The sequence below is a fragment of the bacterium genome (genome assembly GCA_030685015.1).
Taxonomy (GTDB): domain Bacteria; phylum CAIWAD01; class CAIWAD01; order CAIWAD01; family CAIWAD01; genus CAIWAD01.
Map to the genome: position 1 here is coordinate 57,672 of JAUXWS010000087.1, position 56,496 is coordinate 114,167.

Here is a 56,496-nt window from a genome sequence, read left to right on the forward strand (position 1 = left end):
TCAGCCTGGCTTTCCTTTGTCAATCAGGGTGCTGCGGTTTTTGCCGCTTCGGTGGCTTCGCGCGGACCATCCCGGGGCTTCGCCGGCGGATGCTCGCGGAAGGGACTCAACCATGTCAGGAGGATCCATGTCGACCCGCATCTGGCTCTTGCTTGTCTGTCCGGCCCTGGCCTTCGGCTATGCCAGCGGTCCGCCCAACGGCCTCACGGGCGCGCCCGGCGAAGGCACCTGCATCCAATGTCATGACAGTTTCGGTTTGAACAGCGGCAGCGGCCTGCTCACCATCAGCGGTCCGGACGAGTATGAGCCGGGCCAGACCTATCCCATCACGGTCACGCTGGCCCACGCCGGCCAGTCCCGCTGGGGCTTCCAGATGACCCCCCTGGACTTGGGAGCGCTCCTGGTCACGGACTTCGTCAACACCCAGGGCAGCAGCACGGGCGGCAACAGCTACGTGAAGCACACCACGACCGGAACCCAGGCCGGCACGGCGGACGGCCCGGTGAGCTGGACCTGCGACTGGATCGCCCCGGCCACCGACGTGGGACCGGTCACCTTCTACGCCGCCGGCAACGCGGCCAACGGCAACTTCAGCAACAGTGGCGACTACATCTACACGGCCTCCTTCACGACGGAGTTCCCCACGGGCATGGCGCCCGTCCTTGTCCGTGGCTTCGCCCTGCTGGACGCCTATCCCAACCCCTTCAATCCCGGCACCACCCTGCGCTATCGCCTCGATGTCCCCGGCGAAGCGCGGCTGGAGGTCTACGATCTGGCTGGCCGTCTGGTGGACCGGCTGGCCCAGGGCTGGCATGGCGTGGGCGAGTACACGGCGCGCTGGGCCGGATTGGCGCAGGGCGGCCGACCCGCCGCCGCCGGCGTCTATCTGGCCCGCCTGGAGTTGAACGGCGCGGCCGAGGTGAAGCGCCTCCTGCTGGTGAAGTGAGCCTCCGATTCAGTCCATGCAAAAGGGGAAGCACGGCCTCCCCTTTTCGTGGCTTGTCGTGCTTGGCGGATCAGCGATACTCGCGCAGGGCCTTCATGTAATTGGCCCGCTCGAAGGCGGCGGGATCCACCACCTTGCCCAGGCTCATGCTGCCCTTCATCTGGCGCAGGGACTCGTATTCGTGTTCCTCCATCCAGTGGCGGATGGTCTCCAGCAGGCCGCGGGCGTGCTCGGGACCGTGGATGAGCAGGCTGGCGCAGAGCTGGCAGGCGTCGGCCCCGGCCATGGTCGCCTTGATCACGTCGCGCCCGGTGTGGACGCCCGTGGAGAGGGCGAGGCTGGCCCGCGTCACCACGGAGCGCAGGATGGCGGTCCAGCGCAGGGGCAGGCGCAGGCTGCCCGAGTTGCTGAGCCGGACCTCGGGCACCACCTCCAGGTTCTCGATGTCCATGTCCGGTTGGTAGAAGCGGTTGAAGAGGACGAGGGCGTCGGCCCCGGCCTGCTCCAGCTTGCGCGCCATGTTGGGCAGGCTGCTGAAGAAGGGGGAGAGCTTGACGGCGACGGGCACGCCGACCACCTTGCGCACCTGGGCGAGGTCGTCCAGGTAGAGCTGCTCCACGGCGGCGCCATCCAGATCGGGATGGGTTGGGATGGTGTAGATGTTGAGTTCGATGCCGTCGGCGCCGGCCTGCTCCATCTTGTGGGCCATGTCCATCCAGCCGCCCGGCGTCACGCCGTTGAGGCTGGCGATGACCGGGATGGAGAGGGCCTGCTTGAGGCGGCGGATCTGCTCCAGATAGCCATCGGGGCCGGACTGGTAGTGACCCAGATCGGGGAAGTAGCCCATCGCCTCGGCGAAGCTCTCGCTGCCTTGCTCGAGATGGTGGAAAAGCTCCAGCTCGGCGTGGCGGATCTCCTCCTCGAAGAGGGAATACATGACGATGGCGGCGACGCCCGCCTCCTCCAGCCGCTTGACCGTGTCCAGTTCGCGGGAAAGGGGCGAGGCCGAGGCGATCAGCGGATTGGGCAACTGAAGCCCCATGTAACTGGTGGAAAGATCCATCGAGATCTCCTCAAAGGCTCGTTTCAAGGTTTCTGTCTGAACTGTTAAGGTACTGACAAGACGAAGGTGGTGCAAGGCGCGGCCGGACCTCGCTCACGCACACCGCCAGGTCCGCATCCCGGCCGGGCCGGCGGAAGCAACAGCCGGGCCAACGTGGAGCCAGCCATGGACCAGCCCCGACCCTTTGCCCTGCGCCTGCTTAGCCCCCTGCCCATGGCCGAGGTGGAGGCGCGCTGTCGCAGCCTGTTGGCGGACGAGGGTTTCGGCGTGCTCACCGAGATCGATATGGCCGCCACGCTCAAGGCCAAGCTGGGGGTCGATGAGGCGCCCTGCCTCATCCTGGGCGCCTGCAACCCGACCTTCGCCCACGAGGCCATGGGGCGCGAACCGGCTGTCGGGGTGCTGCTGCCCTGCAACGTGGTCATCCGCGATCTGGGCAGCCATCGTGAAGTGTGGGCCATGGACCCCGCCTTCATGGGAACCGTGGCGCCCACCCTGGCCGACCTTGGCCAGGCGGTCGGCGAGCGCATCCGCCGCGTGCTGGAGCGATTGGAAGCGGGGGCCTGACCAAGCCTGACCTGTTGCCAGCCTGTCGCGGCAAGAGGCGACGGTCTCAATCCGCCACCAGATCCGTGTAGATGCTCTCCGTCTCGTGGAGTCGCAGACGCACCACGCGGCAGCCCAGCTCCTCATCCACCAGCTGCAGCCGGATCCAGCGCAGCAGGTTCTCCGTGGAAGGCTGCCGGGTGGAGAACCAGTCGATGTCGGTGTCGATGCGGGCATGGTCCAGCACCCGGATGACCCGTTCCCGAACCACCGTCTTGATCCGCCCCAGATCCGCCACGAAACCCGTCCGCTCATCCAGCTCGCCGGTGAGAGACACGATCAGGCGGTAATTGTGGCCATGGAGGCGGACATCCTCCCCGAAGGCGGCGACGTTTTCCTCCTCGCTCAGGACAGGATTCCAGTAGCGGTGGGCGGCACAAAAATGGAAGACTTTATGCAAGATGATCATGGGGATCCGCCTGACAATGTTGGATCTTGCTGCCCGCAAAGTTATCATTCCAAACTTTCTTCGCGCGCCTGTGAGCCGGGAGGCCCCGCCTCGCGCCGGGCCGTGGATTCCCGACCAGCAGTCTGTCGGGCTTGGACCTTCAATGGGATTTGCGCCCAGATCGAGGCCGGTCCTTCGGAGATTTCGCAGCGCATACTGGTGGTATGTGCAAGAAATCTGTGAAAAATCCGGGCCGATTGGGGCGATGAAGACCGCGCAGCGGCCAAGTCCGACTGGCTGCCAAGGCAGCTGCAACAAGGAGGCGATTCGTGCTGACAAGTTACGACCCGCTCAAGGGGAAGATCCTGCAGATGCTGGATGAGTCCGGCCGGCTGGTCAAGGGCAAGCATCAGCCTCTGCTGGAGGGCGAGGCCCTGGTCGCCGCCTACCGCCACATGCTGCGGGCCCGGGTTGCCGACGAGAAAGCCCTCCAGTTCCAGCGCCAGAAGCGCATCCACACCCTGCCCGTCAACAAGGGGCAGGAGGCGGCGGCGGTGGGCAGCGCCCTCGCCCTCGCCGCGGACGACTGGATGGTGCAGTCCTACCGGGAGCTGGGCGCCCTGCTGGTGAAGGGGGCCACCATCCGCAACCACCTGCTCTATTTCAAGGGGAGCGAATGGGGCGCCGTCCACCCCGGCCATCCCCGCATCCTGCCGCTGTCCGTGCCCATCGGCTCGCAGATCACGCACGCCGCCGGCATCGGCCACGCCATCCGCTACCAGGGTGGGCGGGAGGTGGTGATCGTCTACTTCGGGGACGGCGGCACCTCCCAGGGGGATTTTCACGAAGGCCTCAACTGGGCCGCCCTCTTCGGCTGCCCCGTCATCTTTTTCTGCAACAACAACCAGTACGCCATTTCCCTCAATCGCCGGCGGCAGACCCTCACCCCCACCCTGGCCCAGAAGGCCGTGGCCTACGGCATGCCAGGCCTGCAGGTGGACGGCAACGACCTGCTCGCCGTCCATGCCGCCACCGCCGCTGCCGCCGACCACGCCCGCACGGGCAAGGGGCCCGTCCTGATCGAGGCCCTCACCTACCGGATGGGTCCCCACACCACGGCCGACGATCCCAGCCTCTACCGCAGCCGCGAGGAGGAGCTGCAATGGGAGGCCCGCGACCCGCTCGTCCGGGTGCGCCGCCTGCTCGAGAGCCGGGGCCAGTGGGATGATGCCCGCGAGGAGGCCTGCCGGCAGGAGGCCGTGGCCGAGACCGACGCCGCCATGCGGGAGGTGGACGAGTTGCACGAAACGCCCGTGGACGAGGTCTTCGCCTTTCAATACGCCGATCGACCGGCCGAGCTGGTGCGCCAGCAGGCGGCCTTTGAAGCCTACCTGAGCTGGAAGGAGGCCCGCTGATGCCCGCCATGAACCTGGTCCAGGCCATCCAATCGGCCCTGGATTTCAAGCTGCAGGACGACGGGCGGGTGCTGGTCTTCGGCGAGGACGCCGGGCACGAGGGCGGCGTCTTCCGCGTGACCCAAGGATTGCAAGCCAAGTACGGCGAGCGTCGCGTCTTCGACACGCCGCTGGCCGAGTCCGTCATCATGGGCGCCGGGCTGGGCATGGCCGTGGCCGGGCTGCGGCCGGTGATGGAGATCCAGTTCTGCGGGTTCATCTACCCCGCCATGAACCAGCTGGTGACCCATGTGGCCCGCATGCGCAACCGCAGCCGCGGCGTTTTCACAGCGCCCCTCACCATCCGCCTGCCCTACGGCGGAGGCATCCAGGCCCTCGAGCTGCACAGCGAGAGCATGGAGGCCATGATGGCCCACATCCCCGGGCTCAAGGTGGTCATCCCCTCCACCCCCTACGACGCCAAGGGCCTGCTCATCAGCGCCATCGAGTGCGAGGATCCCGTCCTCTTCATGGAGCCGAAAAAGGTCTACCGGGCCTTCCGGCAGGAGGTGCCGGAGGAGCCCTACCGCATTCCCCTGGGCAAGGCCAGCCTGGTGCAGGCCGGGGAGCGCGTCACGCTTGTCGCCTACGGGGCCATGATGCGCGTGGCGCGCCAGGCGGTGGAGCTGGCGGCGAAGGAGGGCCTTTCGGTGGAGTTGATCGACCTGCGCTCCATCTACCCGCTGGACACCGAAACCGTGCTCGAATCGGTGCGCAAGACCGGCCGCCTGGCCATCCTGCATGAGGGCCCCATGTCCTTCGGCGTGGCGGCGGAACTGGTCGCCCGCGTCAACGAGGAGGCCCTGCTCTGGCTGGAGGCGCCGCCCCGCCGCATCTGCGGGTTCGACACGATCATGCCGCTGCCCATGGGCGAGCACCATTACATGCCGACGCCGGAGCGGGTCCTATACGAGCTGATCCAGCTCCACAGCTTTCCGGAGTGACCATGGCCTACGTGTTCCATTTCCCCGACCTGGGCGAGGGCCTGACCGAGGGCAAGCTGCTGCAGTGGTACGTGCAGGAGGGCGCCCAGGTGAAGGAGGGCGACCTCATCGCCAAGGTGGAGACGGACAAGGTGGTGGCGGACATCCCGGTGCCACGCTCCGGCCGGGTGAGGAAATTGCACGGCCGGCCCGAGGAGATCCTGCTCGTGGGCAATCCGCTCATCGAGCTGGACACGGAAGGCCAGGCCTCGCCCCTGGCGGCGAAACCCTCCACCGCTGATTCCGCGGCCGGGGAAGCGGGACCGGGCGTGGTGGGCAACATCGAAGTGGCCACCGGTCCCGAGGTGATGCCCGCCACGGGTGAGGGATTGGCTCCCGCCCCCACGTCCGGAGCAGCCCCCGGGCGCCGCGCGCAGGCCACACCCGTGGCGCGCCGCATGGCCATGGACCTCCGGGTGGATCTCAACCAGGTGACGGGCAGCGGTCCCCAGGGCCGCGTGATGAAGGCCGACATCCAGCGCGCGTCCCAGGCTCCCGCCGTCCAGCCGGCGGACGCCCCGACCGCGCCGACGCCCCCCCTGGCGACGGAAACCCGCGGCGGCACGCGGGTGGAGCCGCTCAGCCAGTTGCGCAAGACGGTGGCGGCGCGCATGGTGCGGTCCAAGTTCAGCGCGCCCCACGCCACCACCTGCGAGGAGGTGGAGGTGGGCGCCCTGGTCGAGCTGCGCGACTCGCAGCGCCCCCGCTACCAGGCAATGGGCCTGCGCCTCTCCTACATGCCCTTCATCTGCCGGGCCGTGGCGCTGGCCCTGCGCCGCCACCCCAAGCTCAACAGCCGCCTGGACATGGAGGCGGGAACCGTCACCTGGCACGACTTCGTGCACCTGGGCCTGGCCGTGGACACGCCCGACGGCCTGATCGTGCCGGTCATCCGGGACGCCGACACGCTCTCCATCCGCGAGCTGGCCATGCGCATCGCCGACCTGGCGGAGCGGGCGCGCACCCGGCAGATCCGCCTGGACGAGCTGCGGGGCGGCACCTTCACCATCACCAACTACGGCGCCATCGCCGGCATCCACGGCGCCCCCATCATCAACACGCCGGAGTCGGCCATCCTGGGCGTCGGCCGACTGCGGGAGGTCCCGGTGGTGAAGGCGGGGGCCGTCCTGCCCGGCCATGTGCTGCCCTTGTCGCTGGCCGTGGACCACCGCATCATCGACGGCGGCGACGCGGCGCGCTTCCTGCGCGAGGTGATGGACCTGCTGGCCGATCCCATCGCCATGCTGATGGACTGAACCGGCGGGAGGCGGCTTTGTCGTCCGCCTGCGACCGCGACGAGGCCGGGCAACTGGAAATGGACCAAATGAGAGCGGGTGGGACATGGCAGCCTTCGATTGCGTGATTGTCGGCGGCGGGCCGGGCGGTTATGTCGCCGCCATCCGCGCCGCCCAGTTGGGTCTCAAGACCGCGCTGGTCGAGCGCGCCCGGATGGGCGGCCAGTGCCTGAACTGGGGCTGCATCCCATCCAAGGCGTTGATGGAGAGCGCCAAGCTCTTCGATCGGATCGGCCGGGCCGGGTCCTTTGGCATCGACGGGATCGATCCGGCGGCGCTGCGCTTCAACTGGAGGAAGGCCTCGGCGCGCAAGGACAAGATCGTCCTCAAACTGGTGCGCGGCGTCGAGTTCCTCATGAAGAAGAGCACGGTCGACGTGGTGCAGGGCGAGGCCGTCATCGAGGACGCGGGCCGCGTGCGGGTGGACGATCGTTTGCTGGAGACCCGGCACATCCTGCTGGCCACGGGCGCCGTGCCCGACGACAGGGCACTGGCCAGCCTGCCGGCGTCCCTGGTGGCCACCGTGCCCGCCTTCTTCGCGCGCCAGGACCTGCCGGACGAGATCCTGGTGTGGGGGGCCAACGGCGCCGCCTGCGAGATCGCCCTCATGCTGCGGCTTTCCGGCCATGCGGTGCGCCTGGCGGCGCCCGACCAGCACCTGCTCGGCTTTCTGGACCACGATCTGCGGGACTACGTCCACAAGCGCATGGTGAAGCTGGGCATTCCCCTCCACCTGGGTGTGGCGGCTCCCCATTCACCCGAGGCTGGCCAGCTTTCCATCGAGGGGGAGACCTTCCCGTGCGGCTTGGTGGTGAACAGCGCCGACCGCCTCCCCGTGGTGCCCCGGTTGGGATCGCTCCACCCCGCCCGGGATGGGCGGGGCTTCCTTGTCGTGGACGGGCACGGGCGCACCAACGTGCCCGGCCTTTACGCCGCCGGCGACGTGACCGGCCTGCTCTGGGCCCAGGCAGCCAGCGCCCAGGGAACGGCGGCGGTCAGCCACATGGCGGGCCGAGAACAGCCGGTGGACGTGGCCCGCATCCCGGTCAACCTCTACCTGGATCCCGAGATCGCCGCCGTGGGCATGACGGAGGAGCAGTTGAAGGAGCTGAATCTGCCCTACCGCAAAGGAGAATTCAGCCTCTCCGTCAACGGCAAGGCCCTGGCCGAGGGCAACACCGAGGGCTTTGTCAAGGTGCTCGCCACCGAGCCCTACGGCGAGGTGGTGGGCGTGCACGTGGTGGCGGCCAGCGCCACCGACCTGATCAGCGAGGCGGTGGCCCACATGAAGCTGGAGGCGACGCTGGAGGACGTGGCCGGCGCCATCCATGCCCACCCCACCCTGAGCGAGGCCTTCTGGGAGGCCAGCGTCGACGCCCTGGAGCGCCCCCTGCACAAGTGATGGTCGGGCCGGCCGGTCCGGCCAGCCCGTCGCGATGAATCCCGCCCGGCGCGGCGGCGCTCAACCGTCCGTCCCTGCCGTCCCGCTCTGCAGGCGAACGGAGCAGGCCGCGTTCCATGCCCCTGTCCCGCCCATGCTCTACATTGATTGTGTCACTCCCACCAGCCAATGGCGAGGTTCATGATGGAATTCAAGGAAATCAACCTCGAAGCAGATTGGGGCGAATGGATGGACCGCCTGCGCCAGCGGGCCGGCCACCTGCTGGGCATCGTCCTGCTGCTCGTGCTGGCGCTCAGTTCCTGGTTCACGGTGGGCCCCGAGGAAGTCGGCGTCGTGCTGCGCTTCGGCGCCTACACGAGAAAGGTGGATCCCGGCCTTCATCTCAAGTTCCCCTTCGGCATCGAGCAGGTGACGAAGGTGCCTGTCGAGCGGCAGTTGAAGGAGGAGTTCGGCTTCCGCACGGCCAAGGCCGGCGTCAACACACAGTATGCCAAGGGGGATTTCTCGGGTGAATCCCTCATGATGACGGGCGACCTCAACCTGGCCGATGTGGAGTGGATCATCCAGTACCGGGTGGCCGATCCCTTCAAGTACCTCTTCCGCGTGCGGGGACCGCGCGAGACCCTGCGCGACATGACCGAGGCCGTCATGCGGCGGGTGGTGGGCGACCGCAGCGTCAACGAGGTGCTGACGGTGGGACGCCAGGAGGTCTGCCTGGCCGTCGAGGAGGAGCTGCAGCTGCTCTGCGTGCAGTACGAGACGGGCATCAAGATCGAACAGGTCGTGCTGCAGGACGTCAACCCGCCCGATCGCGTCAAGCCCGCCTTCAACGAGGTGAATGAAGCCCAGCAGGAACGCGAGAAGCTGATCAACGAGGCCCGCAGCGAGTACAACCGCATCATACCGAGGGCCCGCGGCGAGGCGGAGCAGACCCTGCAGCAGGCCGAGGGCTATGCCATGGACCGCGTCAACCGCTCCCGCGGCGAGGCGACCCGCTTCAATTCCCTCTTCACCGAATACCAGCGCGCGCCCGAGGTGACACGGACCCGCATCTACCTGGAGACGATGCGCGACGTGCTGGCCAAAAGCGGGCGCAAAGTGGTGCTGGACGAGGCGGCCAAGGGCCTGCTACCACTCATGCTCTTTGATGGACAGGCCGCCCCTGCGGCCACAGGGGCCGGCACGGGAGGTGCACGATGAAACTGGGCGTCAAGATCGGCATCGCCGCGGCAGGGCTCTTCCTGATCCTGTCGGCGATCTATCAGGTCAACGAGACGGAGCAGGTCATCATCACGCAATTCGGCCGTCCAGTGGGCGGCGCCGTGACCAAGGCCGGCCTCCATCTCAAGGTGCCGCTCATCCAGGAGGTGCATCGCTTCGACAAGCGCTTCATGGCCTGGGACGGGGATCCCAACCAGGTGCCGACCCGGGACAAACGGTTCATCTGGATTGACACCTACGCCCGCTGGCGCATCGTCGACCCGCTGCTCTTCTACCAGCGGCTGCGGGATGAGCGCGGCGCCCACAGCCGCCTGGACGATATCCTGGACGGCGAGGCGCGCACGGCCGTGGCCCGTCACGACCTGGTGGAACTGGTGCGCACCACCAATCGCACCCTGATCAGCGCGGAGGACGTGGATTCCCTGGCCGGGGAAGGGGCCGGCCCCATCAACACCGGGCGGCAAGTGATCAGTGCCGAGATCCTGGCCAATGCCCAGGCGCGGGTCAAGGACCTGGGCATCGAGGTGCTGGACATCCGCTTCAAGCGCATCGGCTATGTGGAGGAAGTGCGCCAGAAGGTCTACGAGCGCATGATCAGCGAGCGGCGCCGCATCGCCGACCAGTACCGTTCCGAAGGCCAGGGCGAGGCCAGCCGCATCAACGGCGAGCGGGAGCGCGAGCTGAAGACGATCAGCTCCGAGGCTTACCGCAAGGCCGAGGAGGTGCGGGGCAAAGCCGACGCCGAGGCCACGCGCATTTATGCCGGAGCCTACAACCAGAACCAGCAGACCCGGGATTTCTACACCTTCATGCGCACGATGGAGAGCTACCAGGAAAGCTTCAACGGAGAGACGGCGCTCATTCTCTCCACTTCGAGCGAGTTCTACCGTTTCCTGTCGAGGGGGGGCCGCTGACCGGTGGCCTTGGGTGCGATCCAGGCCCATGTGGGCCGCTGTGCCTTCCACCGCCTGCTCGATTCCGGCAATGGATACCGGCTCGAGCAGTTCGGGGAGGTGTCGGTGGCGCGACCAGACCCCCATGCCCTTTGGTCGCCGCGCCTGCCGCGCGCGGATTGGGAAGCGGCGACGGCTTGGTTCCACCGCGAGCAGCGCTTCGGCACCAGCCACTGGGAGCGCCGCGCTCCCCTTCCCCAGCCCTGGCTGGTCCGCCATGGCGACCTCGCCTTCGAACTGGCCCTGACCCCTTTCAAACACACGGGCATCTTTCCCGAGCATGAGCCGAGCTGGTCTTGGCTGCAGGAAGGCCTGCGCGCCTGGCGGGAGCGCCATCCCGGCCGCGCCCCCCGCGTCCTCAACCTCTTCGCCTACACGGGCGCCGCCAGCCTGGCGGCGGCCGCCGCCGGGGCCGAGGTCTGCCACGTGGACGCCGCGCGGGAGGTGGTGGCCTGGGCACGGCGCAACCAGGCCCATTCCGGCCTGGGCGAGGCGGCCCTGCGCTGGATCACCGACGACGCGGGTGATTTCCTGCGCCGCGAGCTGAAGCGCGGCCGCCGCTATGACGGCATCCTGCTGGACCCGCCCGCCTACGGCCGGGACCCCAAAGGCCAGGTCTTCCGCTTCGAGACGCATGTGGGTCCGTTGTTGGCCGACTGCCGCCGCCTGCTGGGAGACGAGGCGGACTTCCTCCTGGTCCATGCCTACTCCCTGGGCTACTCGGCCACTGTCATCGGACAGTTGCTGGCCGCCCACCTGCCGGAGGACGGAATCGAGCTGGGCGAGCTGCGCCTGGATGAGGAGGCCCGTCCGGGGCTGCCCTCCCGCCAGCTGCCCTGCAGCGTCTTCGCCCGCTGGTCGGCGCGGAGCGGGCGGTGAGTGGACTCGTCCGCCCAGTTCCCGAGCTGGACGGCGACCAGCCGGTGGGCGTCTGGCCAGGCAGCCCGCCCCGGGTCCTGTGGAGCGACGCCCGGCTCCTGATCCTGGTCAAGCCTTTCAACATGCCGGTGATGGAGGATGAGAGCGGCGACCTGGATCTTCTCTCCTGGGGTCGGGCCTGGGTGGAAAGGATTTACCACAAGCCGGGCCGCGCCTGGCTGGGCCTGATCCACCGCCTGGACCGCCCCGCCGCCGGACTTGTCCTGTTGGCGCGCACCTCGCAGGCCGCCGCCCGGCTTAGCGCCCAGTTCCGCCGCCGCACCGTGGGCAAGGTCTACCGGGCCTGGCTGCATGGGACCCTCGACCGCGCCGAAGGCCGCCTTGAGCACCGGCTGGCCAAGGAGCGAGACCGCAATTTCGTGCGCCTGGCCGACGCCGGGGATGCCGCGGGGCGGGAGGCCCGCCTGGCTTATCGCCTGCTGGAGCGCCGCCTCCTGCCCGGCCACGGCCCGGCCACTGAAGTGGAGATCCGCCTTGAGACTGGCCGCCCCCACCAGATCCGTGTCCAGTTCGCCGCCCTGGGGCACCCCCTCGTCGGGGACCTCAAGTATGGCGCCGCGTCGCCGCTGCCGGAGGGGCAGCTGGCCCTCTTCGCGGCCGGGCTGGCGGCGGCCCATCCGGCCGGTGGACGGCGCATGAGCTGGACGGCGCCCCTGCCGGCAAAGTGGGGCTCTTGGTAGGCGGACGCGGCCCTGCCACCGGAGTGGCGGCTCTCCGCACCCGGCTGGAGACATGCCGGCGCCTGATCGTCCTCTGCGCCCCCGGCCTTTTCCCCGCCACCGGTCTCCCGAGCCCCGGCGCGACTATCGTCCTTGAGATGTCCCGCTTCTTCGAGGACGTCCTCCTGGTGGACGAGGAGAGCGGGGCGGCGGCCTGGCATGGTCGGCAAGGACTGCTACAAGGAGATGCGGGCAGCCTGGCCAAACGCTTCCTGACCCTGGGGGCGGATCTCTGCCTGGTGGCGGGCGCCCCCTGCCGGACCCCGGAAGTGGCGGCCGTGGTGGTGGCGGCCTGGCGGGCCGGCGTGCGGATCGTCGAGCTGGGTCCGGCACCCTCGGAGCTGGCCCCGCTGGCCGGGGAGCGGGTGGACGGGTCCACGGAGGAGCTGCTGGAGGACCTGTGGGATCGCTTTCTCGGGGATGGGGCGGATCATGCCTTGAACAAAGGGGTGGATCGACTGGGACGGCACACCCCATAGGGTCGGGCGTCCGCCCCTGCCCTGTCACCAGGACGACACATCCGGTCGGGGGTGGGTCCTGCAGGTTGCCCCAGCGTCCAGTCGATCAACGGTGGCGGACTGAATCCTGCGAAAAACACCCCACGGACCGGGAACCTGACCTGGAGCTTTTCCGTTTGGCGGCTCGCTCCCCATGACGCCCTTCGAAGGGCGGGTGGGGGGAGGTGGGAGGGCGCAAAAAAAAACTGTCTGGATGAGCGCCTCAGGGACTCGCCCCGGTCCCACCACGCGCCGCTTCGCTTCCACCACCCGGTGGCATAAGCCCGTAGCGCCGATCCGCCACGGCATCCAGCCCTGCGCGCTCCTGCCGCACCGCCGCCAGGTCCAGGTCCACCACCGCCCCCTCGCGATCATAGAGCGGTTCCAGGAACACATGCCCGTCCCCCATGCCATAGGCCGCGCTGCCGCCGTCGAAGGCGGTGTTGCCGCTGCGCCCCAGCCGGTTGGCTCCCGCCACCGTGATGCCATTCTCCATGGCCCGGGCGCGCAGCAAGTGATGGAAGGCCAGGTGCCGTGCCCGCGGCCACTGGGCGGGGAGCAGCACCAGTTCGGCGCCGCGGGCGGCCAGGTCGCGGAAGAGCTCGGGGAAGCGCAGGTCGTAGCAAATGGCGAGACCCACCCGCAACCGCTTCCCGTCCATGACCAAATCGGCGACGCAAGGGGTGTCGCCCGCCCGCACCCACGCCGGCTCGCCCATGGGACCGAAGAGGTGCAGCTTGTCGTAGCGGGCCAGGATGCGGCCATCCTGGATGAGCCAGGTGCGATTGGCCAGGGCCGGTGTTCGAGCGTCCCTCAATCGAAGGGGCAGTGACCCGGGGCACAGCAGCAGGCCCGGCCGCCGCGCGCTCCAGGCCAGGAGGGGGGACAAGGCCCCTTCGTCCTCCAGGGTCCCCCGGGCGAGGCGTCCGCCGTCGAAAGTCGCGTTCCAGAACTCGGGCAGCAGGATGACCCGGGCGCCCTGGTCCGCCAGGTCCTCCAGCCGGTCGGGCAGCCGGGCGAGCGGGGGGGCCTGCTCCGGATCCAGCTGGAGCACTCCCAGCCGCACGCTGGCAGCCGGTCCGTCCGGTCTTCCACTGGAATCAGCCACCCGAATCCTCCTCTTTGCCGTTTCCAGGATGCCCAACACCTCCACCCGACCTGGTCACACCACCCGCCGCATCCAGTCACCGCGCCGGTAGGCGCGCTGCAGGATCAAGGCGTAGGCCGTGAGATAGATCGCCAGCGCGGCGAAGCCTTCCAGGATGCCACCCTTGAAGCCGTAGATGATGACAGCCGAGACGGGCAGGAAGACCAGCCAGTTGAGACCCACGTCCACGCGCATGACAAAGGCGGTCATCCCCGCGCCCTCCAGGCAGCCCGCCGTTGTCATGCCCAGGGCGTCCAGGGCCTGGAAGAGCCCCAGCAGCCGCAGGGGCCAGCGGGCGGCTTCATGCACGGCCGGATCGCTGGTGAAGAGCGACATGAGCGGGTCGGGCGCCAGGATGAACACAAGGCCCAGTCCGCTCATGAGCAGCATGCCCAGCTTCTGGGCCTCCCAGCCCGCCCGCTTCGCCTCCTCGGGCCGGCCCGCCCCCATCAACTGCCCGATCAGGGTGCTGGCCGCGATGCCGATGCCGAAACCCGGCATGAAGGAAAAGGACAGGATGGTGAAGACCACATTGGTGGCCGCCACCTCCACCATCCCCACGTGTCGCATCATGGCAATGAAGAAGGTGAAGCCCGCCAGCACGAGGAAGGCCTGGGCGGCGGCCGGCGCGGCCAGGCGCAGCAGGTGGGCGGGACCCTCCGCGGCATGGGCGGCGCGCCGCAGGACCATGCGCCAGTGGAATCCCCAGCGGTCCCGCAAACCGGTGCGGTAGGCCTGCCACAGGAAGAGGCCGCAGCCGGCGGTGGTGGCCAGCAGGGAGGCCAATCCCGCTCCCGGCGCCCCAAGGGCGGGGGCGCCCAGCCGGCCGAAGATGAAGATCCAGTTCAACGGGATGTTGAGCAGGTTGATGGCGATGGCCACGCGCATGTGCTGCTTCGTGTCGCCCACGCCGTTGTAGAAACCCCGCAACGCGGAGATGACGACGAAGGGCACCAGGCCGCTGATCCGCCACAGCGAGTAGTGAAGGCAGGGCTGGTAGAGCGGATCTTCCGGCCCCTGCAGCACCAGACCGTAGTAGACAGGGTAGATGAGGAAGAGCAGGCCGGTCAGCGCCAGGGCCAGCGGCAGTCCCGCCTGGAGGGCCGAGGCGAGGGCCCGCCCCGCCGCCTGGTGGTCCTCCTGGCCCGTGCGGCGGGCCGTGAGGATCTGGGTTCCCGTGGCAAGATGCCCCACGGCTCCCATCACCATCCACACGGCGAGGCCGGCCAGCCCGGTGGCGCCGAGGGCCACCACGCCCAGGCGGCCCACCATCATCGTGTCGACCATGCCCACCACGGTCTGGCTGAGCTGGGAGATGACGACAGGGACGGCCAGGCGGATCACCTGGCGGGAGAGCGTGGGGTGCAGCAGGCTCATCGGGCCGAGAGGTCCATCTCCTGCCCGGGCAGCGCCTCCTCGACGACCAGGCCGGGATCCTGCTCCAGGGCGGCCCAGCCCAGGCGGCGGGCGGAATCCTTGCGCCCGGGCAGCATCACCAGGTGGGAAGGGGCCACGCGCCGCAGCATGTCCAGCAGTTCGGGCAGGCTGGAATGCGAGGAGAAGAGGTAGCTCTCGATGCGGCAATGGCGCGGCAGGGCCACGCCGGCGAAGTCCAGCTGCTCGCCGGGGGCGGACTGCAACACCTGCTTGGCGAAGCTGCCGCCCGCGGCATGTCCCACGAAGAAGATGGCGTGCAGCGGCAAGGGCAGCAGCTGGCGGGCCAGGCGCCAAGAGGCGCTGTGCGGCTGCATCATGCCGGAGGGCACCAGGAAGATGCGCGAGCCGGACAGGTCCACCTCATCCTCGTCCAGATCGAGGATGTCCACCATCGTCTCCACGAACTGGAAGTCCGGCAGCAAGCGGCGGTCGTGGGCGGCGAACTGGTCGTAGAGCTGGGCGATCTCCCAGGCCCGGCGGCCCAGGTAGACGGGCAAGGGGGGGATGCGGCCCTTGCGTTTCAGGCTGTGCAGGATGTAGAGCAGTTCCTGGGCCCGGCCCATGTTGAAGACGGGCATGAGCAGGGAACCGCCCACGCCGGCCACCTCGCGGATGCCGGCGGCCAGCCGTTCGATCTCGTCCCGCCGGGAGAGGGTGGCGTGCTGCTTGCTCCAGGCCACCGTGCTCTCGCTGACCACCACATCGGCGCCGGGCGGGTAGATCGCGCCCTGGATGACGCTTTGCGGCCGCCCGCAGATGTCCGCCGTATAGTAAAGGGATCGACCCTCCACTTCAATCAGCCAGCTGACGCTGCCCAGGATGTGCCCGGCATCCAGGGGCGTGAGGAAGAGGCCGGGATCGGCCGCCACGGGATTGATGCGCACGCCCTTTTCCACGAAGCGCAGGCGGTGGTCCAGGTCCTGCACGTCGGCTGGTCCGTAGAGCGGCTCCTCCGCGCTGTCGCCCGCCTCGCAGGCCTGGGCCCACAGGGTGGCGTGCCGGCACAGCTGGAGGCGGGTCAGGCGCCAGGTGGCCTCCGTGCACAGGATGACGGCCTCGGGCCAGCGGGCGGCCAGCACGGGCAGGGCGGCCATGTGGTCCACGTGGGCATGGCTGATCAGGATGGCGTGGACGGGGTAGTAGTCCTGGTGGCGGTCCAGCAGACTGAGGTCGGGCAGGGCGGCACGTCCCTCGATGATGGGATCCAGGCCGGCATCCAGCAACAGACCGGCCTGCCCCGCGCTCAAGTGGCGGCAATGGGCGGCATGGTCGCCGGCGGGTCCCAACAGCGTGAAATACATGATGGAATGTAGCAAAGCTGACCATGCAGTCCGGTGAAGGCGCCGGATCGACAGGCCCAATCATGTGCGGGGAGACGGCGCCCCCCATCCCTCACTCAAGTTGTCCCACAGCTTTGCCGATGAGCACTTCGCCGGTGAGTCATGAAGTCACCGGTCACCCGGTCCTCTGCGGGGGATCGGTTACAACTGCTGCGACGCCGGGGCTTGGCCCCGGCGTTTTCTCACATGGGCTGTGAATCAGGTGTGGCCAGACCTTGGGTGCCAGCATCCCGCTGTCCGGTGCTACAGGCATGGGGCATCAGGTCGTCACCGGGTTTGTTGTGAATCCTATGGCCTGTGCCAGTCTGCGGACAGGTGTCCGACACTTCGTCCGACACCTGGCTAACCTTTGCCCCCCGACCGGGGATGGGGGCGGCGCAAGCGCTCACTGACATGGACAGATCTGGCTTGACCAGGCCACTTCCTCCCCGGTCATCCATACATACATCCAGCTTACGATCCATTCTCGGGGTGATTGATCGCGGTGATCATGGACTCAGGTCGTGGGATTGTCAAGATGCTGGGACAGGAGTCGGACGAAGTGTCGGACTCCCTGGTAGATTCTGCCCACTTCCTGCAGGCAGGCCGCGGATCATCCCGGGGCATCAGTCCGCCCAGGACGCCGCCATGCGGCGCATGACGCCGCGGTGCTCCGCCTCGTGCTGCAGCAGGTGCGTCAGGATCCAGTCCGGGGCCGCCGCCCCTTCCAGTCCCAGGACCAGCTCTCCCAGTCCATCCTCCCGCAGGCGGAGGCATTCCGTCACAAGCCGCGAGCGGGACTCCTCCAACGCCGCGAGCAATTCCGGCAGGGTGGCGGTCCCGGCCCGGGCCAGCCGTCCGTCCGGGTCCAGGACATCCGCGATGGGCAGCAGCGCCAGTGCCTCGGCGGGAATCTCCCGGCCCAGCAGGTCGCAGTAGAGCCAGTCCAGCTCGATGGCGGCCAAGTGGGCCAGGTGGGCGGCCAGACTGTTGGGGAACTGGGGCGAGGACCAATGCAGACGCTCGGGCGGCACCGCCGCCACGACGCGCAGGGTCCGTCGCCGGCCCTCCTCCAGTTGGGCCAGCAGCAGGCTGAGCCTGCCATCGCCCCCCGCCGCCGGCAAGCGAAAGGGATCTCTCATCCGGTCCGACCCTTGACGGGGCGGGCGGGCACGCCGGCCACCACGGCGCCGTCGGGCACGTCCTTCGTCACCACGCTGCCCGCCCCCACCATCGCGTCCCGGCCGATCGTCACGCCGCAAAGGATGGTGGAACCAGTGCCGATGGAGGCTCCCGCCAGCACCCTCGTGCGCTCCAGGGTCCAGTCCTCCTCGGTCTGGGGCGAGCCGTCCGCCCGCGTGGCGCGGGGGCGCCGGTCATTGATGAAGGAGACGTTGTGGCCCACAAAGACGCCGTCGCCGATCTCCACCCCCTCGCAGATGAAGGTGTGGCTGCTGATCTTGCAGTTGCGGCCGATGCGCGCGCCCTTCTGGATCTCCACGAAAGCGCCCACCTTGCTCCCATCGCCGATCTCGCAGCCGTAGAGGTTGACAAAGCAGAAGATCCTGACCCCCTCGCCCAGCTTGACGTCCGGCGCGATCCTCGTATAAGCCTCCATCCGGCCATTCCTTTCTCCAGGTGAACTCCCCTACGACAGCTCAGCCAGCTCCACCCGGCGGCCGCCCTGGCGCAGGCTGTGCTCGGCGGCCTCCAGCATGCGCGTCACGCGCAGGGCGTGGGCCGGGCCGCAGAGGGGTTCGGCGCCCGTGCGGATGCCGGCCAGGAAGTCACGGGCCATGCCCGCCAGCGCCTCGCCGCCGTCCAGGCGCGGCGCGCGCATGTCCCCCGTGCGATAGCTGACCAGCGTGCGCCAGATCTCCTCGGGCCGGGTCAGTTCCACGCCGCGGTCGTACACCTTGATCTTCTCGCTGGGCTCCATGTCATCGTACACGACCATGTGGCGGTCGCCGCCGATGAGGATGCGCCTCACCTTGACGGGGGCGATCCAATTGACGTGGAAGTGGGCGATGAGCTGGTCCGGATAGAAGACCGTCAGGTAGGCCAGATCCTCGTGCTGGTAGTAATGGCGGGCGCCGCAGGCCTGCACGGCCTGGGGCTCCACCCCCGTCAGGTGGTCGCAGATGCTGAGGTCGTGGGGCGCCAGGTCCCACACCACGTTGGTGTCGTGCTGGAAGAGGCCCAGGTTGACGCGCACGCTGTCGAAGTAAAGCAGGCGGCCCAGTTCGCCGCCGTCCACCAGCTCGCGGATCTTGCGCACGGCCCCGGTGTAGAGGAAGGTGTGGTCCACCATCAGGGTCAAGCCCTTGCCCCGGGCCAGTCCGATCAGTTCGCGGGCCTGGGCGGCGCTTTCCGTGAAGGGCTTCTCCACCAGCAGGTGGCAGCCCGCCTCCAGGGCCAGCCGTCCCAAGTCGAAATGGGTGGAGAGGGGCGTGGCCAGCGCCACGGCGTCCAGCCCTTGCCCGAGCATCTGCTCGAAGCCGGCGGCCACCCGTGTTCCGGGAAATCGCCGGGCGGCGGCGGTGCGGCGCCCCTCGTCGAGGTCGGTGATCCAGAGCTCCTCCACGTCGGGCAGGGCCTGGAAATTGCGCACCAGATTGGGTCCCCAGTAGCCGAGCCCCACCACGCCGAATCTCATGATCACCTCGCTGGTCGACCGGACAGTGTCACTCTTCTTCGCTATCGCTTTCGGTACTGATCTCGATATCGATATCGATATCGGTATCGATTCCGGGTTCGGCCCTCAGACCAATGTCCATGCGCGAAGCCACTTATAGACTGTGAGTCTGACTGCAAGCCGAGAAACAATCTCGATCACGATATCGATATCGATAGCGATAGCGATAGCGATAGCGATAGCGATAACTGTGGTCAAGGTCGGATGAAGGCCCCGGTTTCTCCAAGCCGCGCCCAATCGCCACCTTTCCGCCTGCCCGAGCGGCCGGGGCGGCCGCCGGGGGACCATCAGCACGGAGCTGTCATGCCCGTCCCCTTCCTTGATCTGAAGATCCAATACCAGAGCATCAAACCCGAGATCGACGAAGCCATTGCCGGCATCCTCGCCCGGACCGAGTTCGTGACGGGTCCCACCGTCCGCGCCTTCGAGGAGGCCTTCGCCGCCGCCCACGGGGTCCGCTTCTGCGCCACCTGCAACAGCGGCACGGCGGCCCTGCATCTCATGCTGTGGGGGTTGGACATCGGACCCGGCGACGAGGTGCTCACCGCCGCCAACACCTTCATGGCGACGGCGGGCGGGATCAAGCTGGCCGGCGCCCGGCCCCGCCTGGCCGACGTGCGCGAGGAGGACTTCAACCTGGACCCGGAGCGCGTGGAGGCGGCCCTCACGCCGCGCACCCGCGCCCTCCTTCCCGTCCACCTCTACGGCCAGTGCGCCGATCTGGCCCCGCTCGCGGAGATCGCCCGCCGCCACGGCCTCCTGCTTCTGGAGGATGCCGCCCAGGCCCACCTCGCCACCTTCGAGGGCGGGCATGCCGGGCAGCATGGACGCGCCGCCGCATTCAGTTTCTACCCGGGCAAGAACCTGGGAGCCTACGGCGAGGGCGGCGCCGTGCTCACCAACGACGAGGACCTCTGGCGGCGCATCTGCCGCCTGCGCGACCACGGCATGCCCGAGAAGTACCTGCACACCGAGTGGGGCCACAACTACCGGCTGGAGGGCCTGCAGGGGGCCGTCCTCGGCGTCAAGCTGCGCCATCTGGAAGCCTGGACGGAGGCCCGTCTCCAGGTGGCCGCCTGGTACCGGGAGGAGCTGGCCGGCCTGCCCGGCCTCCTTTGTCCGCAGGAGTTGCCCGGCCGCCGCCATGTCTACCACTTGTTCGTCATCCGCGTGACGCCGGAGTCCGGCATCAGCCGCGATGCCCTGATGGCCCGTCTGCAGCAGGCGGGAATCGGCTGCGGCCTGCACTATCCGCGCCCCGTCCACCTGCAGCCGGCGGCGGCGGAACTGGGCTACCAGGCCGGGGACTTCCCGGTGACGGAGCGCCTCGCTGGCGAGATCCTCAGCTTGCCCATGTACGCGGAGCTGACGCGGGAGCAGGTGGCGGAGGTGGGTCGAATCCTGCGCTCAGCCCTGTCCTGATGGGAGCTCCCATCGTCAGCCGCAACCCGCCGGCCATCTTCCTGGTGGGATGCCTCCCCCCACCCGTCGGGGGCGTATCGATCCATGTGCAGAGACTGACGGCTCGACTGGAGGCCGAGGGTCATCGTTGGCGCCTGCTGGACGACGGCCGCATTCCACCCCGGCGCCTGCCCCTGCAGCTGGCCAAGGCCCTGCTTGCCGCCCGGCTGGCGGGATTCCGCCTGGTGCACGTGCATAGCGGCAATTGGCGCGTGCGCTTTCTTTGCGCCGTGCTGGGCCGCTGGCTCGGTCTGCCCGTCCTGCTGACCATGCACAGTTTCCGGGATCCCGGTAGCGCTCGCACTCGACGCCTGGCCCGGACGGCCCTCAAGTGGGCTTCGGGGATCGTGGCCGTCAGCGAGGAGGTGCGCAGCCGGTGCCTGGAGCACGGCGCCCCCGCCGCCCGCCTGCGGGTCCAGTACGCCTACCTGGACCCGCCTCGCGCTGAGACCGCCACCCTTCCGGACGGCGTCGAGGACTTCCTGCGCGGGCATGGACCGATCCTGGCGGCCAGCGCCTTCCGTCTGCGTATTCTGCAGGGGCAGGATCTCTACGGCCTGGACCTGCTCATCGACCTGATGCACCAGCTGCGCACCTGGCACACCCGGGCCGGCCTGGTCTTCGTCCTGCCGGAGACGGGCCTGCCGGACTATCTGGAACAATGCCAGGCGAAACTTGCCGACCTCGGTCTGGAGAGGGACCTCCTCATCGTGAGGGAGAGCATCGACTTCACGGCCCTGCTGCGCCGAAGCGACCTGTTGGTGCGGCCCACCACCACGGATGGCGACAGCATCTCCCTGCGCGAGGCGCTCCACGTCGGGTGCCGGACCCTCGCCAGCGACGCCGTGCCGCGGCCCGCTGGCGTGGCGACCTTCCGTTCGCGGGACCCTGCCCACCTCCTCCAGCGCTGCCGGGAGGTGCTCGCCGATCCCGCCCCGCCACCTCGTTCCGGCCAGGACGGATGGGCCGGCCTGGCGCAGGCCTACGCGACGGTCATGGATGGCTGAGAGTCTGCGCCAGCGAAGCCTGGCCGGACTGGGCTGGGCCTTCGGGCAGCAGGCGGGCAGCCAGCTCAGCCGTGTCCTCTTCTCCATCCTCCTGGCGCGCGTGCTGGCGCCGGACGACTACGGCCTGCTGGGGCTTGGCCTGCTCTGCGTGAACTTTCTGCAGATCCTGGCCACCTTCGGGCTTGGCGACGGCCTGATCCAGGCCGGCCGCCGGGCCTCGCCCGGGGAGTTGTCCACTCTCTTCCGCCTGCACGCCCTCCTGGCCAGCAGCGCCGCCTTGACCCTCCTGTTGGCCGCGCCGGCCATCGCGGCCTGGTACCGGCTGGACGGCCTGTCCGACATCCTGCGCCTCCTGGCCCTGACCTTCCTCTTCTCCATCGGCATCGTGGTGCCGCGCGCGGCCCTGGAGAAGGATCTGCACTTTGAAATCGTCGCCCGGCGGGCGGTGCCCGCCACGGTGGTGAGCGGGCTGCTGGCCCTGGCGGCGGCCCACGCCGGGTGGGGTGTCTACAGCCTGGTGGTCCTTTCACTGGCGGAACCGGCCATCCTGGCCCTCAGCCTGCTGCCCTGGATCCCGCGCCACCGGCCGGCTCCGCTGCGGCAGGTGCTTCCTGTGATGCGCTACTCGTGGAAGCTGGCCTTGGCCGGGGTGGTGGGTTTCGCCGGCAAGAACATCGACGCGGTGGTGATCGGCCGCTGGATCGGCGCGCGGGATCTGGGGCTCTACCAATTGGGCTTCCGCCTGACCCGCCTGCCCAGCCAGAACCTGGCCGCCGTGCTGGACCGCGTGCTCTTTCCCGCCTACGCCAGCATCCAGGATGATCCGGCCCGCGTGGCGCGGGCCTATGCGCGGGTGCTGCGCGGCATGTCCTGGCTGATGTTCCCGGTCATGACCCTGGTCGCCGCCTCCTTGGAGTGGGTGGCGCCCCTGCTCTTGACCCACCGCTGGGACGGGGTGGTGCCGGTGATGCAGGTCTTTTGCGCGCTGGCGGTGGTGCAGACCATGGGCCGCAGCATGAACGCGGTCATTCAAGCCCTGGGCCGCAGCGATGTGGTGCTGGCCTGGGTCTTTCTGGCCGCGCCGCTCAACGTGGCCGCCGTGGCCATCAGCGCCCGCTGGGGCATCCTGGCGGTGGCGGGGGCCTTGGTGGCGACCCGGCTGGTCATCCAGCTGGGGCAGCAGCACGTCCTCGCCCGTCTGCTCGGAGTGCCCCACGGCCGCTTGCTGAAAGCGGAGTTTGCCGGCCTGCCCCTAGCCCTGCTGCAGGGGTCCTTCTTTGCGATGGGCGCATGGGCCGGCTGGCACCCGCTGACGTTGAGCGCACTGGCGGCCGCGGTGGTCCTGATGCCGGCGGGCAGGCTGGTGGCCCGGCGCGGAGTCCGCGGGGCGCTGGCCTGGCTGACCGGGGACTTCAGCTCGTGAGGCGGGTCTTGCCCCGTCGCAGCCGCAGGGCCACCTTGCCGTCCGTCCCCGATCGCGCCCAGGCGGACACCGTCTGGCGGATCGCGCCCTCGTCCTCCGCTTCCAGCACGCGTCCGGGTTGGGAGTACTCGGCCAGGTAGTCCTCAACGGAGCAGATCACCTTGGCGGGCACTCCGCCCACCACGCTGTCCGGCGGCACGTCCCGGGTGACCAGCGCCCCCGCCGCCACCACGCTGCCTCGTCCCACGCGCACCCCTGGCATGATCACCGCCCGCGTGCCCACGAACACGTCGTCCTCGATGACGATGCGTCCCACCACATTGACCAGGTCCGTGCGCCCGGCCCGGTTGAGCATGGCGATGGCCCCGTCGTGGTTCAGCAGCAGGGTCCCCGCCGTGAGCCAGACGTTCTCACCGATCTCCGTCAGATGGGGCTCGGCGATGCTGGCGTTGAAAACGGGAAGCCAGGCCGGCGCGCGCAGACCCCGGCGGCGGTAGCGCTCCAGGGGGGTGAAGCGCAGGCGCTCCCAGGCGGCGGAGGCCCGCTTCAACAGGCGTGTCAGCATGACTCCTCCTCTCCCACGCCGTCCAGCCAGTCCTGCAGTTCGATGGCGATGCGGGTGGCGCCCAGGGCCTCCTCCGGTGACATGGCGGGCGGGGCTTCTCCCCGGGCGGCCTGCAGGAAGGCTGTCAGCCCCGCCGCGTGGCCTTTGTCGGCCTGCTCCCAGCTGCGCGCACCTCCCTTGGCGTCGTGGTGGACCAGGCGGTGGAAGTCCTCGAGGATCCAGCTCGTCGCGCCGGCATGCACTTCAATGCGTTCCTTCTCCAGGCCGGGGCCGCCTTCGCTCAGGTATTGGATCTGGGCCAGGCTGCCGTCGGGATAGGACAGCGTGAGCGCGAACTGGTCGACCACACCCGGACTGGCCGCCAGGGCGGGCAGGGCGCGGACCGCGGCCTCCTCCGGCTGTGCGCCGGCCAGGAAGGAGCAGAAATCGATGAAGTGGCAGCCCTCGCCGATGAGGCGGCCGCCTCCTTCGCCGCGTTGCTGCACCCAGGAGGCGGGCGGAATGCGGCCGGCATTGATCCGGTAGGTGATGAAGAGGGGTCCGCCGCGTGTCAGGATCCCGTCGCGCAGGCGTCGTGCCAATGGAGCGAAGCGCCGGTTGTAGCCCACCTGGAAGACCTGCTGGCCGGGAGCAAGTGCCCTCTCCAGCGCCTCGACCTCCTGCCGGCGGATGGCGGCGGGTTTCTCCACGAAGACATGCTTGCCGGCCGCCAGCGCTTGCAGGCAGAGCTCGGCGTGGCTGTCATGGCGCGTGGCGATGAGCACGGCCTGGACCCCCGCGTCGGCCAGCAGGGGGGCAGGGTCCGTTCCCGACCAGGGCACCTTGAATTCGGCGGCCAGCTTGCCGGCGGTGAAGCCCCCGCGGGCGACCAGACCGCGCAGTTCCACCTGGGACAGGGCGGCCAGCACGGGCAGATGGACGCGGGCACAGAAGCCCCCCGCCCCGATCACGGCCAGGCCCAGCCTCCCCTCCCGCGCCACCACCATCGGCAGCGGAAGAGGGTCCTCCGCCGCGAGCGCCGGGTATTGCAACAGCACGGCCAGGTGTGTCTCCGGTTCGCCCTTGATGCCGTCGAAGGCCTGCACGGCCTGCTCCACGGGGTAGACGCGCGGCTCCAGCAGGTCGGGGCGCAGGCGTCCGGAGCGCATCAGCTCCAGCACGGCCTGCAGGTTGCGGTTTTCCGTCCACCGGGCATGGGCCGGGGGATAGTCGCGACCGCGCTGCTCGTAATCCGGGTCGTAGCGGCCGGGTCCGTAGGAGCAGGCGATGCGCAGTTCCACCTCCTTCTCGTAGAAGGGGCTGCGCGGCACATCCATCCCCACCGCGCCCACCACCACCACCCGACCACGCTTGCGCACCAGCTCCATCGCCTGGGCCAGCGGGCGGCTCGAGGACGTTCCTGCCGCAAGCAGCACGAGATCCGCGCCCAGGCCTCCGCTCAGACGCCGCACGGCCTCCGCCACGCCCGCGTCGTCGGCGGGCAGGGCCAGCTCCGCCCCGCAGCGCAGCGCCGCCTCCAGGCGGCTGGGCAGCAGGTCCAGCCCCACCACGCGGCAACCGTTGGCCGCCAGCAGTTGCACGGCCAGCAAGCCGATGAGGCCCAGGCCCGTCACCACCACCACCTCGCCCAGGCGCGGCCCGCCCTGGCGGATTCCCTGCAGCGCGATGCTGGCCACGGTAGTCCAGGCGGCGTCGCGGGTGGGAACCCCCTCGGGCACCGGCGCCACCAGGAGGCGCGGCACGGCCACCACCTCGGCGTGGGCGGCGATGCCCGATCCGGCGCAGGCGACCCGGTCCCCCGGCCGCAGGTCCTGCACACCCAGGCCGACGGTCAGCACACGGCCCGCGCTGCTGTATCCCACCGCCTGGGCGATGTTGTCCACGTGGGCGGCCTTGCGCCAGAGGTCGCGCAGGCTGTTGTTGCGCACAGCCTTGAGTCCCTTGCGCAGCAGGTCCCGACGCACCTGCAGCTGCCCGCGCAGGTCGCCGGGCAGCACCAGGCCGCCGGTCTCCGTGCCCGCGCTGATCAGGCTGAACTCGTTCAGCACCAGCACCTGCCCGGCATCGACCCGCGGGCGGGGCACCTCGCGCACCACCATGCGCTGCTCCTTGGTCTTGAAGACCTGCTTCACACGCGTTCCTCCAGGTGGTAAGTGTCACACGACAGGGGCAGGGGCAAAGCGACGAAGCGACCACGGGCCGTGTCCCGCACGCGGTGGACCTGTCCGTCTCTGCCGCGCAAGGCGGCCAGGCGGGGATTCCGCACTTCCAGCTCCAGACGATCCAGCCGGTCAACGGCAGACCCTTCCAGGCGCAGCGTGCCGGCCATGAGGTGCAGGCGCACCCGCTCCCTCAATCGCCAGTGGTCGGCGATTTCGCTGGGATGTGCGTGCCAGTGGGATCGATTCGCCAGCCGCCGCAACAGCCAGGTCACCGCGGATTGGTCGTCCTGCAGGTTGTTGCGCTGGCGGCGACCGTCCTCGCGACTGGGGGCGATGTGCTCCTGGATGGTGAGTGGAAGCCCGGCCTCCTCCAATTGGAGGCATTGCCGCAGCCAGGTGCGCCGCAGAACTTGTCTCTGCCGCCAGCGCAGGGGCCAGCGCTCCATCTCCTCCCGCAAGTAGGGAGGCAGCACGTTCCCGGCCAGGGTGGTGGGCAACTCAAGCCACGCCCCGCCGGCCCGCCAGCCGGGTGTCAGCTCGGAGCATTGGGTGTCCGTGTCCTGGATTTGGGAGCGGTTGAACCGTGGGCACCACCAGCGAAATCCACAGGCGGCCACGGCCTCGTCGGAGTGCTCGTTGCTGGCGTAGCCCGGGTACTTGCCGCCCACAGGCGGACGCATGAACACGCGGTCCCAGATCTCCAGCCCGCGGCGCGTCTCCGCCACCGCCTCCTCCACGCTGGAAAAGGTGCGGAACTCCTGATCACGGGCAGCGCCTTCCCCGCGGAAGTGGTCCTTGCCGTGGTAGCAGCACTCCACCCGGGGGTGGGCCTCCAACCCGCGCAGGAATTCCACCATCTCCGGCCGCTGGGCGATGGAGTGGAAGCGCGACCCCGCCGGCGGGGACGCGAGGGGCTGGCGATTGACCGGGATGAAGAGGCTGATGCGCAAGTCCGGGAAGGGCTCCAGCAGGGTGCGCTCCACAAAGCGCCAGGCCGAATCTGGACCACGGCCCAGGTTTCCCCAGTCCCGCTCGCGGCCACGGCAGCCCGGCGCCGGGATCCACACGTCCGCCAGGTCGTCCACCATCAGGTTGAGGGGCGCGGCGGCCCCGCCGGGCCAGCGGGCCACGCGCAGCGCGGTCAGAGCTTCCATGCGGCCTTCATCCGTCCCAGGGCCCGCACTCCGTCGCGCAGGGCGTTCACCGGCCCGGGACGACGGTGGCGCAGGCGCCACATGCCGCGCACCTCCGGATTCCACTTGAGCTTGTAGTCCTCCTCGCCGGCCATGAAATCCAGGCGGGTCACGCCCCGGCGGCACAGATCCTCCACCACATCCCAGAGCATCAGCTTGCCGATGGAGAAGGGAAAGAAGGCCGGGTCGTAGCTGGTGATCCAGTCGAAGAAGGCACCCCGGTGCAGAAAGCCCAGGCGGTAGGCCACCAGCCCGCCCTCTTCCCGGCAGGTGTAACACGCAAAGGCGCCCCGCTCCGTGGCCAAGCGCCCCACCTTCCCGATGAAGGCGCGGCGGGCCGGATCCAGCAACGAACTCTTGTGGCCCTCGGCCTGGAAGCGCAGACGCGACAGCTCCGTCAGCCCGGCCAGGAGCGTCGTGTCGCAGCAGGTCTCCAGCGTCAGCTCCACCACGTGCCCGACCTCCGCCAGCCGTCGCTTCTTCTTGGCCACATCGTGGCGCAGGTTTTTGCCCACCGCTCTCTCCAGCGCCTCCCAGCCAGGGGAGAGGTCGAGGAGCGGATTGCCCTCCACCCGCTGCCGCTCCCAGCCCCGGCCTGCGAGCCGCTCCGCCAGGGGAAAGGAGGCCGTCCCTTCGATGAGGGGCAGGAGCCGGGCTTCATGGACACGCCGGGACGCGTCGTCCAACCAGGCCGCCACCTGCTCCATCGCCTCGCCGTCGCCGTCCCGCACCAGCAAGGGCAGGGCGTCGGTGAAGCCGTCGCCCGCGGGGCTGAGCACCCGGTGCGAGACGGGGGAGCGGGGGTCACGCTCCCGGCGCTCCCACATCGGCAACAAGGCGCGCACGTCGCGATCCCGGCGGAAGGCCAGCACCCGGACCCCGTCCGAGGCGAAGTGCTCCAGCCAGACCTCCACCCACCACCGGGTGGTCTGGATGTGGGGGTGCACACCGTCCTCCGCCAGACGATCCCAGGCATCCGCGCAATCCCCGGCCAAGGGCAGGGGCCACTCCTCACAGATCCAGCTCATGCCACTCCACGGGCCGGCGGCGCACCATGCGCCAGCCCAGCACCTTGATGATGGTGATGCGCTCCAGGGCCCGGGCCCCCGCCGCCCGCTGGGCACGCAGCGCGGGCGCGTTGCCCAGGTGGACCAGTCCGTCCAGGGGAGCCAGACCCAGCCGCGCCGCCTCCGCCAGCCGGCGCTCCAGCATGCGCCCATGCAAACCGCGGCCCCGGTGCTCCGGTGCGGTCCACGAGTCCAGCAGCACGCCGCCGCCGGGGCCGGGGTCCAGCCGAAGGCCCGTGTTGGGCTCGTCGTAGGCCCCGCGCCAGATCCAGGTGTCGTAGACCAGGCCGTCGCCGCAGCGGACGCCCAGCCCGGCCTGGCGAGGGTCGGCCAGCCGCTCGGCCACACGCCGGTTGCGTCGGGCGTAGTCCCGATAGCCGCCACGCAGTTCCTCACCGCGCACCTCGTGGTAGCCATCCGGCAGCGGCTGCACCGCCGGTGGCGCTCCCTCGTGCCGGATGTATAGCCACAGCTGGCGATCCACCACCCGGCGCGCCGCGTGACACAACTTTCCCCAGATGGACTTCAGGGCGCTCATGGTCTCCCCACCGCCCCTCTCAGCACGCCGTCCAGCGTCGCCAGAATGGCCTCCCGGCGGTAGTCCCGCTCCAACAGCGCTCGTCCCCGGGATCCCATGGCCGCCCGCTCCTCCGGGGACAAGGTGGCGAAGGCGGTCACCATGGCGCGAATCTCCTCCACGCGACCCGGATGGGCGGTCAGTCCCAGCCCCTCGTCCGCCACCACGCGTTGCAACTCCCCGCCGGCGACGGCGAGGATGGGCTTGCCCGCCGCCAGGCAGCTCTGGAACTTGGAGGGCACGGTCAGCCGAAAGATGGGCTGGTCGTCCAGACTCACCAGCAGGCCGTCGCTGGCGGCGTAGACCGGCCCCATCTCCGCCGCCGGGATGCGGCCATGGAAGTCCACGCCGGGCAGTCCCTCCCCCTCCACGCGCCGGCGCAGGTGGGCGGCGTGGGAGCCATCCCCCACCAGATGCAGGCGCAGGCGCGCCGCCGTGGGTGCCGGCAGGCCGGCCCAGGCGTCCAGCAGGCGGTCCAGGTTCTGGACCTTGCCCAGGTTCCCGGCGAAGACGAGGTGCAGGCGGTCGTCCCGCGCCCAGGGTCGGGGTTCGGTCCGGGCGGGGGGCTCGTCGGCCCAATTGGGGACGAACTCCGCCTGCCGTCCCGCCGGCAGGAAGGGGGCCAGCGCGTCGCGGAATCCCGCGCAGGAGACCAGCACGCGGGCGGCGGGTCGGTAGCAGAAGCGAACGAAGGCGTTGAGCAGCGCGGCCCGCGGCGCGCTGCGACGAAAGCCGTAAGCCCAGACGCTGTCCGGCCACAGGTCCTGCGTCCAGATGACAAAGGGCACGGCGCGCCAACGGGCCAGCAGCACGGCCGGCAAGGCGCTGGTCAGGGGGCCGGTCTGGAAGGAGAGGACGACATCCGGCCGCGCACCGGCCAGGGCCGCCCGACTGCCGCGCCAGGCAAAAGCCAGGTAGTTGAGCAGCTTGCGCCGCAGGCTGGCCTCGTAGCCGGTCACGGTGGGCACGCGCGTGACCCGCGCCCCCGCCCAAACCTCGCCGTCCACCCCGCGGTTGCGCCAGCCGTCGAAGACCCGGCCGTGGGGATAGCTGGGGATCTGGGTGAGCACGCGCACCTGGTGGCCGCGCCCCGCCAGATGCCGCACCAGGTCGTTGACGCGGAACTCCTCCGGGTGGAAGCGCTCGCTCACGACCAGGATGTGCAGGGGGCTACTGGAGGTCCTGGACTTCAATGCCGTTCCACCGATGCAGGAGGGGCGTGAGGCCGGTGATGATGCGCGCCACGCGTTCCGAGACATCGCGCACCTGGTAGGCCTCGGGCACCTGGCGTCCCGGGGCGGCGCCGGCATCCGTCACCAGGCGCAAGGCCCGCAGCACCACATCCTCCTCCAGGCCGCAGAGCACGATGTTGCCCCCGTCCAGGGCCTCCGGCCGCTCCATGGAATGGCGCAGCGTCACCGCCGGGAAACCCAGCAGCGCCGCCTCTTCGCTGATGGTTCCGCTGTCGGACAGGACACAGAAGGCCCCCTCCTGCAAACGGACATAGGCCGGAAAGCCGAAGGGCCGGTGGGTCCGCACGCCTTCCGGCAACGCGCCGCCGCCCAGCTGTTGCAGGCGTTTGGCCGTGCGCGGATGGGTGGAGAGCAGCACAGGGCGCCCGAATTCCCGTGCGGCGGCCCCCAATGCCGCCAGGGCACCTTCCAGGCCGCGACGGTTGTCCACGTTCTCCTCGCGGTGCAGGCTGGCCAGCAGGTAGCCGCCGGGCGTCAGGCCCAGTTCGTCCAGCACGGGACTGGCCTCGATCAGCGGACGATAGTGCTCCAGCACCTCGAGCATGGGGCTGCCCGTGAGCAGCACCTGGCGTGGCGGCAAGCCCTCGGCCAGCAGGTTGCGCCGGGCGTGTTCGGTGTAGACCAGGTTGACGTCGCAGACATGGTCCACCAGCCGGCGGTTCACCTCCTCGGGGACGTTGAGGTCGAAGGAGCGGTTGCCCGCCTCCATGTGGAAGACGGGAATGCGCAGGCGGCGGGCCAGCACGCAGCACAGGGCGCTGTTGGTGTCCCCCAGGACGAGCAGGGCGTCCGGCCGCTCCCGGCGCAGCACCCCCTCGAACTGGATGAAGAGGGTCCCGATCATCCGTCCCAGGCTGGAAGGATCCGTCGCCAGGAAGTGGTCCGGGCGGCGGAGGGCCAGCTCATCGAAGAAAATCTGGTTCAGTTCATAGTCATGGTTCTGGCCCGTGTGCACCAGCACGTGGTCCAGACAGGCGTCCAGGCGGACGATGACCCGGGAGAGGCGGATCAACTCGGGCCGCGTGCCCACCACGGTCATCACTTTCATCGCAGCAGCTCCCCGCCCTCGGCCAGCGGCACCTCGCCGTCCAGGAGCAGTTGGTTGGCCCCCAGGATCTCCACCACCCCGTCCAGGCCGACGGGCGTCGCGCCGCTGCTGTACTCGCCGTCCAGGGCGCGGGTGAAATCGCCCTCCCGGCGCAGCTCCGGCAGCATGGGCAGGATGGCGTAGTAGGGGCCGCGCCGCACCGTGTGGTGGGACTCCTCCTCGCTCACCATGATCTCGTGGACCTTCTCGCCCGGCCGGATGCCCGTCACCCGCACGGGATTGCCGCGGTCCCCGACCAGGGCGCGCGCCAGGTCCTCCATGGTGCAGGACGGGGCGCGGGGCACATAGATCTCCCCGGGTCCCGCCTCGCGCACGGCGGCCATGATCAGGTCCGTGGCCTGGTGCAGGGTGATGAGGAAGCGTGTCATGCGCGGATCCGTCACGGTGACGGGCTCGCCGTGGCGGATCAGCTCGTGGAAGAGGGGGATGACGCTGCCGCGGCTGGCCATGATGTTGCCGTAGCGCACGCCCACGAAGCGCGTGGTCGGGCAGAGGATGTTGGCCGCGATGAGGATGCGCTCCTGCACGGCCTTGGTGAGGCCCATCAGGTTGGTGGGCTTGCAGGCCTTGTCCGTGCTGACCCCCACCACCGTCTCAACGGGGCAGCCGTGGAGCCGGATGGCGTCCACGATGTGCTGGGCACCCAGGCAGTTGGTGCGCACCGCCTCGATGGGAAAATACTCGCAGGTGGGAACCTGCTTGAGGGCGGCGGCATTGACGACCAGGTCCGCGTCCTTGACCGCCGAGCACAGGGCGCTGAAGTCGCGCACGTCCCCGATGCGGAACTCCAGGCGACTCATGAAGTTGCGATAGATGACTTCGTCGGTGGTGACCGTGCGCTGCAGATAGGACAGGCGCATGTCGTGCTGCTTGCCCTCGTCCCGGGAGAAGACGATGACCTTGGCGGGGACTCCCCATTCCCCCGCCAGCAGCCGGCGCACCAGCACCTTGCCCAGCGAGCCCGTCCCGCCGGTGACCAGGATCCGTTTGCCGTCGAGCATGTCCGTCTCCCTTACAGGTAGAGGTCCGCGTGCCGATGCCACTCGTCGCGCAGGCGGGCCAGCATCTCGTCCCAGTCCGGCGCGTGCCAGCCCGTCGCCGCCGCGAAGCGGGAACCGTCCAGGGTCTTGTCGTTGACGGGCTCCCGCCGATCCTCCACCTGGGTCGTCAGGCCGTAGACGGCGGCTACCCGGCGCAGCAGCTCGGCCTTGGACAGCGGGCGGGACGCCACCTGGAACAGGCCGTCCAGATCAGGCCGGGGCAGTACGTGCTCTTCCACCACGCGGGCCAGCTCCACGGTGGTCACGCCGTTCCAGCGCACGCCGGCATGGCCGGTCACACTGCCGGACTGGGACAGGAACCACTCGAGCAGGGAGAGGCGGTGCTTCAGCTCGTGGCCAATGATGGACGTACGCAGGGTGAGGGCGCCCGGGCCCGCCACCTCGCCCAGGGCCTTGCTGCGGCCGTAGAGGTCGTCGGCGTCCGGCGGGTCGCTTTCCCGGTAGCCGCCCCGGGCGCCGGAGAAGACACAATCGGTGGAAACGTGGACAAGGCGGATGCCGCGCTCCCGACTCAAACGGTGCAGCACATGGGGCAACAGGGAGTTGAGGCGCAGGCAGGCCTCGGGGTCCCGTCCCGCGGGCAGTTGCTTGATGACTCCCACGGCATTCAGCAGAACGGCGGGGCGCAGCTCGTCCATCAGGGCGGCCAGGTCCGCCTCCCTGTTCGCGTCCACCCCGCTTCGCAGGAGCCGGGTGGGGCTTTCCTTCCGGCGCAGGCCCGCATGATCGGCACGCAGGGTGCCCAGCACCTCATGGCGCCCGCCCAGTTGAAGCCAAAGTTGATGGCCGAGCATGCCGCCGGCGCCCAGGACAAGCACTTTCACGCGGTCCAGTGTAGGGCTCGGCCCCTCACAAGTCAAGGCGGGGGCAGCGGGGACGCTTCGGGCGCCCGCCGCCCAGGGTGTTGGGGCGCGCGGTTTGTTGGGCAGGCCCTGATTGATAGCTTCCCGCGTCACCACGGGGAGGACGGATGCTGCAACGATTCCGCGCATGGCTCATCGTGAGGCCGGACCAGGGGCAGTGCCGCGACGCCGGCTTGGCCTTCACCCTGATCCTGCTGCTGACCTTTGCCTTCACGCGGGCGGATCCCCTCCTCCCCGGGGCGATCGTCGTCCTGGTCTTGGCCATGGCATGGCCCGGGATCTTCCGCCCATTCGCCGTCCTCTGGTTCGGGCTGGCGCGCGTGCTGGGCGCCTTTGTCTCCCGTGTGCTGCTGATCGTCGTGTTCCTGGCGCTGGTCACACCGGTGGGTCTCCTGCGACGCATGCTGGGACGGGACGCCCTGCAACTCAAGGAATTCAAGCGCGGCACGGACTCCGTGATGCGGCGGCGACAACACCGTTACGTGGGTCAGGATCTGACCAACCCCTATTGAAGGAGCAGGCGAATGGAATTCTTGCGCGATCTGTGGGGTTTCATGCGAATGCGCCGCAAGTACTGGCTGCTTCCCTTGTTGGCCGTGCTGCTGGTGTTCGGGGCCCTGATCGTGCTCAGCAGCGGCTCGGCGCTTGCCCCCTTCATCTACACCCTGTTCTAGCAGCGCCATGCCGGACGCGATCCTGGGCATTTCCGCCTATTACCACGACAGCGCCGCCGCCCTGCTCATCGACGGGGAACTTGTCGCGGCGGCGCACGAGGAGCGTTTCTCCCGCCGCAAGCACGACCCCGCTTTCCCGCTGCAGGCCGCGCGCTACGTCCTGGAGGAGGGCGGCCTGGGGCGCGGCGCCCTGTCCGCCGTCGCTTTCTATGACAAACCTCTTATCAAGTTCGAGCGCTTGCTCGAGACCTATCACGGCTTCGCGCCCCGGGGCCTGAACAGCTTCCTCGCCGCGATTCCGCAGTGGATCCGCGAGAAGCTCTTCATGAAGCGCCTGCTGCGGACCGAGTTGGCGAAACTGGGCGTGGGCGAAGTCCCCCTGCTCTTCCCGGAGCACCATTTGTCCCATGCGGCCAGCGCCTTCTATCCATCACCCTTCGAAGAGGCGGCCATCCTGACCTTGGACGGCGTGGGGGAATGGGCGACGACCATCATCGGGAAGGGGAGCGGCAAAGAGATCGACGTGCTGCGCGAGCTGCACTTCCCCCATTCCATCGGCCTGCTCTACTCCGCCTTCACCGCCTACACGGGCTTCCGCGTCAACAGCGGTGAGTACAAGCTGATGGGCCTGGCGCCCTACGGGAACGCCGACTCCCCCGAGACGCGGCGCTTCGTCCAGCTCATCCTGGACGAGCTGGTGGATCTGCGGGCGGATGGCTCGCTCCTGCTCAACATGGCCTACTTCCAGTTCGCCACCGGCCTGCGCATGTGCCATGAGCGCAAGTGGGAGGCCCTCTTCGGGCTGCCGCCGCGCGCCTCCGAAAGCGAGATCACGCAGCACCACATGAACCTGGCCAACGCCATCCAGCACGTCACGGAAGAGGCTGTGCTGCGCCTGGCCCGCGCGGCACGCGAGGCGACGGGCTGCCGCGACCTTGTGATGGCCGGCGGCGTCGCCCTCAACAGCGTGGCCAACGGCAGGCTGTTGCGGGAGAGGATCTTCGAGCGGATCTGGATCCAGCCGGCGGCGGGCGACGCCGGCGGCGCCCTGGGCGCGGCCTATGCCGCCCGGCACATCTGGCAGGGCCGGGAGCGCACCATCCATCCCCAGGGTCGGGACCAGATGGCCGGGGCCTACCTAGGTCCCGCGTACGGCACACGGGAAATTGCGCGCGTCGCCCGTCGCCATCAGGCGCCCTTCCGGCAGTACGACGACTTCTCCGAGCTGGCAGCGGAATGCGCGCGCCTGCTGGCGGATGGCCGGGTCATCGGCTGGTTCCAGGGCCGCATGGAGTTCGGACCCCGGGCGCTGGGCAACCGGAGCATCCTGGGGGATGCCCGCCACCCGGACATGCAGAAAAAGATGAACCTCAAGATCAAGTACCGCGAGGGATTCCGCCCTTTCGCGCCGTCGGTCCTCGAGGAGGACGTGGGCGAGTACTTCGACCTTGACGTGCCCTCGCCCTACATGCTCCTGGTGGTCCCCGTGCAGCCCGCCCGACGGCGGCCCGTGCCCGACGGCTACCAGGACCTCGAGCTGTACGACCGGCTCTACTGGCAGCGCTCGGACATCCCCGCCGTGACCCATGTCGACTACTCGGCCCGCATCCAGAGCGTCAGCCGCGTGGACAACCCGCGCTACTGGACCCTCATCAACGAGTTCAAGCGCCAGTCCGGCTGTGGCGTGATTGTCAACACCAGTTTCAACGTGCGGGGCGAGCCCATCGTCTGCACGCCGGAGGATGCCTACCGCTGCTTCATGCGCACGGAGATGGACCATCTGGCCATGGGCAACTGCCTCTTTGACAAGCAGCGGCAGGGGACGTGGACGGACGATGGCAACTGGCGCGAGGACTTCGTCCTGGACTGACGACCCGCCCGGCCATGATCGGTGACGGGGTCCGACCATGCCGCGCTTCCCGTTGGCTTAGGGTAGGAACCCGGTCCCGCCGGATCCGTCCTCGAGGCAGGCACGGATGGCCTCCGCCGCCAGCCGGTGGCCGGAGGCGTTCCAGTGGCCGTCGTGCTGGAAGTGGTGGTCGAGGGGCCGTCCCTCCCGCTCCAGGACAGCGCTCATATCCACCACCTTGAAGCCCGCCCCAGCCAGGATCCCCACGAAGTGCCCGTGGACCGAGCGCTCCTCTGCCTGGTGGTCGCCCAGCCAGAGGGCGCGCGAAGGGATGACCAGCACCAGCAGTTCGCGCGGTCTGTGGGCTGCCGCCAGACGCTGCAACTCCCGCAGCGTGCTTTGCATCCGCTTGGGCGTGGCCGTCTTTCCTGCCAGAGCCTCCTCATCCGAGCGGACCAGTCCCACCCGAAGCGCCGCCTCCCGCAAGGCGGGGGTGTGATGGACCGCCGCCGTGAAGGCGTTGTAGGCCGCGGACTGGGTCGTCAGGACGCGCTTCAGGCGGCGCAGCGGCCTGAAGCGCCCCGCCGTCGGCCGCGCTTGGGCCTGCCGCTCGCGCCGGCGGTCATAGTCCAACAGGTCGTTCTCCATGCACAACCCCACGATGAGGCGCTCGATGCGGGCGCCCCGCGCCTGGGCATAGTCCAGCAGCCGCTGGTAGCCGACCAGATCCGTGGGGATGGCGATGTTGAAGACCCGCTCCGGGAGCAGTTCGTCCAGCACGCTTGAGAAGCGGTCCACCTCCTCCACACCATGGCCAAAGGAGAAGGAATCCCCCACGACGAACCAGTCCGCCGGCCCGGATTGCGCCAGGTCACGCCCGTCGCGGAAGCCGTGGCGATTGATGCGGACCCTGACATCGTAGTCCCCCGTGTTCTTCCACATCCGACCGTCGAAGCCCACGGGGGCCAGGGGCACGCCATCCCGCTCGTGGTAGGTGATGCGCCCGGCGGGTGAGTACTGCGGCAGGACCAGCCGGACAAGGCCCTCGAGCAGTAGGAGACTGAACAGGGTGGAGACCAGCAGCACCAGGCCCCGCACCAGGATCGCACGCAGTCCAGGTCCCATCCCAGCCTCCTTCCGGTCGATGGTGGATCACAACCCCACAGCCTGGACGCCACCGCGGCGGCCTGCTCGCGGCTCGATTCCGGCCGCTGGATGCTGTCGCTTCTCCCTATCTTCACTCCCGGCGGGCACGCGGCCCGCTGGGGGGAGCACAAGGTGGCGATGCTGAAACACTCTGTCTTCCTGCTGAAGCAAGGCCTGGCCAACCGGGACGCACTCCGGCTCCGGGACAGGCTGGAGGCCGAGGAGAGGCTGTCCGCCGACGAACTGGCGGAGCGCGCCTGGCACAAGATGCGCTCCTTGGTTCGCTTCGCCTGGGAAAGCACCCCCTTCTACCGTCGCTTCTACGGAGCGGCGGGCTTCCTGCCGGGCGACCTTCGACAGCGCGAGGACTGGCAAGGCCTGCCTGTTCTCACCAAGCAGCACCTGCGGGAGTCCTTCCCCGAGCTGGTGGCGCGCCCGGTCCGGCGCCGCTGGCAACGGGTGTCCAGCACAGGGGGCAGCACCGGGGAGCCGGTCAAGGTGCTCTTCGACACCCGGGTGCGCCTGGAGGCCTTTGCCTGGCGCATGCTGGACTGGTGGGGTCGATTCCCCTCCGATGACATCGCCTTCGTCTTCCGCCGGACGCAGGGCCGGGGTGGCCGCCTGCTGAACCACCTGCTTTGGTGGCCCACCCGCCGCTTGTTCCTGGACGCGGGCGCCATGTCGACCCCGGCGGTGGATCGTTTCCTCCGGCACATGAAGCGAACCCGACCCGCCATCCTCCAGGGCTACACGGGCGCCCTGGCGGACGTGGCGGAGGAGCTGGAGCGCCGCGGCCTGCGACCGGACCACCTCAAGGCCGTCTGGTGCACATCGGCTCCGCTGCCGGACAGCCAGCGCAGGCTGCTGGAGAGGGCCTTCGGCGCACCGGCCTATGACCAGTACGGGTGTGGCGAAGTCTTCTGGGTGGCCGCCGAATGCCGTCTGCGACAGGGCCTGCATGTGTTCCATGCCAGCCGGCACATCGACGTGGTGGACGAGGACGAGCGACCCTGCGCCCCGGGCACACCCGGCGACCTGCTGGTCAGCGACTTGGAGAACCGGGTCTTTCCCATCCTGCGCTACCGTAACGGTGATCAGGGAAGCACCTTGCCGCACCACTGCCCCTGCGGCTTGCCCTTGCCGCTTATCGCCAACGTCAAGGGACGGATCAGCGATTCCCTGCGCCTGCCTGGCGGGCGGACCATCGCCGGGGACTACCTGACGACCATCTTCGATTCCTGCCCGGAGGCGGTGCGGGCCTTCCAGGTGCGCCAACTTCTGGACCAATCCATTGTGCTGCGCTGCGTGCCGGGAGACGGGGCGCACGCCCGGAGGCAGGTGGAGGCAGTGGCGTTGGGGCTGCGCCACTGCGTGGCGGGATGCGTGCCCGTCCGGCTGGAGCTGGTGGAGCGCATCGCCCATGACCGGGGCAAGACACGTTTCATCGTGCGCGAGACGGAGGAGGGGAGGTGAAGCGGCCGCTCGTCGTGATCAACGGCCCCATCCTCCAGGACGGAGCGCGCCGGCTGATCACCCGGCACACGGGTCGCATGCTGTCCGAGGTTGCCGGGAAGCTGGGCCCCCTCGAGTTGTGGCAATTCCTGGTGCCGCGGCAGGATGCGCGGACGGCGGGCGGGTTGTTCGACTTCGATCTCTCCCTCCACCCCCTGCTCGCGGCGGGGGGTGTGCCCAGTCCGGCGGGCTCCGGCTGGAAGCGCCTGGTGCCGAGGCTGCACATGTACGCAGGTCTGCCGGCGAAGGTGGCCCATCGTCCCTGGTGTTACCTGTTCCTGCCGGGCACACTGCCTGCGGCCTGCGCGGCGGCCTGCCGCCTGCGCGGGGTTCCCTACGCCGTCTATCTGCGGGGCTTGGCCCCCGACGACTGGTTGCATGCCCAGGCCCTCGGGCATGCCCGCCTGGTGGTCTGCAACAACACCCATGACGCCGGGCGTGCCTCGCGCCATGCCCGCCCGGTGGTCATTGCCCGTGCCTTGACAGAATTGGACGGGGGGGATCTGGAGCGACCCAGGGATTTCCGTCCGCGACCTCGCCGACTGCTCTTTGTGGGCAGACTGGAGAAGCCTAAAGGTGTGGATGTGTTGCTGACCGTCTTCAACCGGTTGAGGCGGGATGATCCAGACCTGGAGTTGGTGCTGGTGGGGGATGGTCCCCTGGCACCTGAGGCCGAGGCGATGGACGGCACGTGCGGCGGGATCCGGTTGACGGGGACCCTGCACGACCGGGACAGCCTGGCGCGGGAGTATCTACAGGCGGACCTGTTCATCCTGCCTTCCCTGGCGGAAGGCTTCCCCCGGGTTCTCTACGAGGCCATGATCTTCCGTCTGCCCATCGTGACAACCATGGTGGGAGGCATCCCATCCGTCATGGAGGATGGTCGGAATTGCCTGGCCGTGGCCCCCGGCAGTCCGGAGTCACTGGAGACGGCCATCCGCCGCCTTCTGTGGGATTCCGCCTTGCGGGCCACCTTGGTGGAGGGGGGGATGGGCACCATGAGGGCCTGGCTGGAGTGCCGGCTGCCCTCCCACGCCGACCACTTGCTGCAAGCATTTCCGCCCATGGGGAGGAGATCGTGAGTTCCGGGACCCGCCCCCGCATCCTGGTCCTGCTGCCGCACTTCCTGCCGGGCCTCGCCTACGGCGGCCCGGTGCGCACCGTGGCCAACCTGCTCGAGCGCATGGGGGAGGAGTTCGACTTCCATCTGTTGACCGCCAACCACGACTTCCGCAGCACCGTCCCCTATGAGGCGCCCGCCGACCAGTGGCTCGACTGGCGGGGCATGGCCCGCGTGCGCTATGCCACGCCGGCCGGCCTGCGTCCCCCCTCCCTCATCAGCCTGGTCTGTGATCTGGCCCCGGACCTGTTGTACCTCAACAGCCTCTTCCACCCCCCTTTCTCGCTTTTGCCCATGCAACTGTGGCGCTGGGGTGCATTCGGGCGGGCGGGTCTGGTGCTGGCGCCGCGTGGGGAGCTGGCCGCGGGCGCGCTGGCGCAGAAGGCGAGGAGGAAGAGCGCCTTCCTGGCTGTCGCACGGAGGCTGGGCGGCTATCACAAGGTGGTCTGGCAGGCCTCCAGCGAACACGAGGCGGGGGACATCCTTGCCGCCTGGCCCGCGGCCCGCGTCGTGGTGGCCGCCAACCTGGGCGTGGCGCCCGCGCTTCGCCCAAGACAACGATGCAAGGAGCCTGGCCAGTTGCGCCTCCTCTTCCTGGGCCGCATCTCCCCCATCAAGAACCTGCCCTTCCTGCTGGAGCAGCTGGCGCATGTCGAGGGCCGGGTGGAGCTGACCGTGGCCGGCCCGGCGGAGGACCGTGCCCACCTGGATCAATGCCGCCGGCTGATCGCGACGCTGCCCGCGACCGTGCGCGTCACCTTGGCCGGGGCCGTGGACCGGGAGAGCGCCGACCGCCTGCTGCGCGAGGCCGACCTGTTGGTCCAGCCCAGCCTGGGCGAGAATTTCGGCCACGCCATCCTGGAGGCCCTGGGCCAGGGCCTGCCCGTCCTCATCAGCGACCGCACGCCCTGGCGGCGCCTGGCGGAAAGGCAGGCGGGCTGGGACCTGCCTCTAGAGGGGGCGGCCTTCCGGCGCGCGCTGGCCATCGCCCTGTCCTGGAGCGAGGAGGAACGGGCCGCCTGGTCCGCCGGCGCGCGACAGGCGGGCCGGGCCCATGTGGAGGATCCGCTGCCGCTGGAAGGCCATCGGCGACTCTTCCAGACGGCCCGGGAGTTACGGAGATGAGCGGCCTGGGTCGGGCGCTGGCCGAGCACGGGCTGGCGGGACTGGGCGAGACCCTGCTCGTCTGGAAGTTGTGGCGCCCCTGGCAGAAGAGACGCTGGGTGGCGCGCTGCCTGGCCGACGAGGCGGCCCATCCCCTTGACCTGGGCGACAGGACCTGGCAGTGGGCCGCGCCCGGCGACATCCCGCCCGACTGGTACTCCCCGCACTTCCCGCTCAGCCGGGAGGACCAGGAGCGCCTGCCCGCCGCAGCGTGGACGCCAGTGGAGGTGGAAGGTCTCCGGGACCGGTGCGCGCAGATCGACCGCGGGGACTTCAGCTGGCTGATGGCGGGCGCGCCCGCCCTGGGGCCCCTACCCGACTGGCATGCCCTGCTCGACCGTGCGGGATCCTGGCCGGACGTGCCTTCCGACCAGATCGACTACTTGAGCGAAGCACGGCCGGCGGACATCCGCCGCATCTGGGAGCTGAACCGGCACCAGTACTTCATGGTCCTGGGCCGCGCCTGGCGCCTGGAGCGGGACCCGCGCTGGGCGGCATGCTTCGCCCGGCATCTGGGGGACTGGATCCGGCGCAATCCGCCGGGCCGCGGGCCGAACTGGACCCAGGCCCAGGAGGTGGGGCTGCGGGCGGTGAGCTGGTGCTGGGCCTGGCACCTCTTCCACGACGCCCCGGCCTTTACGCCGGAATTGAGGGGGACGATGCTGCGGGCCCTCTCCTGGCACCTGCGCTTCCTGGAGCGCGAGACCTGCGCCTTCGGCAAATGGACGCACAACCATCTCATCTCCGAGCTGGCGGGCCTCCACCTGGTCAGCTCGCTCTTTCCACAGATGCGGCAGGCCGGACGACTGGAGCGCTGGAGCCGCCGGCTGCTGCTGCGCGAAGCGGGGAAGCAGGTCTGGCCGGACGGCCTGGCCGGCGAGTTGGCCACCGCCTACATGGGCTTCGTGCTGGACACGCTCTGCGGCGTGCTGGCCTGCCGGCGCGAGAGCTGGCGCGGATCCGTCCTCGAGGAGCGGGTGGCGGCCATGGGCGGGGCCATGGCCTGGCTGACCCGCCCCGACGGCAGCCTGCCCAGCGTGGGGGACTCGGACGACGGGCGCGGCTGGATCCTGTCGGAGGAGCCGGTGCGTCGCAGCGCCTACGGCCAACTGCCCGCCCTGCTGCTGGGAGGGAGAGTCGAGGCGTGGGTGGCCGCGGAGGCGGATGTGGCATGGCGCTGGCTCTTCCCCGCCGCGGCGGAGCGCTGCTCCCGCCAGGGAGGACCGGCGCCGGCGGGACGCGTCTTTCGGGAGGGGGGCATTTGGAGCTGGCGGCGCCACGCGGGGCAGGATTCCGACTGGCTCCTGCTGCGCGGCGGCGCCACCCGGCGCCGGCGCTGGGTGCAGCAGGGCCATCACCACGCCGACCTCCTTTCCTTCGAGTACGTCCATGGCGGCCGTCCGCTCCTGCTCGACCCCGGCAGCTATGCCTACGGCCGTGAGACCGCGCTGCGCCTGCGCTACCGAGGCAGCCGCGTCCACAACGGCTTGTGGGTGGAGGACCTGGAGCCCTGCGACTTCCGCGGCCTGCGCTTCGGTGTGTGGGATCTGCCCCTCAGCCGCTGGATCCAAGCTCCCACCGCCGCGCGGCCGGAGGCCTGCCTGGAGTTCAGTCGGGGAGCGGTGACCCATCGCCGCCTGCTGCGTCCCCTGCCGGACGGCTTCGAACTGGTCGACTGGATCCGCCGCCCGGCGGAGCGGTGCGCCGAGCTGGGCTTCCAGCTGGCGCCCGGGATCGAGGCCCGGGCCGGTACCGCCGGCTGGACGCTCCCCGGACTGGGCCTGGCATTGGAGGTGGAGAGCAGGGAGGGCGGCCCGGCCCTGGCGCGGATCGATCAAGGCCGCGTGTCCAGGCGCTACGGCGAGGAGGAGGCCGCCCTTCGGCTTTGCCTGGAGCTGCCGCCCCTTCCGCTCTGCCGGATCGTGACGCGCCTGCGCCCCACGTCATCATGAGGCCGCCATGCGCCTGATCTACCGCTTCTCGGGACCGGTCACCAACAAGGTCATCCATTCCCAGGTGGTGGGCACGCTGGCTGCCTTGCGCGACGAGGGAGTGGAGGTCGACCTCGCCGCCTGGTGCGGGCTGGGGCACGCCCTGCGCCACCTGCCGGCCTACCGGGAGGCGGGGGCCGTCCTTCGCCGGCGCCTCCAGGCACCCTTGGCCGTGCGTTGGACCATCGACCGCTGGCCCTGGCTGGACCGCCGGCTCAAGGACAGGGAGCTGCGGAGGGCCGTGGGCCAGGCCGGCGCACAAAAGCTTGTCCTGCAGACCCGCTCCGCTGACATGGCGGCGCTGATGGCCCTTCTGCGGCGCTCCCGCCCGGCGCTCCGCTTTGTCTACGAACTACGCGGCGACAGCATCGCCGAGCAGGACTACCGCATCGGGCCACGGCCCGCGCCCGAGCGGCGGCGCGCGGTGGACAGGCTGTCCCGGGATCTGGCGGCGGCGGATCTTGTCCTGTGCGTGTCCCGGCGCCTTGCGCACCTCGTGGCGGAGCGCCACGGCGTGGCGGCGGAGCGCCTGCACGTCATGCCATGCACGGCCGACGAGAACTGCTTTCGCCGTGATGAAGGGGAGCGCATGGTGCGCCGGCGGGACTTGGGCCTGGCGGAGCGGGACTTCCTGCTCGTCTACTCGGGCAGCCTGCGCAAGGGCTGGGATGCCCCCGCGCTCCTGGGCGCCTTCCTTCACGCGAATTTGAGCGCCGAGCCCGGGCTGCAGGTCCTGCTGCTCAGTCCGGACCACGCCGCGGCGGCCGCCCTGGCCACCCGGCTGCCGGCGGGGCGCGTCCATTGCCGCAGCTCCGACCACTGGGGGATGCCGGCCTGGCTGAGCGCGGCCGACGCCGGCCTTCTCCTGCGCGAGGATCATCCCCTCAATGCCGTTGCATCGCCCACCAAGGCGGCCGAGATGCTGCTCTGCGGGCTGCCCCTGGTGATCAGCCCCGCAGTGGGGGACTACTCGGAGTGGGTGGCGCGGGCCGGCCTTGGGGTGGTGGCCACGGAGCATCTGCTCCCCGCCGGGGCCTGGAGCCGGCTGCGCGGTCTTGATCCGGCCCACATCCGTCAGGAAGCGCTGGAACAGGTGGGGCGGGGCGGCCCGATCCGGCGGCTGGCCGCACGCCTGAGGGAGCTGTAGCCGCCGCCCGCATGCGCCAGGCATCCTCCTCGAAGCGGGGCAGCATCCACAACAGGGCCGCCACCAGCCAGAACATGCCGTGGATGTATATGGCGTTGTTGTGGGTGAGTCGGCCCCCGCCGAAAAAGAGCACGAACTGGTAGTAGAAGAGCCCGGTCAGGATGCCGAAGTTGAGGCGCTTCAAGTAGGGTTCGCCCAGGCGTCGCACATTGAGCAGGCCGCGCGCGAAGATGGTGCCCACCACGCCCAGGTAGGCCAGGATCCCCACCAGGCCCTGCTCCGTCAGGATCGTCACGTAGTAGTTGTGCGGCGTGATGGCCTGGGCGCGCGTATTCATGGCGGCCGGAAGGTACTGGAGCGGTCCGATGCCCAGCCAGGGATGATCGCGCACCAGGTTCAGGGCGAAACTCCACATCACCAGCCGTTTCTGGGCGGAGCCGTCCATCATGAAGGACTCGTCCAGCAGGATGCGGCGGTTCAGGTAGTCCAGCACCTTGTCGTGCAGGAAGAAGAGGACCAGGCCGAGCACGGCGAGCTTCATCCAGGCCTTGATGTTGCGGGTCCGGCCGAACACGATGAAGAGGAGGAGGACGATGATGCCCCCCAGCAGGGCCGCCCGATGCTCGGTGGCGATGATGAAATAGGTGGAGACGAGGATGATGGCATAGGGCAGCAGGTTGGCCCTCTGCAGGGCCCGGCCGCGGATCATGACCACCGCCACCGGCACCAGCAGCATGAAGACGCGGTTCCCCACCTCCGAATTGACGAAGCCGGCCCCCACCAGGAAGCGGCGCACGCCGCCGCTGATGCGGGTCTGGGCGGACAGCACCTCGCCCACATCCAGCCCGATGGTCTGGTCCAGCACGAAGACCCAGGTCAGGGACAGGACGGCGAAGAGCGCCAGGGACAGCATGAGCGCACGCAGAAAGCGATCCATGTCCAGCCGGTGGCGCACCGCCGCGCAAGCCATGAGGAAGAGGGCGAAGGGAAGCAGGTTCTCCTGGACCAGGTACCAGATGGTGGACGGGTGCGTGACCTGGTTGACCACCAGCGAGAGCAGCGCCCCCACCAGCAGGACAAGCATGCAGCTGAGCAGCGCCGTCAGCCGGTGGGCCGCCAGGCGGCGGTGATGCCAGAGATAGACGGTCAGCAGCAGGACGAGCACCGTCTCGATGTAGATGTGCATGCCGAACACGTTGAGCTCGACCCGGCGGTGGAGTGTGCTGATGAGGGGGAAGGACAGGATGAAGACGGTGAAGAGCCGGTGGCGCTGGTCGCGCGCGGCGAGGAAGAAGACGTAGATCGACATGGCCAGCGCGGCCATCAGCGGAAGCAGCACGTAGACCTTCTCCTGTCCGGCCAGAAGATACTCCGCCAGGCGGATCAGGCCGGGGAGTCCGAAGATGACGCCACCGAGGACGCCGGCCATGACGAGAACGCCGAGCAGAAGGGGTGCCATCAGCGCTCCTCTCCCTGCGTCCACCGCCACGCCAGGCGGGTGACGACGGACCAGCCTCGCCCGGGATTGCGGTGCTCGGCACTGGCGGCGAGGGAGAGCTGGTCGTTCACCTGGGCCATCGCCTGGCAGCGGACCAGCCACTGGGTGGTCACCGGCGGCAGGGGCCAGGGGGCACCGGCCGTCGCCTCCGCGTCCCAGGCCGCGCCCGGGCGGATGGCACCCAGCTCGATCCGCCCCACTCCCAGCGAAAGGAGGCGGGGCCGCCCCGTCAGCCGATAGACCTGCAACTGGGCGTGCAGTTCGCGGCAGTCCCCCCCCTCCTCGTTGCCGATCACCTGGCCTTGCTGCAAGTAGCTCGTCTCCTCGCCCCGGTGGATGTAGGTCCAATGGGAGAGGGCGCTGCCTTCCCCGCGTAGCCGGATCATGTACTGGCGGGCAAGGGGGCGGCGCAGGGCGAGGCCGAGGGTCAGGCCCAGCGCGTCGTCCAGGCGGGCCCGGTCCGCCGCGTCGATCTGGAACTCGTCCACCAGCACTTCTCCATACCAGGTCAGGCGCGAGCCGCCGGGCAGATCGTGCCACAGGTCCCACGTCGCAAAGAGCGTGCTGTTGTCCTGGTCGTGGCCCAGGCCATGGTCGGCCTCCGAGAATCCCTCGAAGTTCTCGAGGAAGTAGGGGACGAAGGGATTGAAGAAGTGCCAGTCGAAGGAGCGCTGCCTGCCACTGAAGAGGATCTGGTCGCCCAGCGAGAAACGCGCCCTGAGATGGGCCGGCTGCCAGACGAAGCGATGCCGCGCGAACCAGCGTGCCAGGTCGGGATCCTCGCTGGAACCCAGTCGCGCCCCCGCCGTCTCCAGGCTGAACACGTCATCGGGCCGGCGCAGGCGGAAGCGGAACATGTCGACGGGTGGAAGGTGGGCGGGCCAGGCCAGCTCCGACAAGTGATCCAGGCCGGCGCCCAGATTGCGTCGGCCCCATTCCGCCACCAGCCAGGGTGTCTCCCAGCCCAGGGTGGCATGCAGCACCCGCCCCGTCCACCCGCCCCGCTCCGTGTGGGTGCCAAGCAGGACCTCGCCCTCCTCCGCCGTCGTTCCGGCCAGCCAGAAGCCCGCCCACAGCGAGGGCCCAAGCCGGGCATGGCCCCCACCCTCCCCCCACACTCCCGGAACGGTGCTGCCGGCGCGGAGCTCCAGGGAACGGGCTTCACGGGACCATGGCCGGGTGAGGACGTCCACCCCTTCCTCCGCCAGGCGCAGACGGAGGAGTTCGCCGAAGGGATCCGCGGGCAGGAGCCAGTCCGCCGCGACCGCCGCACGCATCAGGGCGAGGATCGCCACGGCCAGTGGCAGACGGGGGCGGATCATCGCAACAAACCCGCCACCGTGACCACGGCCAGGGAGGCGACGGCCAAGGCATGGACGCGGTTCTCCTCCAGCGGCGCCAGGCTGGCCCAGACGCGGTAGACGAAGAAGAAGGCCAGCATCTCCACGCCCAGCAGGTCCGTCGAAAAGGTCGCCTTCAACTGCACAGGCAGATAGAAGAGCAGGATCGCCCCGAACACGAGGAAGTACTCGATGGGGTTGGTGACGAGGACGATGCGCCGGAACCAGGCGATGAAACAGAGGCCGCTGTAGACAGTCAGCGCCAGCCCCAGCCCCAGCCAGGCGCGGGCCACCGGCTGGTCCAGGTCATGGATGCCGAAACCGCTCTGGTGCAGGATGAAGAAGTGGGTGGCCACGATCAGGGCCACCGTGATGGAAAGACGGGACTGCCCGGAACTGCGCAGGCGCATCCACGACCAGAAGGCGTAGCCCAAGGCCAGCGTGGCAGGCAGCACGCCGTACTTCAGGTCGACGCCCCTTACCATGAACAGCTCAAGCCCGAAGAGGAGGACGAGGGCCAGCCCCGTGACGCGCGGCAGTAGGGCGTGAGGGCCCGCTTGGACCCCGCCGGATGCCACCCGGACGGATTCGGAAGAAGGCCGACGGTGCTCCTGCCACCGCCTGATCAAAAAGATGCCGATCAGCGCCAGGATCAGGCCCAGCCCCATCCATCGAAGCTTCAAGGGACTCAGGGCCAGGATGGGAAAAAGCCCCACGAGGCTGGCCAGCATGTACTCCAGGTAGACCACGCTGTCCTGGCGCAGGCCCAGACCGATCAGAAGGTGATGCAGGTGCTTGCGGTCGGCCAGGAAGGGGGAGCGTCCGGCACTCAGGCGCCGGATGAAGACCTGCAGCGTGTCCAGCATGGGGATGGCGAAAAAGCAGAGGGCCGTCCAGGGAGGCAGGCGGCCGCCCTCTTGATTGACAAGGAAGACGGCGGCCAGCACGAAGCCGAGCAGGTAGGAGCCGGCGTCCCCCATGAAGATCGTGGCTGGCCAGGTGTTGACGCGGAGGAAGCCCACGACGCTGGCGATCAGCGCGATGAGCACGGCCACCGTCCGCCATTCGTCCCCGTGGATCAGGTACATGCCCAGGCAGAGCCCGCCAATGACGACCAGCCCGCCAGCCAGGCCGTCCAGGCCGTCCTGCAGGTTGACGGCGTTGATGAGGAAGACCATGAAGAGGCCGGCGACCGGCCAGCTGAGCCAGGGGTCGCCGCCGACCAGCGGCAGGTTGATGACGGGACGGGCGATGGCCAGGAAGACCGCCGCCGTGACCCACTGCAGGCCGAACTTGGTCCAAGGGGAGAGGCCGATGAGGTCATCGGTCAGGCCCACGGCGGAGATGATGAGGGATCCGGCCAGGATGGCCCGCACGGCGGGGGTGAAGGGAATGAAGACCAACGAGGTCAAGAGAAAGGCGAAGACGATGAGCACGCCCCCGATGCGCGGAATGGGCACGGTGTGGACCTTGCGCCCGTCCGGCTGGTCGACGGCTCCGATGTGGAGGGCGAGACGCTGCAGCAGCGGCATGAGCAGGATCATGATGCTGAGGGCGAACACGCCGACGAGGAGATAGGTCACCGCCGCTTCCTCGGGTTGGGCGCCGGACCAGGATGGCGGACTCCGGGCCTCACACGCGCTGCACGCCGGCCAGGTGCTCTCCCACCAGCCGGGCGATGGCCGGGGCGCTGGTCAGGCCCGGCGATTCGACGCCGATCAAGTTAACAAGGCCGGCCAGTCCCCGTCGACCCTCCTCGCGGATGTAGAAGTCGCCGGCCGGCTTCCGGCGCGGGCGCAGGCCCACTCCCGCCGGCCGCAGGTCGGCGGCGGCCAATCCGGGCAAAAAGCGGGACACGCCGGCGGCGAAGTCCGCGGCCAGGGCCTCGTCCTGCGCGAAGTCCTCCCGGCGGCTGTGTGGCGGGCAGGGCCAGGTGGCCGAGGGACCGAAGCGCAGGGCGCCGCCCAGATCCAGCGTGACGTGGATGCCCAGGTGGCCCTCGCCGTCGGCGGGTGGCAGCGGGTAGATCAGGTGGCGCAGCGGAGGGCAGGCGCCGCCGCGGGGCGTGAAGTACTCGCCCCGGCTCCAGTATTGGCGCAGCCCCTCCCCCTCCACATCGATGCCGGCCAGGGCCGCCACCTGGTCCGCCTCCAGGCCCGCCGCGTTGACCACGGCCCGGGCGCTGATGGTCAGGCGGGGACCCCGGCGGGGCAATGCCCGCGGCAGGACGGGCGGCGCCTCTTCCTCCCGGCACGGCGCCAACGCTCCCTCCCCCTCCTCCACCTCCAGCTCCCATCCGCCCGCCACCGGCCGCAGGGCGGCGACGCGGGAGCGGCACGCCAGCTGGGCGCCAGCCGCCCGGGCCCGTTCCCAGAGGTGGCGCATCAACCCGTGGCTGTCCAGGATGGCCGTCTCCGGACTCCACAGCGCCGCCAGGGCGCGCACGGCCGGCTCGGCCGCGGCCAACTCCTCCACGCCGGCGCGGCGCAGGCTTGTCACGCCATTGAGTCGGCCTTGCTCCAGCAGGTCGTCCAGGCGCGAAAGTTCCTCCCGCCGGGTGGCGACGATGAACTTGCCCGTTTTCCGGTAGCCGAAATGGCCCTGGGCGGCCCATTCCTCGATGCGGCGCCGACCCTCCAGACAGAGGCGCGCCTTCAGACTGCCGGGTTCGTAGTAGATTCCGGCGTGGACCACCTCGGAGTTGCGGCTGGACACGCCCCGTCCATAGCCCTCCTCGCGTTCGAGAAGAAGCAGTTCGGCCCAGGGCGCCAATTCAGCGGCGACGGCGAGTCCGACCACGCCGGCGCCCACGATGATGACGTCAACATCCATGGAGTTTCCCGCTCTCATGACCAGGAGGGAAGGCAGCACGCCCGCCGCGGGAGAGGGCGCCGCGCTGGAAGAGCTGTGCCGGGAGGCCGCCGCCTGCCGGCTCTGCGCGGAAGTGCCGGAGCCGCGACCGGTCTTCCAGGTCGGGATCACGGCCCGCCTGCTCATCGTGGGACAGGCCCCCGGCCGCCGCGTCCACCAGTGCGGCATCCCCTGGCACGATCCCTCCGGCGATCTCCTGCGCCACTGGCTGGACCTGGATCGCGCCGCCTTCTACGACGCCTCCCGGGTGGCCATCGTGCCGGCCGGGCTCTGCTGGCCGGGCACGATTCCAGGGCGGGGGGACCGACCCCCGCCGCCCCGCTGCGCCGCGCTCTGGCAGCCGCGTTTCGCCGCCGCCCTGCCGAGGCTGGAGCTGGTGCTGGCCGTGGGGGCGGCCGCCCAGCGTCACTGGTTGCCCGGCGCCACGAGGGTGGATGAGACGGTGCGGGGAGGCGAGCGTCTCGCGGAGGTCCAGGACCGGCGCCTGGCCGTGCTGCCCCTGCCCCACCCCTCGCCCCGCAACCGCCGCTGGCTGGCGCTGCGTCCCTGGTTCGAGGCGGAGGTGCTGCCCCACCTGCGCCGCCGCGTCCAGCGGCTGTTGGCGTCATGACGCTTGATCATGCAGCCATGAATCAGAACATTGCCTGCACACAGCCCCGGAGTGTCCATGCGTCAGAAGACAGGTGACAAGCACGGCGCCATCCTGAAAGCCGCCGTCCAGGTTTTTGCCGACCAGGGCTTCGCCGAGGCGAAGGTGGCCCGCATCGCCCGCGTGGCCGGAGTGGCCACGGGCAGCGTCTACAACTACTTCGACAGCAAGGAGGACCTCCTCCACTCCATCTTCCGCGACATGTGGACCCGCATCCTGGAGGATCTGGCCGAGCTGGCCGGGCAGACGGAAGTGCCGTCCGACCAGCGGCTGGAGCGCATGGTGGACACGGTTTTCGACCGCTTCAGCGACGACGCCAACCTGGCGCGCGTCTTCGTCAACGAGCAAAGCTTCTGGATGCATCGCTGGGAGGGGGAGCTGGAGCAGCTCTACGGCCGCTTCATGGAGCTGCTGGGGCGCACCCTGCAGGATGCCGGCTTGCGGTCGCAGATGGATCCGACCATCCAGCGCTACCTGGTCTTCGGCGCCGTGCGCCAGCTCATCCACCAGTGGGTGGACCCCAAGTGCGCCTTCACCCGGGAGCAGGCCCATGCGCAAATCCTGCTGCTCCTGCACTCCTTGACCGGCCAGGACTGAGCAAAAGCCGGCATCGCCCTGGCCATCTCATCGCCATCTCATCGCCTCTCATCGCTATCGCTATCGATCCCGATACCGATAGCGATATCGATATCGATTTGGAGAAACTCGAGCCGGCCTGGGTTCACAACTGCACGAAGCCCACCTTGCGCTGGACCTTGCCCAACATGCGGCCGGCCCTCCGACGCGCCTTCTCGGCGCCCTGGCGCAGGATCTCCTCCAGCCCCGGCTTGTCGGCCAGCAGCTCCCGCGTCCGGGTGCGGATGGGCGTCAGCCAGGCCGCCAGCGCCTCGCCCAGCTCCTCCTTGAAAGCGCCGTAGCCCTTGCCGGCGAAGCGCTGCTCCAGGCTGGCGAAGTCCTCGCCCGTGGCGGCCCGGAAGAGGGTCATCAGGTTGCTCACCCCGGGTCGTCCCTCTGGATCATAGGCGATGCTGTCCCCCGAGTCCGTCACCGCCCGGCGGATCTTGCCCTTGATCTCCCCCGGCTCGTCCAGCAGGAAGATGGTGGCGTTGGGGTCGGAATCGGACTTGGACATCTTGGCCGCGGGGTCCTGCAGGCTCATGATGCGGGCGCCCTCGGCCCGGGGCGGAATCCAGGGCTCGGGCAGGGTGAAAGTCTCGCTGTAGAGATGGTTGAAGCGCTGGGCCAGGTCGCGCGCCAACTCCAGATGCTGCTTCTGGTCCTCCCCGACGGGAACTTTGTCCGCGTCGTAGAGCAGGATGTCGGCGGCCATCAGCACGGGGTAGGTGAGCAGGCCCGTGTTGATGTTCTTCTCGTTCTTGCGGGCCTTGTCCTTGAACTGGGTCATGCGCTGCAGCTGGCCCAGGGGTGCGATGCAGCTGAGGATCCAGGCCAGCTCGCTGTGCTGGGGAACGTGGCTCTGGATGAAGACCGTGTGGCGCGCCGGGTCGATTCCCGCCGCCAGGTAGAGGGCGAGGGCCTCCAGGCATTGCCGGCGCAGGTCGGCGGGCTTCTGCCAGACGGTGATGGCGTGCATGTCCACCAGCATGTAGAAGCACTCGTGGTCCTCCTGCAGCCGGACCCAGTTGCGCATGGCGCCAAGGTAGTTGCCGATCATCAGGCGTCCGCTGGGTTGGATGCCTGACAGGATGACCGGCAGGCGGGGCGGAGTCGGGGCGGGGGTCGATGGGTCCATGAATCCTCGCTTCAACAGGAAGAGCTTAGAATCTCCTTGACGGCGGCCTCGTGGTAATCGTCCATCCCCCAGGCGCCAGCCTGGCGGGCGACGTTGGCGGCGATCTCGTCGTGCCGCTCCGGACCCACCCCCGCCTCGCCCAGGCGGGTGGGGCTGCCGATCTCCCGGTACCAGGCCTCGATGGCGCCGATGCACGCCTGCGCCCCCGACTGGATGGTGGCGGAAGCCGGCAGGCCGAAGACCCTCTCCCCCAGGCGGGCGAGGCGGGCGGCCAGCGGGGCGGCGGCGGGCTGTTCCAGGCGCCAGCGCAGCCAGCCGGGAAAGAGGGCGGACAGACCGGCGCCATGGGCCAGGTCCGTGATGGCGCTCACCGCATGCTCGATCAGGTGGACGGGAAAGGGGGCCGGCCCCATCCCGGCGCTGGTGACGCCGTTGAGGGCCATGGTGGCCGTCCACATGAAATCGCCGCGCGCCTCCAGGTCGAGGGGGTCGCGCCGCAGGCGCGCGCCGCAGTCCACCAGGCAGCGGATGAGGGCCTCCTTCAACTCCAGCTGGACGATGGGCCGCGCCACGGGCGTGTTGGCATAGGGTTCCATCACGTGGGCGAAAGCGTCCGACAGGCCGTTGGCCGTCTGCTCCCAGGGCAGGGTGAGGGTGAGGGCGGGGTCGAGCAGGGAGACGCGCGGATGGGTGTGCAGGCTGGAGAAAAAAGTCTTCTCCCGCGTCTCCTCCCTCGTCACCACGGCGCCGCCGTTCATCTCGCTGCCGGTGGCGGCCAGGGTGAGGACGGCGACCAGGGGCAGGGCGGCCTGGACCGTGGCCGCGCCGCTGAAGAAGTCCCACACGTCGTGCTCGGCCAGGGCGCCGGCGGCGATGGCCTTGGCGCTGTCCACCACGCTGCCGCCCCCCACCGCCAGCACCAGGTCGACCTGCCGGCGCCGCGCCAGCTCGATGCCGGCCCGCACGTGGAAGAGCACGGGGTTGGGCCGCACCCCCTCGTGGAGGATGGCCTCCACTCCCGCCGCCGCCAGCTGGGCCTCCACCTGGTCCAGCAGGCCGCTGCGGCGCGCGCTGCCCTGCCCGGCCACGAGCAGGGCCCGCCGGCCCAGGGCGCGGCAGGCCTCGCCCACCCGGGACGACACGCCGGGGCCGAACTCGATCCGGGTCGGATTCTGGAAGACGAAGGGATTCATCGCTTGCCGCCTCCTCGTGGGCTATCCGCGACCAGGATCCGATGCCCATCCAGGACGAGCCGGATCGACCCCCGGCCCTCGCGCGGGGTCTTGCGCTGCCGCATGGCGCCGCGCAGCCGTTCATAGTGGCGCTGGAGCTCCGGGCCGAGGGCCAGCTCGACCCGCACCGCGGCGGGCAGCCAGTGGCCGCCCACGGACAACCAGTCGTTCTCCAGCCGCAGGGTCTCCAATGTATCGTGCCAGGTGCTGACCTGGGTGACCAGCCAGCGCAGGGTGTCCACGCAATAGTCCATGCGCGCCAGCAGGCCGTCCTCGCGGAAACTGCCGGCCAGGCGGACGCTGTGGGGCGGATCGCCGGCGCGGGGTGGCAACCGGCGCGGCTCGGAAAGACCGGCGAAGAGGCTGTCCGCCGTCCACATCATCGCCCGGCGCGGGAGCAGGACGAAGCCCTTGGCCTCGAATGAGAAACTGTCCGGTGGCGTGAAGCGCAATCCGGCCTGCCTGCCCTTGACGCGCATGCCGGGCAGGTCGATGTCGATGAGCAGGCGGGCGCTCCAGGCCGGCAGTTTCTCCTGGGCGGCCCTGACGCGCTGGATGAGACGCTCCGCCTCCGCGCGGCCGCTTACCGTCCCCGTGGCCGGCACGGCCGTCCAGGTGGCGGCCAGCAGGATGAGCAGGACCATGGGCAGGGCCGGGAAAAGGGTTCTCATGACAGGATGTCCTTCCGCAGGAAGGCGCCGGCGGCCGCCCCGGTGAAGAGGGCGGTCCAGGCCGCCAGGCATGTCAGGCTGCGCCCCAGCTCGCCCAGCGGCAGCGGATCCTCCAGGGCCAGGCTCCACACATCGAAGTGCGAGGTGGGCAGCCAGGGCCGCACGCCGTCGAAGAGCGCCAGGGGCAGGTTGGAGACGGCGAGCAGCACGATGAGGATGGCCATGCTGCCCACGATCGGTCCGATCGGGTGTTCCACCAGGGTGCCCACCCAGAAAGCCAGGGCGGCCACGCAGGCCATCGCCGCCGCCGCGCAGAGATAGGCCAGGGCGAGACGGGGAAGCGCCTCCTCCTCGGCCAGCAGGACCAGGCCGTCGGCCCCCGCCACCAGCACGTCGCCGCTGCCCATCAGCAGCAGGCCGACGCCGACCGACACCACGGCCAGGAGGGCCACCAGGCTGAGAGCGTAGAGCTGGGCCACAAGGTATTTGGCGGCCAGCACCTGCCAGCGCGCGGGACGCCGCGTCAGCCAGACCCGCCAGGTGCCCCGCACCGCCTCGCCGGAAAGGATGTCGCCGGCCACCAGGGTGATGAGGAAGGGAACGTGCACCCAGAGGAAGTTCATGACAATGACCGTCGCCGTGTAGCCGTTCATCACGCTGCCCACGACGAAGAACTGCTCCTCGAGGCCGCGCAGGAACTGGGCGGCCAGTTGCTCGCCGCCGGCGGCCAGACCCCAGAGGATGAGCGGCACCACGACCAGGATGGCGGCGTAGCCGATGCCGGTGCGGGCCAGACGGCTGGTCTTGGCCACCTCGGCCAGGAAGAGGGTCAACACGGCTCCTCCCCGCCCGCCAGCGAGAAGAGCAGGTCCTCCAGTGAATCCCGCGGTCGGAACTCGGCCAGCCCCAGGTCGGCGGCGGCCAATTGCGCCACCAGGGCCGGCGCGTCCAGGTCCGGCGCCTGGAAGGCCAGGCGCCCGCCCCTCTCCTCCAGTCCGCACAGGCCGGGGACCCGGGCCAGGATCTGTCTGGCGCGGTCTCTGTCACGACAGAGGATCTCCCAGCGCCGACCGCCGTGGCGCTCGAAGAGTGTGCCCGGCTCCCCGTCGGCCACGCGGCGGCCTCGGTGCAGCACAAGCAGACGGTCGGCGAGCAGGTGAACCTCGCCCAGCAAATGGCTGGAGAAAAGGACGGCCATGCCCTCCTCGCCGGCCAGGCGGCGGATCCAGTCCCGCATGCGGCGCATGCCGGCGGGGTCCAGGCCAGTCATCGGCTCGTCCAGCAGCAGGAGGCGCGGCCGGTGGAGGATGGCCTGGGCCAGGCCCAGGCGCTGCTTCATGCCCTGGCTGTACACCTTGACGCGGTCGCCGGCGCGGGCGGCCAGGCCCACCTGGGCCAGCACCTCCTCGACGCGCCGCTCGTCGCGCACGCCCTGCAGCCGGCCCAGCCAGCGCAGGTTGTCGCGGGCGCTGAGCTGGGGATAGAGGTCAGCCCGCTCGACCAGGGCGCCCACGCCGGCCAGGACGCGCCGATGACCGCCCGGGAAGGTCTCGCCCAGGAGGCGGAAGCTGCCGGACGTGGGGCGGACCAGGCCGAGCAGCATGCGCAGGGTCGTGCTCTTGCCGGCCCCGTTGGGTCCCAGGAAGCCGAGGATCTCACCAGGCGCCAGGCTGAAGGTCAGATCCTCGACGGCCATCCGCCGGCCAAAGCGTTTGCCCAACCCGTGGACGGCAAGAATGGGATCCGGGCTGAAGGTCGATGAGCTGGCCATGGTCGAACCTATGACATCCTTGCCCATCATGCCATCCCTGGACATGTATCACAGCTGTTTCAGGATGGGGCCGGGCGCCCACCGACGGACATGTGCCGGAGATAGATTCAGACAATTGGTGGTCAATACATGCGCTATTCGTTATTGGCGAGAGCCTGGCACCGACCTGGCACCGGCCTGGCACCGGCCTGGCACCGACCTGGCACCGGCCTGGCACCGGCCTGGCACCGGCCTGGCACCGGCCTGGCACTGACCTGGCACCGACCTGGCACCGGCCTGGCACCGGCCTGGCACCCAGCTTGGCCGAGCGGGTTTTTCGCGAGCAAAGCGCCATGTTCCGGCATGAACACATGCGTCCTCTGCCTGGTGGCCGTCTTGATGTCAGCCACCGCTTCCCGCGCCCAATGGTTGCGCACCATCCATGACGGCTTCACCGATGAGTGGACCGGCTGGCCGGTCCTGGCCGTGGACCCGGCCGGCGACCATGCCGTCGATCTGCAACTCCTGCAGGCCGCGCGGGACGAGACCAGCCTGACCTTCCGCTTGCGTCTGGGAACCGAATTCCTGCTGCAGGAGAGCAATACCCTGCGCATGTTGCTGGACACGGACTGCAACCCCGCCACGGGCACCTCCGTCGAGGGCCTGGGCGCTGAACTGGTCTGGACCTTCGGATCCCGCAGCGGCACCTATCGCCAGGGCGCCACCACCATCACCGTGCGCCACCAGCATCTGGGCCTGCGCACCCTGCCGACCCATTCCAGCACCGACTACGAGATCACCCTGGACCTGGCCGCCCTGCCCGATGGCACGCACCCGCTCTTCCCCCTGGATTCCCTGCGCGCCGTCTTCCAAGTGCCGAGCGGCGACCGGCTGCCCGCCGCGGGCCACGCCACGGTGCAGATCGGGTCCGGCAGCCTGCCCGCCCTCCCCAACACGCCCCTGCCGCGAACCGGCGATGGCACCCTGCGGGTGGCGGCCTGGAACGTCCTCTTCGGCAGTCTCTTCGACACCGGCCTGACCGCCTCCTACGATCGCCTGCTCACCGCCCTGGCGCCGGACATCATCGCCTTCGAGGAGGTCTGGGACCAATCGGCGGCGCAGACCGTGACGCGACTGAACCAGCTGGTTCCCGAACTGGGCCCCTGGACCGCCGTCAAGCGGGATGTGGGCAACATCATCGCGGCGCGCTTCCCCATTCGCACTTCCTGGCTGGTCCAGAGCGGCTATCGCGAGTCGGCCGCCCTCATCGACGCCAGCGCCGTGCTGGGTGACAGCCTGCTCTTCGTCGCCTGCCACCTGCGCGC

General features: G+C 69.6%; 51 protein-coding genes and 1 pseudogene (1 of these 52 cut by a window edge). 25 read left to right on the forward strand and 27 right to left on the reverse strand.

Features of this window, described 5'->3' with window-relative positions; genetic code table 11:
- Window positions 1-127 precede the first annotated feature (127 nt).
- Window positions 128-946 carry a choice-of-anchor V domain-containing protein gene (locus Q8O14_12435; GenBank protein ID MDP2361535.1) on the forward strand — a complete coding sequence of 273 codons (819 nt, stop codon included), beginning with the start codon at window positions 128-130 and terminating at the stop codon, window positions 944-946.
- A gap of 70 nt (window positions 947-1,016) precedes the next feature.
- Here the strand turns inward: Q8O14_12435 and Q8O14_12440 are convergent, their stop codons facing one another.
- The gene (locus tag Q8O14_12440) at window positions 1,017-2,009 is read right to left on the reverse strand and encodes a dihydroorotate dehydrogenase-like protein (protein MDP2361536.1); all 993 of its coding nucleotides are present in this window, start codon (window positions 2,007-2,009) and stop codon (window positions 1,017-1,019) included.
- Window positions 2,010-2,174: 165 nt separating this feature from the next.
- On the opposite strand from Q8O14_12440, the gene Q8O14_12445 reads away from it, so the two are divergent.
- On the forward strand, window positions 2,175-2,576 hold the full coding sequence (locus tag Q8O14_12445; protein MDP2361537.1) for a DUF302 domain-containing protein: 402 nt from the start codon (window positions 2,175-2,177) through the stop codon (window positions 2,574-2,576).
- A gap of 46 nt (window positions 2,577-2,622) precedes the next feature.
- On the opposite strand, the gene Q8O14_12450 is transcribed toward Q8O14_12445, so the two are convergent.
- Window positions 2,623-3,024 carry a 6-carboxytetrahydropterin synthase gene (locus Q8O14_12450; GenBank protein MDP2361538.1) on the reverse strand — a complete coding sequence of 134 codons (402 nt, stop codon included), beginning with the start codon at window positions 3,022-3,024 and terminating at the stop codon, window positions 2,623-2,625.
- Between the two features lie 308 nt (window positions 3,025-3,332).
- On the opposite strand from Q8O14_12450, the gene pdhA reads away from it, so the two are divergent.
- The 9 genes from pdhA (at window position 3,333) to Q8O14_12495 (ending at window position 12,448) form a co-directional block, all read left to right on the forward strand.
- Complete coding sequence (pdhA, locus tag Q8O14_12455) at window positions 3,333-4,418, forward strand: pyruvate dehydrogenase (acetyl-transferring) E1 component subunit alpha (GenBank protein MDP2361539.1); 1,086 nt, start codon at window positions 3,333-3,335, stop codon at window positions 4,416-4,418.
- Window positions 4,418-5,401 (forward strand): alpha-ketoacid dehydrogenase subunit beta, encoded by a 984-nt coding sequence (locus Q8O14_12460; protein ID MDP2361540.1) that lies wholly within the window; start codon window positions 4,418-4,420, stop codon window positions 5,399-5,401. The genes pdhA and Q8O14_12460 overlap by 1 nt, the downstream gene beginning before the upstream one ends.
- Before the next feature lie 2 nt (window positions 5,402-5,403).
- Entirely contained in the window at window positions 5,404-6,696 is a 1,293-nt protein-coding gene (locus Q8O14_12465; protein ID MDP2361541.1) for a dihydrolipoamide acetyltransferase family protein, read from the forward strand.
- An 85-nt stretch (window positions 6,697-6,781) separates the two neighbouring features.
- Window positions 6,782-8,137 (forward strand): FAD-dependent oxidoreductase, encoded by a 1,356-nt coding sequence (locus Q8O14_12470; GenBank protein ID MDP2361542.1) that lies wholly within the window; start codon window positions 6,782-6,784, stop codon window positions 8,135-8,137.
- A 180-nt stretch (window positions 8,138-8,317) separates the two neighbouring features.
- Window positions 8,318-9,337 (forward strand): FtsH protease activity modulator HflK, encoded by a 1,020-nt coding sequence (gene hflK, locus Q8O14_12475; GenBank protein MDP2361543.1) that lies wholly within the window; start codon window positions 8,318-8,320, stop codon window positions 9,335-9,337.
- A complete protein-coding gene (gene hflC / locus Q8O14_12480; protein ID MDP2361544.1) occupies window positions 9,334-10,272 on the forward strand; it encodes a protease modulator HflC in 939 nt (312 codons plus the stop codon). The genes hflK and hflC overlap by 4 nt, the downstream gene beginning before the upstream one ends.
- Window positions 10,273-10,275: 3 nt before the next feature.
- Window positions 10,276-11,190, forward strand: a complete 915-nt coding sequence (locus Q8O14_12485; GenBank protein ID MDP2361545.1) for a class I SAM-dependent methyltransferase — start codon at window positions 10,276-10,278, stop codon at window positions 11,188-11,190.
- On the forward strand, window positions 11,187-11,930 hold the full coding sequence (locus Q8O14_12490) for an RNA pseudouridine synthase (protein MDP2361546.1): 744 nt from the start codon (window positions 11,187-11,189) through the stop codon (window positions 11,928-11,930). Before Q8O14_12485 ends, Q8O14_12490 begins: the two co-directional genes overlap by 4 nt.
- A gap of 137 nt (window positions 11,931-12,067) precedes the next feature.
- The gene (locus Q8O14_12495; GenBank protein MDP2361547.1) at window positions 12,068-12,448 is read left to right on the forward strand and encodes a hypothetical protein; all 381 of its coding nucleotides are present in this window, start codon (window positions 12,068-12,070) and stop codon (window positions 12,446-12,448) included.
- 241 nt (window positions 12,449-12,689) lie between these two features.
- On the opposite strand, the gene Q8O14_12500 is transcribed toward Q8O14_12495, so the two are convergent.
- From Q8O14_12500 to Q8O14_12525, 6 genes are all read right to left on the reverse strand, one after another.
- Complete coding sequence (locus Q8O14_12500; GenBank protein ID MDP2361548.1) at window positions 12,690-13,574, reverse strand: nitrilase-related carbon-nitrogen hydrolase; 885 nt, start codon at window positions 13,572-13,574, stop codon at window positions 12,690-12,692.
- 54 nt (window positions 13,575-13,628) lie between these two features.
- Entirely contained in the window at window positions 13,629-14,990 is a 1,362-nt protein-coding gene (locus tag Q8O14_12505) for an MATE family efflux transporter (GenBank protein MDP2361549.1), read from the reverse strand.
- On the reverse strand, window positions 14,987-16,351 hold the full coding sequence (locus Q8O14_12510) for an MBL fold metallo-hydrolase (GenBank protein ID MDP2361550.1): 1,365 nt from the start codon (window positions 16,349-16,351) through the stop codon (window positions 14,987-14,989). Before Q8O14_12510 ends, Q8O14_12505 begins: the two co-directional genes overlap by 4 nt.
- Window positions 16,352-16,995: 644 nt before the next feature.
- Window positions 16,996-17,511, reverse strand: coding sequence for a DinB family protein (locus tag Q8O14_12515; GenBank protein ID MDP2361551.1), 516 nt, complete (start codon window positions 17,509-17,511; stop codon window positions 16,996-16,998).
- Window positions 17,508-17,987, reverse strand: coding sequence for an acyltransferase (locus tag Q8O14_12520; protein MDP2361552.1), 480 nt, complete (start codon window positions 17,985-17,987; stop codon window positions 17,508-17,510). Before Q8O14_12520 ends, Q8O14_12515 begins: the two co-directional genes overlap by 4 nt.
- Window positions 17,988-18,017: 30 nt before the next feature.
- A complete protein-coding gene (locus tag Q8O14_12525; GenBank protein ID MDP2361553.1) occupies window positions 18,018-19,025 on the reverse strand; it encodes a Gfo/Idh/MocA family oxidoreductase in 1,008 nt (335 codons plus the stop codon).
- A gap of 342 nt (window positions 19,026-19,367) precedes the next feature.
- On the opposite strand from Q8O14_12525, the gene Q8O14_12530 reads away from it, so the two are divergent.
- From Q8O14_12530 to Q8O14_12540, 3 genes are all read left to right on the forward strand, one after another.
- Window positions 19,368-20,486: a DegT/DnrJ/EryC1/StrS family aminotransferase gene (locus Q8O14_12530; protein MDP2361554.1), complete on the forward strand. Its 1,119-nt coding sequence runs from the start codon at window positions 19,368-19,370 to the stop codon at window positions 20,484-20,486.
- Between the two features lie 86 nt (window positions 20,487-20,572).
- The gene (locus Q8O14_12535) at window positions 20,573-21,532 is read left to right on the forward strand and encodes a glycosyltransferase (protein MDP2361555.1); all 960 of its coding nucleotides are present in this window, start codon (window positions 20,573-20,575) and stop codon (window positions 21,530-21,532) included.
- Window positions 21,525-22,955 carry a lipopolysaccharide biosynthesis protein gene (locus Q8O14_12540; GenBank protein ID MDP2361556.1) on the forward strand — a complete coding sequence of 477 codons (1,431 nt, stop codon included), beginning with the start codon at window positions 21,525-21,527 and terminating at the stop codon, window positions 22,953-22,955. The genes Q8O14_12535 and Q8O14_12540 overlap by 8 nt, the downstream gene beginning before the upstream one ends.
- Here Q8O14_12540 and Q8O14_12545 read toward each other — a convergent pair.
- From Q8O14_12545 to Q8O14_12585, 9 genes are read right to left on the reverse strand one after another with little or no spacing between them, the layout of a single operon-like run.
- Entirely contained in the window at window positions 22,945-23,520 is a 576-nt protein-coding gene (locus Q8O14_12545; protein ID MDP2361557.1) for an acyltransferase, read from the reverse strand. The genes Q8O14_12540 and Q8O14_12545 overlap by 11 nt on opposite strands.
- Window positions 23,514-25,652: a bi-domain-containing oxidoreductase gene (locus Q8O14_12550; protein ID MDP2361558.1), complete on the reverse strand. Its 2,139-nt coding sequence runs from the start codon at window positions 25,650-25,652 to the stop codon at window positions 23,514-23,516. Before Q8O14_12550 ends, Q8O14_12545 begins: the two co-directional genes overlap by 7 nt.
- Window positions 25,649-26,836 carry a hypothetical protein gene (locus Q8O14_12555; protein MDP2361559.1) on the reverse strand — a complete coding sequence of 396 codons (1,188 nt, stop codon included), beginning with the start codon at window positions 26,834-26,836 and terminating at the stop codon, window positions 25,649-25,651. The genes Q8O14_12550 and Q8O14_12555 overlap by 4 nt, the downstream gene beginning before the upstream one ends.
- Entirely contained in the window at window positions 26,824-27,903 is a 1,080-nt protein-coding gene (locus Q8O14_12560) for a GNAT family N-acetyltransferase (protein MDP2361560.1), read from the reverse strand. Before Q8O14_12560 ends, Q8O14_12555 begins: the two co-directional genes overlap by 13 nt.
- Window positions 27,887-28,480, reverse strand: a complete 594-nt coding sequence (locus Q8O14_12565) for a hypothetical protein (protein MDP2361561.1) — start codon at window positions 28,478-28,480, stop codon at window positions 27,887-27,889. The genes Q8O14_12560 and Q8O14_12565 overlap by 17 nt, the downstream gene beginning before the upstream one ends.
- Window positions 28,477-29,712: a glycosyltransferase family 4 protein gene (locus tag Q8O14_12570; GenBank protein MDP2361562.1), complete on the reverse strand. Its 1,236-nt coding sequence runs from the start codon at window positions 29,710-29,712 to the stop codon at window positions 28,477-28,479. The genes Q8O14_12565 and Q8O14_12570 overlap by 4 nt, the downstream gene beginning before the upstream one ends.
- Entirely contained in the window at window positions 29,690-30,820 is a 1,131-nt protein-coding gene (gene wecB / locus Q8O14_12575; protein ID MDP2361563.1) for a UDP-N-acetylglucosamine 2-epimerase (non-hydrolyzing), read from the reverse strand. Before wecB ends, Q8O14_12570 begins: the two co-directional genes overlap by 23 nt.
- Window positions 30,817-31,881 carry a polysaccharide biosynthesis protein gene (locus Q8O14_12580; GenBank protein ID MDP2361564.1) on the reverse strand — a complete coding sequence of 355 codons (1,065 nt, stop codon included), beginning with the start codon at window positions 31,879-31,881 and terminating at the stop codon, window positions 30,817-30,819. Before Q8O14_12580 ends, wecB begins: the two co-directional genes overlap by 4 nt.
- 11 nt (window positions 31,882-31,892) lie before the next feature.
- Window positions 31,893-32,765 carry an SDR family oxidoreductase gene (locus Q8O14_12585; GenBank protein ID MDP2361565.1) on the reverse strand — a complete coding sequence of 291 codons (873 nt, stop codon included), beginning with the start codon at window positions 32,763-32,765 and terminating at the stop codon, window positions 31,893-31,895.
- Window positions 32,766-32,911: 146 nt separating this feature from the next.
- Between Q8O14_12585 and Q8O14_12590 the strand changes: the two genes are divergently transcribed.
- The 3 genes from Q8O14_12590 to Q8O14_12600 are packed head-to-tail and all read left to right on the forward strand — an operon-like array spanning window position 32,912 to window position 35,348.
- Window positions 32,912-33,316 (forward strand): hypothetical protein, encoded by a 405-nt coding sequence (locus Q8O14_12590; GenBank protein ID MDP2361566.1) that lies wholly within the window; start codon window positions 32,912-32,914, stop codon window positions 33,314-33,316.
- A gap of 12 nt (window positions 33,317-33,328) precedes the next feature.
- Window positions 33,329-33,478 carry a DUF5989 family protein gene (locus Q8O14_12595; GenBank protein MDP2361567.1) on the forward strand — a complete coding sequence of 50 codons (150 nt, stop codon included), beginning with the start codon at window positions 33,329-33,331 and terminating at the stop codon, window positions 33,476-33,478.
- 7 nt (window positions 33,479-33,485) lie between these two features.
- On the forward strand, window positions 33,486-35,348 hold the full coding sequence (locus tag Q8O14_12600) for a carbamoyltransferase (GenBank protein ID MDP2361568.1): 1,863 nt from the start codon (window positions 33,486-33,488) through the stop codon (window positions 35,346-35,348).
- A 57-nt stretch (window positions 35,349-35,405) separates the two neighbouring features.
- Here Q8O14_12600 and Q8O14_12605 read toward each other — a convergent pair whose 3' ends face one another.
- On the reverse strand, window positions 35,406-36,452 hold the full coding sequence (locus Q8O14_12605) for a hypothetical protein (protein ID MDP2361569.1): 1,047 nt from the start codon (window positions 36,450-36,452) through the stop codon (window positions 35,406-35,408).
- Between the two features lie 153 nt (window positions 36,453-36,605).
- Between Q8O14_12605 and Q8O14_12610 the strand changes: the two genes are divergently transcribed.
- The 5 genes and pseudogenes from Q8O14_12610 to Q8O14_12630 all read left to right on the forward strand — a co-directional run bounded on the left by Q8O14_12610 (window position 36,606) and on the right by Q8O14_12630 (window position 42,804).
- Entirely contained in the window at window positions 36,606-37,946 is a 1,341-nt protein-coding gene (locus Q8O14_12610) for a hypothetical protein (protein ID MDP2361570.1), read from the forward strand.
- On the forward strand, window positions 37,943-39,067 hold the full coding sequence (locus Q8O14_12615) for a glycosyltransferase (GenBank protein ID MDP2361571.1): 1,125 nt from the start codon (window positions 37,943-37,945) through the stop codon (window positions 39,065-39,067). Before Q8O14_12610 ends, Q8O14_12615 begins: the two co-directional genes overlap by 4 nt.
- Window positions 39,064-40,230: a glycosyltransferase family 4 protein gene (locus Q8O14_12620; protein MDP2361572.1), complete on the forward strand. Its 1,167-nt coding sequence runs from the start codon at window positions 39,064-39,066 to the stop codon at window positions 40,228-40,230. Before Q8O14_12615 ends, Q8O14_12620 begins: the two co-directional genes overlap by 4 nt.
- Entirely contained in the window at window positions 40,227-42,221 is a 1,995-nt protein-coding gene (locus Q8O14_12625) for a heparinase II/III family protein (protein MDP2361573.1), read from the forward strand. The genes Q8O14_12620 and Q8O14_12625 overlap by 4 nt, the downstream gene beginning before the upstream one ends.
- Window positions 42,222-42,228: 7 nt before the next feature.
- Window positions 42,229-42,804 (forward strand): annotated as a pseudogene (locus tag Q8O14_12630) (glycosyltransferase).
- 403 nt (window positions 42,805-43,207) lie between these two features.
- Here Q8O14_12630 and Q8O14_12635 read toward each other — a convergent pair.
- Genes Q8O14_12635 through Q8O14_12650 form a run of 4 tightly spaced genes read right to left on the reverse strand, consistent with a single transcriptional unit; the run spans window position 43,208 to window position 49,077 of the window.
- The gene (locus Q8O14_12635; protein ID MDP2361574.1) at window positions 43,208-44,866 is read right to left on the reverse strand and encodes an O-antigen ligase family protein; all 1,659 of its coding nucleotides are present in this window, start codon (window positions 44,864-44,866) and stop codon (window positions 43,208-43,210) included.
- Complete coding sequence (locus Q8O14_12640; GenBank protein MDP2361575.1) at window positions 44,866-46,227, reverse strand: hypothetical protein; 1,362 nt, start codon at window positions 46,225-46,227, stop codon at window positions 44,866-44,868. Before Q8O14_12640 ends, Q8O14_12635 begins: the two co-directional genes overlap by 1 nt.
- Complete coding sequence (locus Q8O14_12645; protein ID MDP2361576.1) at window positions 46,224-47,828, reverse strand: MraY family glycosyltransferase; 1,605 nt, start codon at window positions 47,826-47,828, stop codon at window positions 46,224-46,226. The genes Q8O14_12640 and Q8O14_12645 overlap by 4 nt, the downstream gene beginning before the upstream one ends.
- A gap of 49 nt (window positions 47,829-47,877) precedes the next feature.
- Window positions 47,878-49,077: an NAD(P)/FAD-dependent oxidoreductase gene (locus tag Q8O14_12650; GenBank protein MDP2361577.1), complete on the reverse strand. Its 1,200-nt coding sequence runs from the start codon at window positions 49,075-49,077 to the stop codon at window positions 47,878-47,880.
- 16 nt (window positions 49,078-49,093) lie between these two features.
- Between Q8O14_12650 and Q8O14_12655 the strand changes: the two genes are divergently transcribed.
- Both Q8O14_12655 and Q8O14_12660 read left to right on the forward strand, forming a co-directional pair.
- Window positions 49,094-49,726 carry a uracil-DNA glycosylase family protein gene (locus Q8O14_12655; GenBank protein ID MDP2361578.1) on the forward strand — a complete coding sequence of 211 codons (633 nt, stop codon included), beginning with the start codon at window positions 49,094-49,096 and terminating at the stop codon, window positions 49,724-49,726.
- Between the two features lie 57 nt (window positions 49,727-49,783).
- Window positions 49,784-50,362 carry a TetR/AcrR family transcriptional regulator gene (locus Q8O14_12660; protein ID MDP2361579.1) on the forward strand — a complete coding sequence of 193 codons (579 nt, stop codon included), beginning with the start codon at window positions 49,784-49,786 and terminating at the stop codon, window positions 50,360-50,362.
- A 124-nt stretch (window positions 50,363-50,486) separates the two neighbouring features.
- Here the strand turns inward: Q8O14_12660 and trpS are convergent, their stop codons facing one another.
- Genes trpS through Q8O14_12685 form a run of 5 tightly spaced genes read right to left on the reverse strand, consistent with a single transcriptional unit; the run spans window position 50,487 to window position 55,192 of the window.
- Window positions 50,487-51,518: a tryptophan--tRNA ligase gene (trpS, locus tag Q8O14_12665; protein ID MDP2361580.1), complete on the reverse strand. Its 1,032-nt coding sequence runs from the start codon at window positions 51,516-51,518 to the stop codon at window positions 50,487-50,489.
- A gap of 11 nt (window positions 51,519-51,529) precedes the next feature.
- Window positions 51,530-52,711 (reverse strand): iron-containing alcohol dehydrogenase, encoded by a 1,182-nt coding sequence (locus Q8O14_12670; GenBank protein MDP2361581.1) that lies wholly within the window; start codon window positions 52,709-52,711, stop codon window positions 51,530-51,532.
- Window positions 52,708-53,421, reverse strand: coding sequence for a hypothetical protein (locus Q8O14_12675; protein ID MDP2361582.1), 714 nt, complete (start codon window positions 53,419-53,421; stop codon window positions 52,708-52,710). The genes Q8O14_12670 and Q8O14_12675 overlap by 4 nt, the downstream gene beginning before the upstream one ends.
- The gene (locus tag Q8O14_12680) at window positions 53,418-54,257 is read right to left on the reverse strand and encodes an ABC transporter permease subunit (protein MDP2361583.1); all 840 of its coding nucleotides are present in this window, start codon (window positions 54,255-54,257) and stop codon (window positions 53,418-53,420) included. The genes Q8O14_12675 and Q8O14_12680 overlap by 4 nt, the downstream gene beginning before the upstream one ends.
- On the reverse strand, window positions 54,251-55,192 hold the full coding sequence (locus Q8O14_12685) for an ABC transporter ATP-binding protein (GenBank protein ID MDP2361584.1): 942 nt from the start codon (window positions 55,190-55,192) through the stop codon (window positions 54,251-54,253). Before Q8O14_12685 ends, Q8O14_12680 begins: the two co-directional genes overlap by 7 nt.
- A 342-nt stretch (window positions 55,193-55,534) precedes the next feature.
- Here Q8O14_12685 and Q8O14_12690 point away from each other — a divergent pair, with 342 nt between their 5' ends.
- Window positions 55,535-56,496, forward strand: the 5' portion of a protein-coding gene (locus Q8O14_12690; GenBank protein ID MDP2361585.1) for an endonuclease/exonuclease/phosphatase family protein. It continues 706 nt past the right edge of the window; only the first 962 of its 1,668 coding nucleotides appear in the window; its start codon is at window positions 55,535-55,537; the stop codon falls past the right edge of the window.

Bases quoted from the DNA above. Each gene is read 5' to 3' on its own strand.
- Q8O14_12595 (MDP2361567.1), top strand. From the start codon at position 33,329: ATGGAATTCTTGCGCGATCTGTGGGGTTTCATGCGAATGCGCCGCAAG.
- Q8O14_12505 (MDP2361549.1), bottom strand. From the start codon at position 14,990: ATGAGCCTGCTGCACCCCACGCTCTCCCGCCAGGTGATCCGCCTGGCC.
- Q8O14_12445 (MDP2361537.1), top strand. From the start codon at position 2,175: ATGGACCAGCCCCGACCCTTTGCCCTGCGCCTGCTTAGCCCCCTGCCC.
- Q8O14_12545 (MDP2361557.1), bottom strand. From the start codon at position 23,520: ATGCTGACACGCCTGTTGAAGCGGGCCTCCGCCGCCTGGGAGCGCCTG.
- Q8O14_12465 (MDP2361541.1), top strand. From the start codon at position 5,404: ATGGCCTACGTGTTCCATTTCCCCGACCTGGGCGAGGGCCTGACCGAG.
- Q8O14_12525 (MDP2361553.1), bottom strand. From the start codon at position 19,025: ATGAGATTCGGCGTGGTGGGGCTCGGCTACTGGGGACCCAATCTGGTG.
- Q8O14_12435 (MDP2361535.1), top strand. From the start codon at position 128: ATGTCGACCCGCATCTGGCTCTTGCTTGTCTGTCCGGCCCTGGCCTTC.
- Q8O14_12510 (MDP2361550.1), bottom strand. From the start codon at position 16,351: ATGTATTTCACGCTGTTGGGACCCGCCGGCGACCATGCCGCCCATTGC.
- Q8O14_12655 (MDP2361578.1), top strand. From the start codon at position 49,094: ATGACCAGGAGGGAAGGCAGCACGCCCGCCGCGGGAGAGGGCGCCGCG.
- Q8O14_12635 (MDP2361574.1), bottom strand. From the start codon at position 44,866: ATGGCACCCCTTCTGCTCGGCGTTCTCGTCATGGCCGGCGTCCTCGGT.
- Q8O14_12460 (MDP2361540.1), top strand. From the start codon at position 4,418: ATGCCCGCCATGAACCTGGTCCAGGCCATCCAATCGGCCCTGGATTTC.
- Q8O14_12650 (MDP2361577.1), bottom strand. From the start codon at position 49,077: ATGGATGTTGACGTCATCATCGTGGGCGCCGGCGTGGTCGGACTCGCC.
- Q8O14_12670 (MDP2361581.1), bottom strand. From the start codon at position 52,711: ATGAATCCCTTCGTCTTCCAGAATCCGACCCGGATCGAGTTCGGCCCC.
- Q8O14_12600 (MDP2361568.1), top strand. From the start codon at position 33,486: ATGCCGGACGCGATCCTGGGCATTTCCGCCTATTACCACGACAGCGCC.
- Q8O14_12565 (MDP2361561.1), bottom strand. From the start codon at position 28,480: ATGAGCGCCCTGAAGTCCATCTGGGGAAAGTTGTGTCACGCGGCGCGC.
- Q8O14_12555 (MDP2361559.1), bottom strand. From the start codon at position 26,836: ATGGAAGCTCTGACCGCGCTGCGCGTGGCCCGCTGGCCCGGCGGGGCC.
- hflC (MDP2361544.1), top strand. From the start codon at position 9,334: ATGAAACTGGGCGTCAAGATCGGCATCGCCGCGGCAGGGCTCTTCCTG.
- wecB (MDP2361563.1), bottom strand. From the start codon at position 30,820: ATGAAAGTGATGACCGTGGTGGGCACGCGGCCCGAGTTGATCCGCCTC.
- Q8O14_12640 (MDP2361575.1), bottom strand. From the start codon at position 46,227: ATGATCCGCCCCCGTCTGCCACTGGCCGTGGCGATCCTCGCCCTGATG.
- Q8O14_12685 (MDP2361584.1), bottom strand. From the start codon at position 55,192: ATGGCCAGCTCATCGACCTTCAGCCCGGATCCCATTCTTGCCGTCCAC.
- Q8O14_12515 (MDP2361551.1), bottom strand. From the start codon at position 17,511: ATGAGAGATCCCTTTCGCTTGCCGGCGGCGGGGGGCGATGGCAGGCTC.
- Q8O14_12530 (MDP2361554.1), top strand. From the start codon at position 19,368: ATGCCCGTCCCCTTCCTTGATCTGAAGATCCAATACCAGAGCATCAAA.
- Q8O14_12580 (MDP2361564.1), bottom strand. From the start codon at position 31,881: ATGCTCGACGGCAAACGGATCCTGGTCACCGGCGGGACGGGCTCGCTG.
- Q8O14_12590 (MDP2361566.1), top strand. From the start codon at position 32,912: ATGCTGCAACGATTCCGCGCATGGCTCATCGTGAGGCCGGACCAGGGG.
- Q8O14_12660 (MDP2361579.1), top strand. From the start codon at position 49,784: ATGCGTCAGAAGACAGGTGACAAGCACGGCGCCATCCTGAAAGCCGCC.
- Q8O14_12675 (MDP2361582.1), bottom strand. From the start codon at position 53,421: ATGAGAACCCTTTTCCCGGCCCTGCCCATGGTCCTGCTCATCCTGCTG.
- Q8O14_12520 (MDP2361552.1), bottom strand. From the start codon at position 17,987: ATGGAGGCTTATACGAGGATCGCGCCGGACGTCAAGCTGGGCGAGGGG.
- Q8O14_12560 (MDP2361560.1), bottom strand. From the start codon at position 27,903: ATGAGCTGGATCTGTGAGGAGTGGCCCCTGCCCTTGGCCGGGGATTGC.
- Q8O14_12495 (MDP2361547.1), top strand. From the start codon at position 12,068: ATGTCCCGCTTCTTCGAGGACGTCCTCCTGGTGGACGAGGAGAGCGGG.
- Q8O14_12605 (MDP2361569.1), bottom strand. From the start codon at position 36,452: ATGGGACCTGGACTGCGTGCGATCCTGGTGCGGGGCCTGGTGCTGCTG.
- Q8O14_12470 (MDP2361542.1), top strand. From the start codon at position 6,782: ATGGCAGCCTTCGATTGCGTGATTGTCGGCGGCGGGCCGGGCGGTTAT.
- trpS (MDP2361580.1), bottom strand. From the start codon at position 51,518: ATGGACCCATCGACCCCCGCCCCGACTCCGCCCCGCCTGCCGGTCATC.
- Q8O14_12625 (MDP2361573.1), top strand. From the start codon at position 40,227: ATGAGCGGCCTGGGTCGGGCGCTGGCCGAGCACGGGCTGGCGGGACTG.
- Q8O14_12540 (MDP2361556.1), top strand. From the start codon at position 21,525: ATGGCTGAGAGTCTGCGCCAGCGAAGCCTGGCCGGACTGGGCTGGGCC.
- hflK (MDP2361543.1), top strand. From the start codon at position 8,318: ATGATGGAATTCAAGGAAATCAACCTCGAAGCAGATTGGGGCGAATGG.
- Q8O14_12450 (MDP2361538.1), bottom strand. From the start codon at position 3,024: ATGATCATCTTGCATAAAGTCTTCCATTTTTGTGCCGCCCACCGCTAC.
- Q8O14_12440 (MDP2361536.1), bottom strand. From the start codon at position 2,009: ATGGATCTTTCCACCAGTTACATGGGGCTTCAGTTGCCCAATCCGCTG.